The 55233-nt window shown below is 66.7% G+C and carries 54 protein-coding genes and 3 tRNA genes (1 of these 57 cut by a window edge); 22 read left to right on the top strand and 35 right to left on the bottom strand.

Going from position 1 to position 55233, the window contains the following annotated elements; genetic code table 11:
* Positions 1-303: the start of a DUF2520 domain-containing protein gene (locus J8I33_RS21725; protein WP_209939046.1), read on the bottom strand. 639 nt of this gene lie to the left of the window's left edge; the window shows 303 of its 942 coding nt (coding positions 1-303); its start codon is at positions 301-303; the stop codon falls past the left edge of the window.
* Between the two features lie 514 nt (positions 304-817).
* Between J8I33_RS21725 and J8I33_RS21720 the strand changes: the two genes are divergently transcribed.
* Positions 818-1123 carry a hypothetical protein gene (locus J8I33_RS21720; RefSeq protein WP_124680278.1) on the top strand — a complete coding sequence of 102 codons (306 nt, stop codon included), beginning with the start codon at positions 818-820 and terminating at the stop codon, positions 1121-1123.
* A gap of 121 nt (positions 1124-1244) precedes the next feature.
* On the opposite strand, the gene J8I33_RS21715 is transcribed toward J8I33_RS21720, so the two are convergent.
* Both J8I33_RS21715 and J8I33_RS21710 read right to left on the bottom strand, forming a co-directional pair.
* Complete coding sequence (locus tag J8I33_RS21715; RefSeq protein WP_050011619.1) at positions 1245-1913, bottom strand: LysE family transporter; 669 nt, start codon at positions 1911-1913, stop codon at positions 1245-1247.
* A 58-nt stretch (positions 1914-1971) separates the two neighbouring features.
* Entirely contained in the window at positions 1972-3528 is a 1557-nt protein-coding gene (locus J8I33_RS21710) for a UbiD family decarboxylase (RefSeq protein WP_209939045.1), read from the bottom strand.
* A 597-nt stretch (positions 3529-4125) separates the two neighbouring features.
* Here J8I33_RS21710 and J8I33_RS21705 point away from each other — a divergent pair.
* Positions 4126-5259 (top strand): lytic transglycosylase domain-containing protein, encoded by a 1134-nt coding sequence (locus tag J8I33_RS21705; protein ID WP_209939044.1) that lies wholly within the window; start codon positions 4126-4128, stop codon positions 5257-5259.
* 120 nt (positions 5260-5379) lie between these two features.
* On the opposite strand, the gene J8I33_RS21700 is transcribed toward J8I33_RS21705, so the two are convergent.
* The 9 genes from J8I33_RS21700 to J8I33_RS21660 form a co-directional block, all read right to left on the bottom strand.
* Positions 5380-6576 carry a pyridoxal phosphate-dependent aminotransferase gene (locus J8I33_RS21700; RefSeq protein ID WP_209926507.1) on the bottom strand — a complete coding sequence of 399 codons (1197 nt, stop codon included), beginning with the start codon at positions 6574-6576 and terminating at the stop codon, positions 5380-5382.
* 69 nt (positions 6577-6645) lie between these two features.
* Positions 6646-7083, bottom strand: a complete 438-nt coding sequence (nusB, locus tag J8I33_RS21695; RefSeq protein WP_050011615.1) for a transcription antitermination factor NusB — start codon at positions 7081-7083, stop codon at positions 6646-6648.
* Positions 7080-7595: a 6,7-dimethyl-8-ribityllumazine synthase gene (gene ribH / locus J8I33_RS21690; protein ID WP_006476661.1), complete on the bottom strand. Its 516-nt coding sequence runs from the start codon at positions 7593-7595 to the stop codon at positions 7080-7082. The genes nusB and ribH overlap by 4 nt, the downstream gene beginning before the upstream one ends.
* 53 nt (positions 7596-7648) lie before the next feature.
* Complete coding sequence (ribBA, locus tag J8I33_RS21685; RefSeq protein ID WP_050011614.1) at positions 7649-8791, bottom strand: bifunctional 3,4-dihydroxy-2-butanone-4-phosphate synthase/GTP cyclohydrolase II; 1143 nt, start codon at positions 8789-8791, stop codon at positions 7649-7651.
* 157 nt (positions 8792-8948) lie between these two features.
* Positions 8949-9467, bottom strand: coding sequence for a DUF1993 domain-containing protein (locus tag J8I33_RS21680; protein ID WP_050011613.1), 519 nt, complete (start codon positions 9465-9467; stop codon positions 8949-8951).
* A gap of 315 nt (positions 9468-9782) precedes the next feature.
* Positions 9783-10412, bottom strand: a complete 630-nt coding sequence (locus J8I33_RS21675) for a riboflavin synthase (protein WP_050011612.1) — start codon at positions 10410-10412, stop codon at positions 9783-9785.
* Between the two features lie 14 nt (positions 10413-10426).
* Positions 10427-11548, bottom strand: a complete 1122-nt coding sequence (gene ribD, locus J8I33_RS21670; RefSeq protein WP_209926504.1) for a bifunctional diaminohydroxyphosphoribosylaminopyrimidine deaminase/5-amino-6-(5-phosphoribosylamino)uracil reductase RibD — start codon at positions 11546-11548, stop codon at positions 10427-10429.
* 15 nt (positions 11549-11563) lie between these two features.
* Positions 11564-12847: a glutamate-1-semialdehyde 2,1-aminomutase gene (gene hemL, locus J8I33_RS21665; protein ID WP_209926503.1), complete on the bottom strand. Its 1284-nt coding sequence runs from the start codon at positions 12845-12847 to the stop codon at positions 11564-11566.
* A gap of 181 nt (positions 12848-13028) precedes the next feature.
* Complete coding sequence (locus J8I33_RS21660; protein WP_012328082.1) at positions 13029-13481, bottom strand: hypothetical protein; 453 nt, start codon at positions 13479-13481, stop codon at positions 13029-13031.
* Between the two features lie 247 nt (positions 13482-13728).
* On the opposite strand from J8I33_RS21660, the gene J8I33_RS21655 reads away from it, so the two are divergent.
* Positions 13729-14946: a Bcr/CflA family multidrug efflux MFS transporter gene (locus J8I33_RS21655; protein WP_209926496.1), complete on the top strand. Its 1218-nt coding sequence runs from the start codon at positions 13729-13731 to the stop codon at positions 14944-14946.
* 58 nt (positions 14947-15004) lie between these two features.
* On the opposite strand, the gene J8I33_RS21650 is transcribed toward J8I33_RS21655, so the two are convergent.
* The 7 genes from J8I33_RS21650 to zwf all read right to left on the bottom strand — a co-directional run bounded on the left by J8I33_RS21650 (position 15005) and on the right by zwf (position 21048).
* The gene (locus J8I33_RS21650) at positions 15005-15436 is read right to left on the bottom strand and encodes a type VI secretion system amidase immunity protein Tai4 (RefSeq protein WP_089488240.1); all 432 of its coding nucleotides are present in this window, start codon (positions 15434-15436) and stop codon (positions 15005-15007) included.
* 103 nt (positions 15437-15539) lie between these two features.
* A complete protein-coding gene (locus J8I33_RS21645) occupies positions 15540-15896 on the bottom strand; it encodes a DUF1493 family protein (protein WP_124556067.1) in 357 nt (118 codons plus the stop codon).
* Positions 15896-16327 (bottom strand): STM2901 family protein, encoded by a 432-nt coding sequence (locus J8I33_RS21640; protein WP_060313020.1) that lies wholly within the window; start codon positions 16325-16327, stop codon positions 15896-15898. Before J8I33_RS21640 ends, J8I33_RS21645 begins: the two co-directional genes overlap by 1 nt.
* Positions 16328-16342: 15 nt before the next feature.
* A complete protein-coding gene (locus tag J8I33_RS21635) occupies positions 16343-16570 on the bottom strand; it encodes a hypothetical protein (RefSeq protein ID WP_124629860.1) in 228 nt (75 codons plus the stop codon).
* A 333-nt stretch (positions 16571-16903) separates the two neighbouring features.
* Complete coding sequence (locus tag J8I33_RS21630; RefSeq protein ID WP_050011605.1) at positions 16904-18832, bottom strand: bifunctional transcriptional regulator/glucokinase; 1929 nt, start codon at positions 18830-18832, stop codon at positions 16904-16906.
* On the bottom strand, positions 18810-19490 hold the full coding sequence (gene pgl, locus J8I33_RS21625; RefSeq protein ID WP_209939043.1) for a 6-phosphogluconolactonase: 681 nt from the start codon (positions 19488-19490) through the stop codon (positions 18810-18812). Before pgl ends, J8I33_RS21630 begins: the two co-directional genes overlap by 23 nt.
* 88 nt (positions 19491-19578) lie before the next feature.
* Positions 19579-21048 carry a glucose-6-phosphate dehydrogenase gene (gene zwf / locus J8I33_RS21620; RefSeq protein ID WP_209939042.1) on the bottom strand — a complete coding sequence of 490 codons (1470 nt, stop codon included), beginning with the start codon at positions 21046-21048 and terminating at the stop codon, positions 19579-19581.
* Positions 21049-21479: 431 nt separating this feature from the next.
* On the opposite strand from zwf, the gene J8I33_RS21615 reads away from it, so the two are divergent.
* From J8I33_RS21615 to ugpC, 4 genes are all read left to right on the top strand, one after another.
* Positions 21480-22727, top strand: coding sequence for an ABC transporter substrate-binding protein (locus tag J8I33_RS21615; protein ID WP_124556064.1), 1248 nt, complete (start codon positions 21480-21482; stop codon positions 22725-22727).
* A 138-nt stretch (positions 22728-22865) separates the two neighbouring features.
* On the top strand, positions 22866-23804 hold the full coding sequence (locus J8I33_RS21610; protein ID WP_011544827.1) for a sugar ABC transporter permease: 939 nt from the start codon (positions 22866-22868) through the stop codon (positions 23802-23804).
* Entirely contained in the window at positions 23794-24651 is an 858-nt protein-coding gene (locus tag J8I33_RS21605) for a carbohydrate ABC transporter permease (protein ID WP_011544828.1), read from the top strand. Before J8I33_RS21610 ends, J8I33_RS21605 begins: the two co-directional genes overlap by 11 nt.
* Before the next feature lie 112 nt (positions 24652-24763).
* On the top strand, positions 24764-25882 hold the full coding sequence (ugpC, locus tag J8I33_RS21600; RefSeq protein ID WP_050011602.1) for a sn-glycerol-3-phosphate ABC transporter ATP-binding protein UgpC: 1119 nt from the start codon (positions 24764-24766) through the stop codon (positions 25880-25882).
* Positions 25883-25985: 103 nt separating this feature from the next.
* Here the strand turns inward: ugpC and J8I33_RS21595 are convergent, their stop codons facing one another.
* The 3 genes from J8I33_RS21595 to trxB form a co-directional block, all read right to left on the bottom strand.
* A complete protein-coding gene (locus J8I33_RS21595) occupies positions 25986-26609 on the bottom strand; it encodes a trimeric intracellular cation channel family protein (RefSeq protein WP_209939041.1) in 624 nt (207 codons plus the stop codon).
* Positions 26596-27375 (bottom strand): Smr/MutS family protein, encoded by a 780-nt coding sequence (locus J8I33_RS21590; protein ID WP_050011601.1) that lies wholly within the window; start codon positions 27373-27375, stop codon positions 26596-26598. Before J8I33_RS21590 ends, J8I33_RS21595 begins: the two co-directional genes overlap by 14 nt.
* 135 nt (positions 27376-27510) lie before the next feature.
* Entirely contained in the window at positions 27511-28473 is a 963-nt protein-coding gene (gene trxB / locus J8I33_RS21585; protein ID WP_050011600.1) for a thioredoxin-disulfide reductase, read from the bottom strand.
* Positions 28474-28857: 384 nt separating this feature from the next.
* On the opposite strand from trxB, the gene J8I33_RS21580 reads away from it, so the two are divergent.
* The 3 genes from J8I33_RS21580 to J8I33_RS21570 all read left to right on the top strand — a co-directional run bounded on the left by J8I33_RS21580 (position 28858) and on the right by J8I33_RS21570 (position 33427).
* The gene (locus J8I33_RS21580; protein ID WP_069621126.1) at positions 28858-31167 is read left to right on the top strand and encodes a DNA translocase FtsK; all 2310 of its coding nucleotides are present in this window, start codon (positions 28858-28860) and stop codon (positions 31165-31167) included.
* 46 nt (positions 31168-31213) lie between these two features.
* On the top strand, positions 31214-31903 hold the full coding sequence (lolA, locus tag J8I33_RS21575) for an outer membrane lipoprotein chaperone LolA (RefSeq protein WP_069621125.1): 690 nt from the start codon (positions 31214-31216) through the stop codon (positions 31901-31903).
* Between the two features lie 213 nt (positions 31904-32116).
* On the top strand, positions 32117-33427 hold the full coding sequence (locus J8I33_RS21570) for a replication-associated recombination protein A (RefSeq protein ID WP_011544833.1): 1311 nt from the start codon (positions 32117-32119) through the stop codon (positions 33425-33427).
* A gap of 43 nt (positions 33428-33470) precedes the next feature.
* Here J8I33_RS21570 and J8I33_RS21565 read toward each other — a convergent pair whose 3' ends face one another.
* Positions 33471-33740 (bottom strand): DUF2164 domain-containing protein, encoded by a 270-nt coding sequence (locus J8I33_RS21565; RefSeq protein WP_050011597.1) that lies wholly within the window; start codon positions 33738-33740, stop codon positions 33471-33473.
* A gap of 247 nt (positions 33741-33987) precedes the next feature.
* Here J8I33_RS21565 and serS point away from each other — a divergent pair, with 247 nt between their 5' ends.
* Both serS and J8I33_RS21555 read left to right on the top strand, forming a co-directional pair.
* The gene (serS, locus tag J8I33_RS21560; protein WP_050011596.1) at positions 33988-35289 is read left to right on the top strand and encodes a serine--tRNA ligase; all 1302 of its coding nucleotides are present in this window, start codon (positions 33988-33990) and stop codon (positions 35287-35289) included.
* A gap of 115 nt (positions 35290-35404) precedes the next feature.
* Positions 35405-35495, top strand: a tRNA-Ser gene (locus J8I33_RS21555).
* A 382-nt stretch (positions 35496-35877) separates the two neighbouring features.
* On the opposite strand, the gene J8I33_RS21550 is transcribed toward J8I33_RS21555, so the two are convergent.
* The gene (locus J8I33_RS21550; protein ID WP_209939040.1) at positions 35878-37038 is read right to left on the bottom strand and encodes an alkane 1-monooxygenase; all 1161 of its coding nucleotides are present in this window, start codon (positions 37036-37038) and stop codon (positions 35878-35880) included.
* Positions 37039-37603: 565 nt separating this feature from the next.
* On the opposite strand from J8I33_RS21550, the gene J8I33_RS21540 reads away from it, so the two are divergent.
* The 5 genes from J8I33_RS21540 (at position 37604) to J8I33_RS21520 (ending at position 40888) form a co-directional block, all read left to right on the top strand.
* The gene (locus J8I33_RS21540) at positions 37604-38227 is read left to right on the top strand and encodes a GNAT family N-acetyltransferase (RefSeq protein WP_244140649.1); all 624 of its coding nucleotides are present in this window, start codon (positions 37604-37606) and stop codon (positions 38225-38227) included.
* Positions 38228-38397: 170 nt separating this feature from the next.
* Positions 38398-39183, top strand: coding sequence for a septum site-determining protein MinC (minC, locus tag J8I33_RS21535; protein WP_046545139.1), 786 nt, complete (start codon positions 38398-38400; stop codon positions 39181-39183).
* Positions 39184-39242: 59 nt separating this feature from the next.
* Positions 39243-40058 carry a septum site-determining protein MinD gene (gene minD, locus J8I33_RS21530; RefSeq protein ID WP_006476635.1) on the top strand — a complete coding sequence of 272 codons (816 nt, stop codon included), beginning with the start codon at positions 39243-39245 and terminating at the stop codon, positions 40056-40058.
* A 12-nt stretch (positions 40059-40070) separates the two neighbouring features.
* On the top strand, positions 40071-40325 hold the full coding sequence (gene minE, locus J8I33_RS21525) for a cell division topological specificity factor MinE (protein ID WP_006476634.1): 255 nt from the start codon (positions 40071-40073) through the stop codon (positions 40323-40325).
* Positions 40326-40486: 161 nt separating this feature from the next.
* Entirely contained in the window at positions 40487-40888 is a 402-nt protein-coding gene (locus J8I33_RS21520; RefSeq protein WP_124595002.1) for a YXWGXW repeat-containing protein, read from the top strand.
* A 114-nt stretch (positions 40889-41002) separates the two neighbouring features.
* Here the strand turns inward: J8I33_RS21520 and J8I33_RS21515 are convergent, their stop codons facing one another.
* Positions 41003-42550, bottom strand: a complete 1548-nt coding sequence (locus tag J8I33_RS21515; RefSeq protein WP_209939039.1) for a chloride channel protein — start codon at positions 42548-42550, stop codon at positions 41003-41005.
* A gap of 192 nt (positions 42551-42742) precedes the next feature.
* Between J8I33_RS21515 and waaC the strand changes: the two genes are divergently transcribed.
* The gene (waaC, locus tag J8I33_RS21510; RefSeq protein WP_124595004.1) at positions 42743-43741 is read left to right on the top strand and encodes a lipopolysaccharide heptosyltransferase I; all 999 of its coding nucleotides are present in this window, start codon (positions 42743-42745) and stop codon (positions 43739-43741) included.
* A gap of 19 nt (positions 43742-43760) precedes the next feature.
* On the opposite strand, the gene J8I33_RS21505 is transcribed toward waaC, so the two are convergent.
* The 9 genes from J8I33_RS21505 to rph form a co-directional block, all read right to left on the bottom strand.
* A complete protein-coding gene (locus J8I33_RS21505) occupies positions 43761-43940 on the bottom strand; it encodes a hypothetical protein (RefSeq protein WP_006486620.1) in 180 nt (59 codons plus the stop codon).
* Positions 43941-44044: 104 nt separating this feature from the next.
* The gene (locus J8I33_RS21500) at positions 44045-45355 is read right to left on the bottom strand and encodes an MFS transporter (RefSeq protein ID WP_124637793.1); all 1311 of its coding nucleotides are present in this window, start codon (positions 45353-45355) and stop codon (positions 44045-44047) included.
* Positions 45356-45661: 306 nt separating this feature from the next.
* Positions 45662-46153 carry an energy transducer TonB gene (locus J8I33_RS21495; protein ID WP_050011589.1) on the bottom strand — a complete coding sequence of 164 codons (492 nt, stop codon included), beginning with the start codon at positions 46151-46153 and terminating at the stop codon, positions 45662-45664.
* A gap of 305 nt (positions 46154-46458) precedes the next feature.
* Positions 46459-46752 carry a hypothetical protein gene (locus J8I33_RS21490; protein WP_050011588.1) on the bottom strand — a complete coding sequence of 98 codons (294 nt, stop codon included), beginning with the start codon at positions 46750-46752 and terminating at the stop codon, positions 46459-46461.
* Positions 46753-46995: 243 nt separating this feature from the next.
* The gene (locus J8I33_RS21485; protein WP_050011587.1) at positions 46996-47391 is read right to left on the bottom strand and encodes a hypothetical protein; all 396 of its coding nucleotides are present in this window, start codon (positions 47389-47391) and stop codon (positions 46996-46998) included.
* A gap of 141 nt (positions 47392-47532) precedes the next feature.
* Positions 47533-47620 (bottom strand) — tRNA-Ser (locus J8I33_RS21480).
* A 44-nt stretch (positions 47621-47664) separates the two neighbouring features.
* Positions 47665-48879, bottom strand: coding sequence for a radical SAM family heme chaperone HemW (gene hemW, locus J8I33_RS21475; RefSeq protein ID WP_050011586.1), 1215 nt, complete (start codon positions 48877-48879; stop codon positions 47665-47667).
* Positions 48876-49502, bottom strand: a complete 627-nt coding sequence (gene rdgB / locus J8I33_RS21470; protein WP_050011585.1) for an RdgB/HAM1 family non-canonical purine NTP pyrophosphatase — start codon at positions 49500-49502, stop codon at positions 48876-48878. The genes hemW and rdgB overlap by 4 nt, the downstream gene beginning before the upstream one ends.
* The gene (gene rph / locus J8I33_RS21465) at positions 49495-50235 is read right to left on the bottom strand and encodes a ribonuclease PH (protein ID WP_050011584.1); all 741 of its coding nucleotides are present in this window, start codon (positions 50233-50235) and stop codon (positions 49495-49497) included. Before rph ends, rdgB begins: the two co-directional genes overlap by 8 nt.
* Before the next feature lie 172 nt (positions 50236-50407).
* On the opposite strand from rph, the gene J8I33_RS21460 reads away from it, so the two are divergent.
* From J8I33_RS21460 to J8I33_RS21445, 4 genes are all read left to right on the top strand, one after another.
* A complete protein-coding gene (locus J8I33_RS21460; RefSeq protein WP_050011583.1) occupies positions 50408-51331 on the top strand; it encodes a YicC/YloC family endoribonuclease in 924 nt (307 codons plus the stop codon).
* 108 nt (positions 51332-51439) lie between these two features.
* Positions 51440-52123 (top strand): guanylate kinase, encoded by a 684-nt coding sequence (gene gmk, locus J8I33_RS21455; RefSeq protein WP_050011582.1) that lies wholly within the window; start codon positions 51440-51442, stop codon positions 52121-52123.
* Positions 52124-52181: 58 nt separating this feature from the next.
* Positions 52182-52385, top strand: a complete 204-nt coding sequence (gene rpoZ, locus J8I33_RS21450) for a DNA-directed RNA polymerase subunit omega (protein WP_006025620.1) — start codon at positions 52182-52184, stop codon at positions 52383-52385.
* Between the two features lie 63 nt (positions 52386-52448).
* Complete coding sequence (locus J8I33_RS21445) at positions 52449-54815, top strand: bifunctional (p)ppGpp synthetase/guanosine-3',5'-bis(diphosphate) 3'-pyrophosphohydrolase (RefSeq protein WP_006476619.1); 2367 nt, start codon at positions 52449-52451, stop codon at positions 54813-54815.
* A 199-nt stretch (positions 54816-55014) separates the two neighbouring features.
* Here the strand turns inward: J8I33_RS21445 and J8I33_RS21440 are convergent.
* A tRNA-Arg gene (locus J8I33_RS21440) sits at positions 55015-55091 on the bottom strand.
* Positions 55092-55233: the final 142 nt, after the last annotated feature.

Raw genomic sequence — 55233 nt, 5'->3', positions numbered from 1 at the left:
GCTGCAATGGACGAGCGCCTGGCCGGCGGCGCGCGATGCGTCGAAGCGCAGCGCCGCGGCGCTCGACGCGAGATGATCGTCGGGCGTCGTCACGAAGATCAGGTCGGCGGCGTCGACCACCTGCTGCGGGGTGTCGACCGCGCGGCAACCGGCGATGCGCGCGGCGAGGCCGGCGGCCGACGCGGGCGTGCGGCTCGCGATCGCGACGACGGGGAAGCCGGCCTGCGCGAAACGCTGCGCGACACACCGCGCGAGGCGGCCGGCGCCGATGAAGCCGAGGCGGGGTGTGTCGGGAAGCGGCATGGCGGCGGATGTCAGCAAAAACGAAGCAACCGCCAGTATCGCAGGAATGACGGCCATTTCGCGGAAGGCCGGTTGCAGGGTGGTCGCGCGTATGAATTACCGGTACGCGGGGCGGTCGATGTGTGTCTGGTGTCTGGTAGCGTGGCCGAATCAGGATCGGGGAATCCGACCCCGAAACGCTGCGCCGCCGCATCCCGCTTGAAATGTCGGCATGTTGTCTCGAATTTGTAATCGTTCATTACGTACGCGTGCCCGCTGCGCCCGCCGGATCCGGTAAGACTGACCGGTCGGCGTGCCGCGACCCGATCCCTCGGACGGAATCGCGCGACCGGCAAGGAACGCGGCCCATGTCGGGCGCCGCGCCGGACGGCCGCTGCGGCCGCGTGCAATTGCAATTTGCAACAAATGGACGATACGCGCGGGGCGGGTTTTCGCTACATTGCTTCCATGCGACGTGCATGCCCGCCGTTGCCGACAGGAGCGCCTAAAATACCGCTCCAGCAGGAGAATCGAAGTGAAAAAGCTCATTCCGTTCATCGCCGCCGCCGCGCTGGGCCTGGGTGCCGCGAGCGCCGCGCAGGCTCACGTGTCGATCGGGGTCGGCATCGGCATCCCGGTCGCACCCGCTTACCCCGTCTACGCACCGCCGCCGCCCGTGTACTACGCGCCGCCGCCGCCCGTGTACTACGCGCCGGCGCCGGCCTACTACGCGCCGCCGCCCGCGGTGGTCGTCGGCGGCTACGGTGGTGGCTACTACGGTCGCCCGTACTGGCGCCATGGTTACGGCGGCTGGGGCCATCATGGCTACTGGCGTCGCTGATTCGTCCCGCGCGGCCTGACCGCGCGCGGCAAAACGGCGCAACGTCCCGCGAGGGGCGCTGCGCCGTTTTTCATTGGGGCTCACATGTGGCGCGGTGGCCGGCGCGGCAGCGCGACCGCGATTACGCCGCGTGTACGATCAGGTCGCGGTAGCCGCCGACGATCACGCTGTACGAGAAGTACGCGAACAGCAGCGCCGATGCGACGTGGCACGCACGCATCAGCCCGGCGCCCGCGCGCTTGCGGCCCTGGCTCGCGAGCGTGCACATGAACAGCGTCCACGCGAGGCCGCCGAGGAAAAAGCCCGACAGGAACACCGACGCGGTGGCCGGCGTGGTCGCACCGGCTTTCGCGATCAGCGCGCCGCCGACCGCCGCGAACCACAGGATCGCGCTGGGCGACGACATCGCGAGCAGCATCCCGCGCAGAAAGCTGCGTCGTGCGCTCGCTCGCGGCGGAGGTGCATCGTCCGCGTCGTCGTCGGCCGACTTCGCGGGCGTCAACGCTTCGCGCGCCATCTTCCACGTGAGGAACAGCAGCACCGCGCCGCCGCCGATCCACACGATCCAGCGCACCGGTTCGAACTGCAGCAGCACGGCCATCCCCGCGAGCGCGAGCGCCGCGTAGACGAGATCGCCGACGCACGACCCGACGCCGAGCCAGAAGCCCGGCCGGAAGCCGTGCGACAGCGTGAGCGACAGCATCGCGACGTTCACGAGGCCGATGTCGAGACACAACGACAGCGACAGAAAGAATCCGTCGGAGAGCATGGAGGCGGGCGGAAAGCTCATCTTCTGGGTGCGTGCGGCAAGTGCGATGCGCGGGCCGGCGCGCGCCGGCCGCGTGGCGTCAGAGGCCGATCTCCTGCCATAGCCGGTCGACGCGCGCCTTCACGGCCGCGTCCATCTCGATCGGGCGACCCCATTCGCGACTCGTTTCGCCCGGCCACTTGTTGGTCGCGTCGAGCCCCATCTTCGAGCCGAGTCCGGCCACCGGCGACGCGAAGTCGAGATAGTCGATCGGCGTGCTGTCGACCATCACCGTGTCGCGCACGGGGTCGACGCGCGTCGTGATCGCCCAGATCACTTCCTTCCAGTCGCGGATGTTCACGTCCTCGTCGACGACCACGATGAACTTCGTATACATGAACTGCCGCAGGAAGCTCCACACGCCGAACATCACGCGCTTCGCATGGCCCGCGTAGCTCTTCTTCATCTGGACGATGGCCATCCGGTAGCTGCAGCCTTCGGGCGGCAGGTAGAAGTCGGTGATTTCCGTGAACTGCTTCTGCAGCAGCGGCACGAACACCTCGTTCAGCGCGACGCCGAGCACCGCGGGCTCGTCGGGCGGCTTGCCCGTGTAGGTCGAATGGTAGATCGCGTCGCGGCGCATCGTGATGCGCTCGACGGTGAACACCGGAAACCACTCCTGCTCGTTGTAATAGCCGGTATGGTCGCCGTACGGCCCTTCGAGCGCGTGCTCGTATGCGGCCGCCGCATGGCCGGCCGGGCGCGGCGGCGCGCCGGCCGGAGCGGGGCCGGGTGCGCCTTCCTGCGGATGAATGAAGCCTTCGAGCACGATCTCCGCGCGCGCGGGCACCTGCAGCGTGTCGACGCCGGGCGTCAGGCACTTCGCGAGCTCCGTGCGGCTGCCGCGCAGCAGGCCGGCGAACTGATATTCGGACAGCGAATCGGGCACCGGCGTCACCGCGCCGAGCGTCGTGGCCGGATCGGCGCCGAGCACGACCGCGACCGGATACGGCTTGCCCGGGTTCTGCAGCGCGAATTCGCGGAAGTCGAGCGCGCCGCCGCGATGCGCGAGCCAGCGCATGATCAGCTTGTTGCGGCCGATCAACTGCTGACGGTAGATGCCGAGGTTCTGGCGGGACTTGTTCGGCCCGCGCGTGACCGTCAGGCCCCACGTGACGAGCGGCCCCGCATCGCCGGGCCAGCAGGTCTGGATCGGCAGCTTGTTCAGATCGACGTCGCCGCCTTCCCAGACGATCTCCTGGCACGGCGGCGACGACACCGACTTCGGCGCCATGTCCCACACCGCCTTCGCGAGCGACAGCAGCTTGCCGGCGTCCTTCAGGCTCTTCGGCGGATCGGGTTCCTTCAGCGCGGACAGCAGGCGCCCGAGGTCGCGCAGCGAGCCGAGCGCGGCATCGTCGCCCGCATCGACGCCCATCCCGAGCGCGACGCGGCGCGGCGTGCCGAACAGGTTGCCGAGCACCGGGAACGCATGGCCGGGCGGCGCGTTGAACAGCAGCGCGGGTCCGCCGGCGCGCAGCACGCGGTCGCACAGCTCGGTCATTTCGAGCACGGGCGACACGGGCTGCGTGACGCGCCGCAGCTCGCCGAGCGCCTCGAGGCGCTGAATGAAATCGCGTAAGTCTTTGTATTTCATGAAGAAGGTCCGAGCCACCCGCAGGGACGGGCAGCGATGGGCGGGGCAGCGGCTGGCTACGACCCCGAATCGACCGACGATTTTACCCCGGGCAGCCGCGCGACCGCCCCGGCGGAGAAAAAGTCGACCGCGCGCAAACCCCCTACGGCACGGGGATTGCGTTCTGAAGAGGGGTGTTAAATTACTTTTTGTTATAGATTTGAGTTTTTATAGTGTTGACGATCTATAAAACCCTGCTAGAATCCGCTCACATTGGCTGCAGGGTAAAAGGCTTCGAGCCGCCAATCACCGATCTTTGACGCAGCGCGTCACCGTCCGCCGAATCCTGCACGGCGTCTTCGACGGCTTATGTCGTAGTCCCAGCCAGCGCCACCAGACGCTGGTTTTTTGCGTGGGTGCCACCGCGTATGCCCGCCTCGCCCAGTGTGCGAAGGCGCCGGCCTTCTTACACCGTGGCCTCGAACGGTACTTATACCGTTTCCCCGATGCTTGCGCGTCCCAACCAAGGCGTGCGGCGTCGTGATTCCGCGGCGCGTTTTCTGTCTCGCCATCGAGCTGAGCGAGCCGCACGAGTCATGTTCATGGGAGATGATCTGAATGAACGCTTGGTTATCGTGGCGTCCCACTGAGCAGCATGCGCAAATCGTGCGCAACTTGCTGCGTCGCGGGACGCGTGTCAGTCACCATCTATTCAGCGTTGTCGGCTGTTTCGCTGTCGCGGTTGCGCTTGCACTGTGGCTACTGCCAACCGTCCGCGGCACGCTCGCCGCGAAGCTGATGCCGGTCGTGTCCGCGGCCGTGCAGGCCGGTCCGGCCCGTCTGCTGTCCGGCCATCCGCTGCCGAACTTCGCGCCCGCTGGCGCGCAGCCGCAGCAGGAAGACACGCCCGAAGCGGATGCGCTTGCGGTCGGCCTCGATGTCGCGCCGGAAACCGCCGCTCAGGGCGCTCAAGGCGCCCAGAGCGATGCGTCCGACCCGGCCCGCAACGGCCCGTCGCCGGTCGCACTGGCCAAGCTGATTCCGATTCAGCGCGTGGCGGCCGATGCCCGCGACGATCGCGCGCTCGCGTCGAACCGCGAACAGGCGCTCGTCGCGACCTATCTGTCGCGCCGTTACCGCGTCGCGCAGGAGCCGCTCGGCCAGCTCGTCAAGGCCGCGTTCCAGACCGGTCGCGACGTCGGCCTCGATCCGCTGCTGCTGCTGTCCGTGATGGCGATCGAATCGGGCTTCAACCCGTACGCCGAGAGCGGCGTCGGCGCGAAGGGGCTGATGCAGGTGATGTCGAAGGTTCACTCCGACAAGTTCGAGTATTTCGGCGGCACCGACACCGCGCTGCAACCGCTCGCGAACCTGCAGGTCGGCGCCCTGGTGCTGAAGGACTGCATCGCGCGCGGCGGCTCGCTCGCGAGCGGCCTGCGCCTGTACAACGGCTCGACGAACCCCGACGACAACGGCTACGGCTCGAAGGTGATGGCCGAACGCGGCCGCCTGCGCGACGTCGCGCGTGGCCGCAGCGTGCCGATCAACGCGCCGCAGGCGCCCGCGCAACCCGCGAAGCCGATCGTCACCGCAGCCGTGACGGCCGCGGCAGGCGGCGCGAAGCGCGTGCATGCGACGCTCGACGGCACGACGTCGGTCAAGGCGGCGCCGAAGGAAGCGGCGTCGCAGGACGATGCGAGCGTCGATACCGCGAAGCAGTCGCACGGCGATCGTTCGGAGCTCGGCGCGTAACGCGTCACGCGCTCCGTGCGGCTCCGGCCGGCAGGACATGAAAAAGGCACCCGATTCGGGTGCCTTTTTCTATTGGCGGTGCCTGAAGCGGCCGGTGCGCCGGCCGTGGCGTCAGTCAGATCAGTGCTGGCCGAACAGCGTCGCGAGCCGGTCGACGGCCTCTTCGAGCCGCGAGTAGGCGGTCGCATAGGACAGGCGGATATAGTCGCGCGGCGCATGGACACCGAAGTCCATGCCCGGCACCAGCACCACGCCCGCGTCGTGCAGCATCGCCTGCGTGAGCGCGGCGCTGTCGCCGGCCGCCGGGTGGGCGACGCCGCCGCAATGCGCATACACGTAGAACGCACCGTCCGGCATCACCGGCACCGTGAAGCCGAGCCGCTCGAGCGCCGGTGCGATGAAATCGCGGCGGCGCTTGAATTCGTGCCGGCGTGTTTCGTAGATGTCGAGTGTCGTGGGTTCGAAACAAGCAAGTGCCGCATGTTGCGCGAGCGCGGACGGGCAGATGAACAGGTTCTGCGACAGCTTCTCGAACGTGCCGACGAGCGCGGGCGGTACGACGAGCCAGCCGAGCCGCCAGCCCGTCATGCTGAAATACTTCGAGAAGCTGTTCACGGTGATCACGTCGTCGCCGAACGACAGCGCCGACACGGGCGCGGCGTCATAGCTGAGCCCCTGGTAGATTTCGTCGACGATCGTGAAGCCGCCGCGTGCGCGCACGGCTTCGACGATCCGCTTCAGTTCGTCCGGTTCGAGCGACGTGCCGGTCGGGTTCGACGGCGACGCGAGCAGCACGCCGCGCGTGCGGTCGTTCCAGTGCGTGCGGACGTCGTTTTCGGTGAGCTGGAAGCGCGCGTCCGGGCCGCTCGGCACGAGCACCGGGCGACCTTCGGCCGCCGCGACGAAGTGCCGGTTGCACGGGTACGACGGGTCGGGCATCAGCACTTCGTCGTCGCGGCCGACCAGCGCGAGGCACGCGAGCAGCAGCGCGGCCGATGCGCCGGCCGTGACGACGATCCGCTCGGGGGCGATCGCGAGGCCGTACGCGCGCGCGTAGTGCGCGGCGATCGCCTCGCGCAGCGGCGCGATGCCGAGCGCGCTCGTGTACTGCGTAACGCCACGGCGCAGCGCGGCCGCGGCGGCCTCGACGACCGGCTCCGGCGCGGTGAAATCCGGCTCGCCGATGCCCATGTGGATAACATCGCGCCCCAAGGACTCGAGCCGCTGTGCCTCCTTCATCAGTTCCATCACGTAGAAGGGCTGGATCGCGTCGACGCGTGCGGCGAGCGTGACGAGCGAATCGGCGGTGGTATTCATCGGCGGGCAGGGCGGAGGGGAAAAGAATGAAAAACGGGCGCTTGCGCGCCCGTGGACAAGCAAACGGTATCAGCCGTTGCGACGCGCCTGCGTTTCGGCGGGGCGCAGCTTCGCGGCCAGCTTGTCGAGCACGCCGTTCACGTACTTGTAGCCGTCGGAGCCGCCGAACGTCTTCGCGAGTTCGACGGCTTCGTTGATGATCACGCGGTACGGCGTTTCGACATGGTGCGTGAGTTCGAACGTCGCGATCAGCAGCACCGCGCGTTCGACCGGCGACAGCTGATCGATCGGACGGTCCAGCGACGGCGTCAGCGCTTCGACGAGCGTCGCATGCTCGCGGATCACGCCGTGCAGGATCGCTTCGAGCAGTTCCTTGTCAGCCTTGTCGTAACCGAGCGCGCCGCGCAGTTGCGCGTCGATCTCGCCGGAGGGCGCGTTCGACAGCAGCCACTGATACAGGCCCTGCGTCGCCAGCTCGCGCGATTGTCGGCGGGCGCTCTTCTTCATGCGCGCTCCTCTTCGTCGTCTTCGTCTTCTTCTTCGTCCTCGTCGTCGCCGAGCTGGTCGAGCGCCATCGTCAGGTTCGCCATCTCGACGGCGACGCGCGCGGCGTCGCGACCCTTTTCGGTCATGCGCGCGACGGCCTGCTCGTCGTTTTCGGTCGTCAGGACCGCGTTCGCGATCGGCAGGTTGAAGTCGAGGCCGATGCGGGTGATGCCCGCGCCGCTCTCGTTCGACACGAGTTCGAAATGGTAGGTCTCGCCGCGGATCACCGCGCCGAGCGCGATCAATGCGTCGAACTGGCCGCTTTCGGCGAGCTTCTGCAGCGCGAGCGGGATTTCCAGCGCGCCGGGCACCGACACGAGCAGCACGTCTTCACCGGTGACGCCGAGGCGTTCCAGTTCCTCGACGCACGCGTCGGCGAGGCCGTTGCACACGGGTTCGTTGAAGCGCGATTGCACGATGCCGATACGCAGGCCGTCGCCTTCGAGATTCGGTTGGTATTGTCCGATTTCCATGATCTGGTCCGTGGTGTGGATGAACGGTTATAGGGCGAAAGCGCCGTGGCGGGTTACGCGTGGGACGCCGGGCAGGACGTGGCTTCGCCGCCGGGCATCGGAATGAAGCCCGTGACTTCGAGGCCGTAGCCGGACATGCTGCCCAGCTTGCGCGGATTCGACAGCACCTGCATCTTGCCGACGCCGACATCGCGCAGGATCTGCGCGCCGATGCCGAACGTCTTGAAATCGACCGGCCGGCGCTTGAGCGCAGCGGCCTTTTCTTCCTCGTCGAACGCCTTGAAGACGTCGATCAGGTGTTCCTTCGTATCGCCGCAGTTGAGCAGCACGATCACGCCGAGGTCGCGTGCCGCGATCTCGCGCATCGCCGCGTCGAGCGTCCACGAGTGGGTCGATACGCCCGTCTCGAGCAGGTCGAGCACCGACAGCGGCTCGTGCACGCGCGCCGGCGTATCGACGTCGGGCGACGGCGTGCCGCGCACCAGCGCGATGTGCGGCGAGCCGCTCGGCTGGTCGCGGTACAGCACCGCGCGGAACGTGCCGTGCGCCGTCTGCATCGTGCGCTCGGCGATCCGCTCGATGATCGATTCGGTGCGGCTGCGATACTGGATCAGATCGGCGATCGTGCCGATCTTCAGGTCGTGTTCCTTCGCGAACTCGAGCAGGTCCGGCAGGCGCGCCATCGTGCCGTCGTCCTTGATGACCTCGCAGATGACCGCGGCCGGCGTCAGCCCGGCGAGCGCGGTGAAGTCGCAGCCGGCCTCGGTATGGCCGGCGCGCACGAGCACGCCGCCCGGCTGCGCCATGATCGGGAACACGTGGCCCGGCTGCACGATGTGTTCGGGGCGCACGTCGTGCGCGACCGCCGTGGCGATCGTGTGCGCACGGTCGGCGGCCGAGATGCCGGTCGTCACGCCTTCGGCCGCTTCGATGCTGACCGTGAACGCGGTGCCGTACTGCGTGCCGTTGCGATAGGTCATCAGCGGCAGGTGAAGCTGCTTGCAGCGTTCCTGCGTCAACGTCAGACAAATCAGGCCGCGGCCGTACTTGGCCATGAAGTTGATCGCTTCCGGCGTGACGAATTCGGCGGCGATCACGAGGTCGCCCTCGTTTTCGCGGTCTTCTTCGTCGACCAGGATCACCATCCGGCCGGCTTTCAGCTCGGCGATGATGTCGAGCGTGGAGGCGAGCGTCATAAGGGGGCGAGAAAGAGGAAAGTGCGTATTTTACGCCAGCCGGACGGCGTTTCGGCCGGCGCGGGCCGCGCGGGGTCGGCGAGCACTCCGGAAAGCGCCGCGGACGGCCTGCGCGCGGGTGCGGACGGTTGCGGGCCGGGCATGGCCCGGCCGCACGTCACGCGTGCTCGTTGCGCCCGCCGAGGTAGTCGAGCTTGCCGAGTTCGACGCCGCTGTGGCGCAGGATGTCGTACGCGGTCGTCACGTGGAAGAAGAAATTGGGCAGCACGAAGTTCAGCAAATACGACTGGCCGGTGAACTCGATCGGGCCGACGCGCATCTTCAGCACGATCTGGCGCGCCTCGCTGCCGTCGATCTGCGCGGCGTCGAAGCTCTTCAGGTAGTCGATCGTCTTCTGGATGCGCGCATGCAGTTCGTCGAAGGTCTGCTCGACATCCGGGTAGCTCGGGATCTCGGCGCCGGCGAGCCGCGCGGCGCAGCCCTTGGCCGTGTCGGTCGCGATGTAGACCTGGCGGACGAGCGGGAGCATGTCCGGGTAGAGGCGTGCGCCGATGAATACCGACGGATCGATCTGCTTTTCGGCCGCATGGGCCTGCGCCTTGCCGAGGATGTGCTGCAGGTTGGTGAGGCCGCGGATCAGGACGGGCAGCGAAGCCTGGTACATCGAGATGGACATGGGGACGACTCCAATGGGAAGAGTGGCGGCCGCGACGCGGCGCGTCGTACGTGGCGGCATGGAAACCGCTGTCGACGCATCTTAGCGCGGCGGCATGACCCGTGCGCGTCGTTGGCTGTTCGGCCAGGTGTCGGCCGGCCGGACGGGCATCGAGCGAACGCGATCACGATGCTGTCGCTTCGGACCGCCGACGGGGTGGCCCGGCACGAAGCAGGGCGGGAGCAACGCTCGGCGGAGCGACGGGGCTGCGGCGACGCCTAGGCAACGAGGCCGAACCGTCAGCCGTCATTTCATATATGGGACGGCGTTGCCCGATCAGTCCTGATGCACGCCCTGCGACGCCGACAGCATCCGCTCCACATACCGCGCGATCATGTCGACTTCAAGATTGACCTTGTCGCCAACCTTCACGTGACGCAGCGTCGTGACCTCGACCGTATGCGGAATGAGATTGATCGAGAATTCGCACCCGTCCGCGCGGTCGTCGACCGTATTGACGGTCAGGCTCACGCCGTTCACCGTGATCGAGCCCTTGTACGCGAGATAGCGGCCGAGTTCGCGTGGCGCGACGATCCGCAGTTCATGCGACTCGCCGACCGGCGCGAAGCGCGTGACGGTACCGAGGCCGTCCACATGGCCCGACACGATATGCCCGCCGAGGCGATCGTGCGCGCGCAGCGCCTTCTCGAGGTTCACTTCGCCGGGTTGCGCGAGGCCGACCGTCCGGTTCAGGCTTTCGCGCGACACGTCGACGTCGAAGGTGGCGTCGGTCTTTTCGATCACCGTCATGCACGCGCCCTGGATCGCGATGCTGTCGCCGAGCGCGACATCGGCCAGGTCGAGCCCGCCGGCCTGCACGGTCAGGCGCACGCCGGCATCGGCCGACGTGCCGAGCGGGGCGATCGTTTCGATGCGGCCGACGGCCGCGACAATTCCGGTAAACATCGTGACGATTCCGTTCAGTGAGAGGCGTCGGGCGGCGCGACGCGCGCGAGGATCCGCAGGTCGTCGCCGATCCGCTCGATACCGTGGAACGACAGCCGCGTGCGCGCATCGAGGCTGGCCGGCGCGGCGAGATCGAACATGCCGGCCGCGTCGGCGCCCAGCAGGCTCGGCGCCAGATATACCAGCAATTCGTCGACGCAGTGCTCGCGCAGCAGCGAACCGTTCAGCTTGTGGCCGGCCTCGACGTGCAACTCGTTGACGCCGCGCGCGCCGAGCGCCGCCAGCATCGCGGGCAGGTCGACCTTGCCGTGCGCATTCGCGAGCGGCACGATTTCCGCGCCGCGCGACTTCAGCACGTTCGCGCGGACTTCGCCGGCGGCGTCGAGCCGGCCGCAGAAGATCAGCAGCGGCGCGCCTTCCAGCAGCCGCGCGTCGAGCGGCAGGTCGAGGCGGCTGTCCACGAGGATGCGTTGCGGCTGGCGCGGCGTGTCGATGCCGCGCACGGTCAGCAGCGGATTGTCCTCGCGCACTGTGCCGATGCCGGTGAGGATCGCGCACGCGCGTGCGCGCCATGCGTGGCCGTCGAGGCGCGCGGCCTCGCCGGTGATCCACTGGCTTTCGCCGGACGGCAGCGCGGTGCGGCCGTCGAGCGACGCGGCGGTCTTCATCCGCACCCACGGCCGGCCGCGCGTCATCCGCGACACGAAGCCGATGTTCAGTTCGCCCGCTTCATGCGCGAGCAGCCCGCAGCGCACGTCGATGCCCGCGTCGCGCAGCATCCCGAGGCCGCGGCCCGACACCTGCGGATTCGGGTCTTCCATCGCCGCGACCACCTTCGCGACGCGCGCGTCGATCAGCGCGTTCGCGCACGGCGGCGTGCGGCCGAAATGGCTGCACGGTTCGAGCGTCACGTAGACGGTCGAGCCCGCGACGTCGTAGCCGCGCGAACGCGCATCCTTCAGCGCCTGCACTTCCGCGTGGTCCTGGCCGGCCGGCTGCGTGAAGCCTTCGCCGATCACGTCGCCGTCCTTGACGATCACGCAGCCGACGCGCGGATTCGGTGCGGTCGTGTACATGCCGCGCGCGGCGAGCGCAAGCGCGCGCTGCATGTGGGCGAAATCGGTATCCGAGAACATGCGCGCGCCCCCGGGTCAGGCGGCGAGTGCCGCGAACGCGCGGCGTGCGGCCGCGAGCGTCGCGTCGATCACCGCGTCGTCGTGCGTGCTCGACACGAAGCCGGCTTCGTACGCGGACGGCGCGAAGTACACGCCCTCGTCGAGCATCAGGTGGAAGAAGCGGTTGAAGCGCTCGGTGTCGCTCTTCGTGACTTCCGCGAAGCTGGTCGGCACACGCTCGGCGAAGTACAGGCCGAACATCGCGCCGATCGAGTCGGCCGCGAACGGCACGCCGGCCGCGCGCGCTTCGGCCGCGAGGCCGTCGGCGAGCCGCTTCGTCTGCGCGGTGAGCGCGTCGTAGAAGCCGGGCGCCTGGATCAGTTGCAGCGTCTTCAGGCCCGCGGCGACCGCGATCGGGTTGCCCGACAGCGTGCCGGCCTGGTAGACGCCGCCGAGCGGCGCGAGGTGGGCCATGATGTCGCGGCGGCCCCCGAACGCGGCAGCCGGCATCCCGCCGCCGATCACCTTGCCGAGGCAGGTGAGGTCGGCCGCGATGCCGTAGTGCGCCTGCGCGCCGCCGAGCGCGACGCGGAACCCGCACATCACCTCGTCGAAGATCAGCACGGCGCCGTGCTTCGTGCACAGCGCGCGCAGCGCGTTCAGGAATTCGGGCGTGCCGCGTACGAGGTTCATGTTGCCGGCGACCGGCTCGACGATCGCCGCGGCGATTTCGTCGCCGAACGCGCCGAATGCTTCTTCCAGCGCGGCGACGTTGTTGTATTCGAGGACGGTCGTGTGCTTCGCGATGTCGGCGGGCACGCCGGCCGACGTCGGGTTGCCGAACGTCAGCAGGCCCGAGCCGGCTTTGACCAGCAGGCTGTCCGCGTGGCCGTGGTAGCAGCCCTCGAACTTCACGATGCGGCTGCGGCCCGTGAAGCCGCGCGCGAGACGCAGCGCGCTCATCGTGGCCTCGGTGCCGCTCGACACCATCCGCACCTGTTCGATCGACGGCACGAGCTTGCAGATTTCCTCGGCGATCTCGATCTCGGCTTCGGTCGGCGCGCCGAACGAGAAGCCGTCGGCGAGCACGTTTTGCACGGCCGACAGCACTTCGGGATGGACGTGGCCGACGATCATCGGGCCCCACGAGCCGATGTAGTCGATGTACTGCTTGCCGTCGGCATCCCAGAAATACGGGCCTTGCGCGCGCGCGACGAAACGCGGCGTGCCGCCGACCGAACGGAACGCGCGCACCGGCGAGTTGACGCCGCCGGGAATGGTCTTCTGGGCGCGTTCGAAGAGGATCTGATTGTTGGACATGAGCGAAACCTGCGAGAGAAGGGCGCGGGGGCCTGTGCACGGGCCGCGGCGCCTGGGCGGAACGATCGTCTGATTGTACCGGAGACGCGCGCGGCAGGCCCGCCGGGCGGTCTGCGGCCTTTCGGCGCGCGAAGGGGGGCGTCTAAGCGGGAAGGCGGCCCCGATTCGAGCCGGTTTCCGCCTATCGCGGCGGCTTGCGCTTGCCGGTCAGTTCGGCCCAGCGCTTTTCGAGCGGACCTTCGACCATCGGCTTGATCGACGTGCCGGAACTCTGCGCGTCCCACGTCTGTACCGAGTACGGATGCACGCGCAGCGCATCACGCGGAATCACGACGTCCTGATGCGCGTCGACGAGCCAGTCGTACACGAAGTCGATGCACAGCCGGTAGCCGCGCTTGGTCGACGGATCGGGCACCTCGTACGGCGCGCGCGTGACGTAGCCGGAGCCGAACACGCCTTTCGGTTCCTTCGCGACGCGGTGCAGGAATACGCGGTCGCCCGGCAGGATGCCGCGCGCGAAGCCGCAGCCCCACACGTCATGCACGGCCTCGCCGGCCTTCACGCGCGCGGCGACGTCGGGCAGCTCGGGCCATGGCCATTTCTTGGGGCTCCAGATCAGCAGGAAAGCGGTCATCGGTTCGGTCGTACGTCGAATGGGTCAGACAAGAGAGGCAAGCAGCAAGCTTAATCGAATCCACCCGCGCGCTCGTTCGGCGGGCGACGAGCGCGGGCGTGTTCCTGGCCGCCGCCGCATGCAGCCCCGGGGCAGGCAAAAAAGTTGCGCGTACAATCATGGGCCTGAGCGCGCCGCTTGCGGCGCGGCCTCCCGTCTTCACCGCCACGCGCGCCCCGATGCGCGCGGGCTCCCATTCCGGATACCCATGTCTCACGTCGTCCGGCGCCGGCCCGATGCCCGGCTGATCCTGTTGCTCGGTGCGCTCGCGGCCTGCGGGCCGATCGCCACCGACATGTACCTGCCAAGCCTGCCGTCGATTGCCGCCGGCTTCTCCGTGAGCCCCGGCGCCGCGCAACGCACGCTGACGAGCTTCATGGCCGGCTTCTCGATCGGCATGCTGCTGTACGGCCCGCTGTCCGACACGTGGGGCCGCCGCCCCGTGCTGCTCGGCGGAATCGCGCTGTTCACGCTCGCGAGCATCGGCTGCTTCGTGTCGGGCTCGATCGACATGCTGATCGTCGTGCGTTTCCTGCAGGCGCTCGGCGCCGGCGCCGCGTCGGTGCTCGCGCGGGCGATCGCGCGCGACGCGCACGAGCCGAGCGACGCGGCGAAGGTGCTGTCGATGGTCGCGATCGTCACCGCGGTCGGGCCGCTGCTCGCGCCGCTGATCGGCGGCCAGATCCTGCGTTTCTCCGGCTGGCGCGGCGTGTTCGTCGTGCTGGCCGTGTTCGGCGCGCTATGCGCGACGACCGCGTACTTGCGCGTGCCTGAAACCTGGCCGAAGGAGCGGCGCAAGAGCGCGGCCGTGCTCGCGTCGTTCGCCTCGTACGGGCGCATCCTGTCCGACCCCGTCGCATGGGGGCACATGCTGTGCGGCGGGATGGCGTTCGCGTCGATGTTCTCGTACATCACCGCGACGCCGTTCGTGTACATCGAGTATTTCCACGTGTCGCCGCAGCACTACGGGCTGCTGTTCGGGCTGAACGTCGTCGGGATCATGATCGGCAACTTCGCGAACACGCGGCTCGTCGGCCGCATCGGTTCGCTGCGCATCATCGCGGCCGCGTCGCTCGTGAGCTGTATCGCGTCGCTCGCGGTCGCGTTCGTCGCGCTGACGGGGTTGGGCGGGCTGTGGTCGATCGTCGTGTGCCTGTTCTTCGTCGTCGGCGTGGTCGGGATCCTGTCCGCGAACTGCACGACCGACCTGATGCACCGCTATCCGCACAACGCGGGCGCGTCGGCGGCCGTGTTCGGCGCGATGCAGCTCGCGCTTGGCGCACTCGCGAGCGTCGCGATCGGCGCACTCGCGGACGGCACGCCGTTCGCGATGGGCGTGACGATCGGCGTCACCGGCGTGCTGTGCTTCGTCGGGCGCTATCTGGTGCTGCGCTGGCATGGACGGCCTGTGCGGGCCGGGGCTTGAGCAGCGCGGCGAAACTGGCGGAGGAGGGCGGTCGACGGGTTTGAACTTCCCCTCTGCATCACTTTGAACGGCCTGACGAGCGATTGTCGAGTCGATAGCTGCGCTTCGGGTTGATCACGAATCGCCTGACTTCGGTCTCGAGTTCCTGGCTGTGATACAGATCCAGGCATTTCAAAAAATCAAACCTCACGCCCTTGATTTCGGACTCGACGACCGGATTGCGATAGTCGCGTGCAAGAAAACGATTGACCAGCGATTTGCCCGTGTCGGGGTTCCGTTCCAGATCGAAGTCGGTCCAATCCATTAGTGCACTGGCGCTGCTTCCCGCGTCCATCGCAGCGGACGGTTCATTCCGATAAGCGGTCGCGACGCATTCGGCGAGCACCATGTCCTTGTAGTTCTGCGCGTAGGTTCGGGCGCCGGCTTGTGGCGACGACGACGTATCCGTGGCGTGGCTGGGTTGTGCCGCGAACATCAGGGCCCAGAACATCACACACCGGAGCAGTGGATTTTGTCTGATGGCAGACTCCAGAGGTATGCACAGATCCAACACATCGCCTAAAAGATGAACCGGTCTATGTGGCTAGGAGCAATCAGCGCGGTAGGCTTTCCAAGCGCTGATTGCTCCACTCTCCATCCAAAATAGCCTGATAGAGCATGCCTAGAGTCAGTGGTACTTTGTCATATTTTTCTCGGCGTTTTCTGGAGAAAGCCATCCGCGCCACTTCAATCAAGCTAAAGCCCTCTCCTGAGAAGTAGCGATTGAACTCAAAATCTCCAACTTGCACTGGAAATTTATCGAAGAAGCGCTCCATAAACTCGACCGCATCGTCGCCAGTGATATCCAAATCACCCTCGACGGCATGATCTTTTGTGAGAATTTTTTTGGGGCTGACACCGGCCTCCTTTCTCACGAAATCCTCAAACTCGTCCCACGTAAACTGGCTCATCAGAACACCTTGTCCTCAGGCTTAACAAGCGCGTTATAGCGCGACACGGAACGAATGCTGATCATCGTGACATCCTTGGCAGCAATGACCCACCCAACGACAGGAACTGCGCGCCCAACGAAAACCCCAATGTTTCTTACCAGAATGAACTTCAAGCGCTTGACGCTGGCATTGGTCAACGTTGGGAGGATTTTCTTCTTCAAATCGTAGTCCAGATACTTGCGACTCAATATCGACGCAACAGAAGTCCCCGGCGTGGTACCAAAGGGCTTTGCTCGTGTTGGCATCCAATTTTGACCGGCCACAATGGCAACCACTGCTGCTACATCGTCAACACCAAGTTCCTTGCATGTCTCATCGATAAAGATAAGGAAAAACAGTTCCATTGGCGTGAGATCTCGATGTGTACCAAAGGCATAGGTATTGTTCATTATAGTATTCCTCTCTCAGGCTATCGACGAGGCTGAAACCTCGAAGAGAACGATCCCGTGCCTATTGTCCAGGGTGCTGCCTCCCAGCGAAGGCGGGAATTTGATCACTTCTGCTTTGTCACATCGCTGGATATTGGTGGCCACGTTGCCACCAATCGTCAAGGCAACTTTCTCCGCGGAATTTATCGGCGCGTAAATGCGCATTGCTGCTGCCCATGCGGCTGAAAAACGTGGTCTAGGCATATCCCTCTCCGCAAACTGGATGAACGTGATGCTGTCGATGCCAATCGGGGTTCTGTGAGAAACGTGTCATTTCTCGCGTCGGACCGGGATGGCTGCATCACGCGGAGTGAAGGAAGTTACCGAGCCTGGGCAACTGCAGACAATTGGACTTGTTCGAAAATGGGGGCGTGTACGAACGTATGACGTCACGCACAGCCATAGGTAGAAGGCATCGTCAATACCTGCCGAGCCGCTGTTGTTCGCGCCGATGCCGATCATGCAAAACACCCCGAACGCCGGGCCTGAATCCAGCATTCGGGGTGTCGTTCACCGAGGCGTTTTTTTACCGCTGCGTCAATCCCGCGCGACGTCCTTCGCCGCCGGCGAAGCCCCATGGCTGAGCCAATCGAGCACGTCGGCCGTTTCGTCGTCGCTGGCGCGTGCCCGCGCCTGCGCGACGGCCTCCGGCAGCTCGCCGTTGGTCGATGCGCGGCGGATCGCGACGCCCACCGCGAGGATGTCGATCATCAGCAGATGCAGGACCCGCGAGATCATCGACAGCTGCGACTCGCGCATCTCGATGTGGTCGGTCTCGAGCGCGACGGTCGCGCGCTTCGCGAGCGGCGTGTTGCTCGACGTGATCGCGATCACCTTCGCGCCGGCCTGCATCGCGACGTCGAGCACGCGCAGCAGTTCGGGCGCGCGCCCCGACTTCGACACCGCGACGATCACGTCGCCCTTGCCGAGCAGCGCGGCCGACGCGGCCTGCATGTACAGGTCGCCGTACGCGATCGTCGGGATCCCGAAGCGGAAGAACTTGTAGTGCGCGTCCTGCGCGACGATGTTCGAGTTGCCGAGCCCGTAGAACTCGATGCGGCGCGCGCCGTTCAGGATCTCGATCGCGTTCTCGACGTGCTCGAAATTCAGGTGCTCGCGCAGTTGCAGGATCGCGGACACCGTGTTGTCGAGCACCTTCGCGCCGAAGTCGGTGGCCGTATCGCCGAGATGCACCTGGCTGTGGCTCATCGGAATCGTGCCGGTGAGGCCGGTCGCGAGCTTCAGCTTGAAATCCGACAGCCCCTGGCAGCCGAGCGAGCGGCAGAAGCGGATCACGGTCGGCTGGCTCACGTCGGCCTTGCGCGCGATGTCGACGATCGGATCGTTGATGATCGAGCGCGGATGGTTCAGCGCGAGATCGGCGACGCGGCGCTCGGCCGGCGTCAGCGCGTCGCGCATCTGGCGGATCCGCTCGAACACGGCCGACGACGCACCGCCCGAACGGTTCGACAACTGTTCCGCGAGGATCGCCGATACGCCGAGGAACGCCGGGTATTCGGCGGTGATCAGGTAGGTCGGGATGTTCTCGAGGTAGTGCGTGAAGCGGCCCTTCGCCTCGAAGCGCGCGCGGAACGACGAGCGCGTGAACAGCTCGCCCAGCTTCAGCGCGACGCCGCCGCCGATGTACACGCCGCCGAGCGCGCCGAGCGTCAGCGCGACGCTGCCCGCGAACGCGCCGAGAATCCCGCAGAAGCATTCGACCGTCTCGAGCGCGAGTGCGTCGCCCGCATGGGCGCGCTCGACGATCTCGACCGTGTCGACGGATGCGGCCACCCGCTTCTTGTCGCGCGCGGCGAGCGCACGATAGATGATCTCCATGCCGGGGCCCGCGCACACGCGCTCGAACGACACGTGCGGAAACTTCTTGCGCGCGTATTGCAGCACGAGATCCTCGCGCTCGTCCTGCGGCGCGAACGACGCATGGCCGCCTTCGCTGCCGAGCGCGATCCAGCGGTCGTCGGCCGGAATCAGGCCCGACACGCCGAGCCCGGTGCCGGGCCCGAGCAGCCCGATCACGCTGTTCTGGCGGCGCGCGCCGCCGCCGACCTGCACGCGCTGCGCATCGGTCAGGCCCGGCAGCGCCATCGCGAGCGCGGTGAAGTCGTTGACAACCAGCAGCGTGTCGAAGCCGAGCGCGCGGCGCGTCGCCTCGATCGAGAAGCTCCAGTCGTGATTGGTCATCGTGACCTGGTCGCCGTCGACCGGGTTCGCGATCGCGATCGCCGCGTGGTTCACGCGGCTGATCTTCACGTCCTTCAGATACTTGCGGATCGCGTCGGTGATCGTCGGATAATCGGCGCCGGGATAGACGCGGATCTGCGTGATCTCGCCCGGGCCGGTTTCCAGCGCGAAGCGCGCGTTGGTGCCGCCGACGTCCGCGAGCAGGCGCGGGCCGTCGGCATGCTGACCCGCGACGACCGCCTTACTTTGCGCACCAGTAGACATCGAGCTGGGTCCCCTTGTCGTTGGCCAGTTGGGAAATCGCGTTCTTCTGCAGCGACGCGGTCGCGGCGTCGAGCACGTCGCGTTTGCGCTCGCCCGCGATCAGCAGGAACAGCCGGTCGACACGCTTCAGCGCATCGAGCGAATAGCTCACGCGCGCATGGGGCGCGGCGCCCGGATGCACGGCGACGAACCGCTCGGGCGTCGTGATCGCGTGGTCCCATTCGGGCGCGTCGGCGAAGATCGACGCGGTGTGGCCGTCCTCGCCCATGCCGAGCACGGCGACGGTCGGCACGCGGTAGTCGGCGTTCGCGTTGAGCGCGGCGACGTGCGCATCGAGCGTGGTGCGCGTGTCGACGAGCGGCAGGAAGCGGGCAGGGGCCGCCGCGTGTTGCAGCAGCGTGTCGCGCACGAGTTGCGCGTTGCTGGCCGCGTCGTCGTCCGGCACCCAGCGGTCGTCGACCAGCGTGACGTCGACGCCGGCCCAGTCGAGCGTCGCGTGCGACAGCGTGTGCAGGAACGGGCGCGGGCTGGTGCCGCCGGACACCGCGAGCGTCGGGCGCGCGGGGCCGGCGAGCGCCGCGCGCAGCGCATCGCCGACGGCGCGCGCGAGCGCTTCGCTTTGCGCTTCCTGGGTGTCGAAAGCGTGGATCTCGATCACATCTCCTCCGGACTGCTTTGTCTGTTCAAATCGTACGAATCGTGATGCACGTTGCCGCGTACGGTGGCGTACGCGGCAACGGTTTGGTTCAGTTTTCTTCTTCGAGCCAGCAGGTGTCGTGCTGCGCGAGCATCGCGCTCGACGCGGCCGGCCCCCACGTACCCGCCGCATACGGCTTCGGCGGCTTCAGCGTGCGCGCCCATTCGTTCAGGATCGGCTCGACCCACTGCCATGCGGCTTCCTGCTCGTCGCGACGCACGAACAGCGCGAGCCGGCCGTTGATCACGTCGAGCAGCAGGCGCTGGTACGCCTCCATCTGCCCTTCCTTGAAGAACTGGTCGAACGCGAGATCGAGGTGCACGCTCGCGAGGTTCATCCCTTCGCCCGGCTGCTTCGCGAGACAGTACAGGCGGATCGTCTCGTTCGGCTGCAGCCGGATCACGAGACGATTCGAACCGGGGCGCAGCGCGGTCGGCCCCAGCGCCGAATGCGGTACCGGGCGGAAGTTGACGACGATCTCCGCGACGCGGTCGGCCAGACGCTTGCCGGTGCGCAGGAAGAACGGCACGCCGGCCCAGCGCCAGTTCTCGATCTCGACCTTCAGTGCGACGAAGGTTTCGGTCTGGCTGTCGGGCTTCACGCCCGGCTCGGTCGCATAGGCCGGCACCTGCGCGCCCTTGATCACGCCCGCATGATACTGGCCGCGCACGGCAACCTTGCCGATGTCGCGCGGGTCGACCGGCTTCAGCGCGCGCAGCACGCGCAGCTTTTCATCGCGCACCGAGTCGGAATCCATCGAGTGCGGCGGCTCCATCGCGACGATCGACAGCAGCTGCAGCAGGTGGTTCTGCACCATGTCGCGCAGCGCGCCCGTATTGTCGTAGAAATCGCCGCGCGCCTCGACGCCGAGCTCTTCCGCGATCGTGATCTGGATGCTCTCGACCCATTCGCGGCGCCACAGCGGCTCGAACAGCGCATTGCCGAAGCGCAGCGCGAGCAGGTTCTGTACCGGCTCCTTGCCGAGATAGTGGTCGATCCGGTAGATCTGGCCTTCCGCGAAGATCTCGCCGACCGCGTCGTTGATCGCGTTCGACGATTTCAGATCGTAGCCGAGCGGCTTCTCGAGCACGATGCGCGCGCCTTCGTTCAGGCCGACCGACGCGAGCGCCTTGCAGATCGGCACGAACAGCGACGGGCCCGTCGCGAGATAGAACACGCGGATGCCGGGCAGCGAGGCGACCGCGTCGCGCAGCACGACGTAGTCCTCCGCGCGGCCGAGATCGAGCTTCACGTACTCGATGCGCTCGAGAAACGACTTCCATGCCGCGTCGTCGAATGCATTGCCGGCCGCCTTCGCCGCATGCGGCTTCACGTGCGTGTCGACCCATTCGAGATAGGCCGCCCGATCCGATTCGTGTCGCGCCACGGCGACGATCCGGCCGCTCGCCGCCAGCATGTTCGCGCGGTGCGCTTCGAACAGCGCGGGCAGGATCTTGCGCATCGACAAATCGCCGGTGCCGCCGAAAAGTACGAAGGTAAAGCTGGAATCGGTATGCATGTGTCTCCGCCGTGTTGGGGGTGCCCGGAAGCGATCCGTAGTGCGATAAAAATATTTTTGACACTGAATTGTAGTTTAACTACAATCCGCCGCAAGGGGTAGCACCTGGGTGAAGAAAAAAAGAAGTGCGGTCGATGAACTGCGCGAGCTTCGCCTTCGGGAGCGCCTTGTGCCGAATGTTATCGGACATTGGCGGCGCGCACCGTTGGCGCGCCGTCGGCCCCGGGCTCGCGTCGCATCATCGCGGCGGGCCAGAAACACAAAGAGGAGACACGCCGTTGAATCTCGATTCACGCTTTCTGTAAGAGCCCGGCCGGTCATCGGCCCCGTACGCTGCATGCGTCCCGCGGCTCGATTTCCCCGTCGTTATCAAGAAGCCGGTTCCCGGTCAGGGAACCTCACGAGTTGATTCAGTCTGGAGGAGATAAGTAATGAAAGTTCGCTCGATCATGGGCGCGCTCTGCGCCGCAGGCCTGATGGCTGGCGCCGTGGCGGCGCAGGCAGCCGAGAACGTAACCGTGCTGCACTGGTGGACCTCGGGCGGCGAGTCGAAGGCCGTCGGCGTGCTGAAGGACGACCTGCAGAAGCAGGGCTACGTGTGGAAGGACTTCGCGGTCGCGGGCGGCGCCGGCGCCGCGGCGATGACCGCGCTGAAGACCAAGGTGATCAGCGGCGATTCTCCGTCGGCCGCGCAGATCAAGGGCCCGCTGATCCAGGACTGGGCCGACCAGGGCGTGCTCGTCAACATCGATTCGGCCGCCGGCGACTGGAAACAGAACCTGCCGCCGGAAATCGACAAGATCATCAAGTACAAGGGCCATACCGTCGCCGCGCCGTTCTCGGTGCACCGCGTCAACTGGCTGTACATCAACAAGGCCGCGCTCGACAAGGTCGGCGCGAAGGTGCCGACCACCTGGCCTGAATTCTTCGCGGTGGCCGACAAGCTGAAGGCCGCAGGCATCCAGCCGGTCGCGATGGGCGGCCAGCCGTGGCAGGACCTGACGCTGTGGGAAGACGTCGTGCTGTCGCAGGGCCCGGCGTTCTACAAGAAGGCGCTGGTCGACCTTGACCAGGCGACGCTGACGTCGCCGCAGATGCTGTCGGTGTTCGACACGGTGCGCAAGATCCAGGGCTACTTCGACACCGGCCGTAACGGCCGCGACTGGAACCTGGCGACCGCGATGGTCATCAACGGCAAGGCCGGCATGCAGTTCATGGGCGACTGGGCGAAGGGCGAGTTCGAGAACGCCGGCAAGAAGGCGGGCAAGGACTACGTCTGCGCGCCGGTGCCGGGCACCGCGAATTCGTACACGTTCAACGTCGACTCGTTCGTGTTCTTCCAGCAGAAGGGCGAGAAGAACGCGACGCCGGGCCAGCTCGCGCTCGCGAAGACGATCATGACGCCGGACTTCCAGGAGCAGTTCAGCCTGCTGAAGGGCTCGGTGCCCGTGCGTCTCGGCGTGAAGATGGACAAGTTCGACGATTGCGCGAAGAAGTCGTACGCCGACGAGCAGACCGCGATCAAGTCGGGCGGCTTCGTGCCGTCGCTCGCGCACGGCATGGCGCAAAGCGACGCGACCGCCGGCGCGATCACGGACGTCGTGACGAAGTTCATGAACTCGCAGCAGGATTCGAAGAGCGCGGTCGCCGCGCTCGCGAAGGCCGCGAAGGTCAAGTAACGCGCGCCAGGCGCCCGGCCGGAAACGCTTCATCGGCCGGGCGTTTTTGCATGTGCAGCAAACGGGCTCGCCCGCGGGCCCGTGCCGTACCCGGCGCCGGCCCGGCCTGCGTCGCCCTCGTTCCAGGAGTCGAATCAAGTGGCTGCCCCTCTTAGCGGAAACGGATCCGGCGCTGCCGCCGCACGGCGTACGTCGCCGATGTCGGCCTTCGCCGATCGCTGGATCCCGAAGCTCGTGCTCGCGCCGAGCGTCGCGATCGCCGTGGTGTTCATCTACGGCTTCATCCTGATTACCGGCTATCTGTCGCTGACCCGCTCGCGGCTGTTGCCCAACTACGAATTCGACGGCTTCGGCCGTTACACGGACCTGTTCCAGAACGACGTGTGGTGGACCTCCGCCGCGAACCTCGGCTGGTTCGGGATCCCGTTCATCGCGATCTGCGTCGGGCTCGGCCTGTTCCTCGCGATCCTGCTCGACCAGCGGATCCGCAACGAAGGCGCGCTGCGCGCGATCTTCCTGTACCCGATGGCACTGTCGTTCATCGTGACCGGCACCGCATGGCAGTGGATCCTGAACCCGGGCCTCGGCCTCGAGAAGGTGATGCACGACTGGGGCTGGACGAGCTTCTCGTTCGGCTGGCTCGACGATCCGGACAAGGCGATCTTCTGCGTGGTGATCGCGGCCGTGTGGCAGTCGACCGGCTTCGTGATGGCGCTGTTCCTCGCGGGGCTGCGCGGCGTCGACGGCGAGATCTTCAAGGCCGCGCAGGTCGACGGCGCGACGCTGCCGACCATCTACCGCAAGATCGTGATCCCGAGCATGCGCCCGGTGTTCTTCTCGGTGCTGCTGATCCTCTGCCACATCACGATCAAGACCTTCGACCTCGTCGTCGCGCTGACGGCGGGCGGCCCGGGCACGTCGTCGTCGCTGCCGGCCATGTTCATGTACACGTTTTCGTTCAACCGCGGCCAGCTCGGGCTCGGCGCGGCGTCCTCGGTGATGATGCTCGCGACCGTCGTCGCGGTGCTGGTGCCGCTGATGTATATGGAATCGAGGAGCACCCGCAATGCAGCCTAAGATGACGATCAGCCGGGCAGTGATCTATGCGGCACTGATCCTGTTCGCGCTGTATTTCCTGTTCCCGATCTACGTGATGCTGTCGACGTCGTTCAAGGACCTCGACCAGTTGCGCACCGGCAACCTGCTGACGCCGCCCACCACGTGGACCGTCGACCCGTGGGTGAAGGCATGGAGCGGCGCCTGTACCGGCGTGCGCTGCGACGGCATGAAGCCGTTCTTCCTGAACTCGCTGCAGATGGTGATTCCGGCCGTGCTGATCTCTTCGCTGATCGGCGCGTTCAACGGCTACGTGCTCACGCACTGGCGCTTTCGCGGCGCCGACGCGCTGTTCACGATGATGCTGGTCGGCTGCTTCATCCCGTTCCAGGTGATCCTGCTGCCGATGGCGCGCCTGCAGGGGATGCTCGGCCTCGCGAACACGATTCCGGGCCTCGTGTTCGTGCACGTCGTGTACGGGATCGCGTTCACGACGATGTTCTTCCGCAACTTCTACGTGAGCGTGCCGGCCGAACTCGTGAAGGCTGCCCGCATCGACGGCGCCGGCTTCTTCACGATCTTCACGAAGATCCTGCTGCCGGTGTCGCTGCCGATCTTCATGGTGTGCCTGATCTGGCAATTCACGCAGATCTGGAACGACTTCCTGTTCGGGATCGTGTTCTCCGGCGTCGATTCGATGCCGATCACGGTCGCGCTGAACAACCTCGTCAACACGTCGACGGGCGTGAAGGAATACAACGTCGACATGGCCGGCGCGATCATCGCCGCGCTGCCGACGCTGCTCGTCTACATCGTCGCCGGCCGCTACTTCGTGCGCGGGCTGACGGCGGGCGCGGTGAAGGGGTAGGCGCGGCGTTATCCGATACGACGAACCGGCCGCGCACCACGCGCGGCGCATCGAAACGAACCCGACGCGGCGCCCGAGTGCGCCGCGCGAGACGAGACAGAGGATTCACAGCATGGCAAGCCTTTCCATCCGTGACGTGTACAAGACCTACCCGAACGGGGTGCCGGTCCTGAAGGGTGTCGACATCGAGATCGAGGACGGACAGTTCCTGATCCTGGTCGGCGGCTCGGGCTGCGGGAAATCGACGCTGCTCAACATGATCGCCGGGCTCGAGACCGTCACGAGCGGCGAGATCTGCATCGACGGCAAGGTCGTCAACGACCTGTCGCCGAAGGATCGCGACATCGCGATGGTGTTCCAGTCGTACGCGCTGTATCCGTCGATGACGGTGCGCGAGAACATCTCGTTCGGCCTGAACATCCGCAAGGTGCCGAAGAACGAGCAGCAGCAGATCGTCGACCGCGTGTCGGCGATGCTGCAGATCCAGCATCTGCTCGACCGCAAGCCGGGCCAACTGTCGGGCGGCCAGCGCCAGCGCGTCGCGATGGGCCGCGCGCTCGCGCGCGATCCGTCGCTGTTCCTGTTCGACGAACCGCTGTCGAACCTCGACGCGAAGCTGCGCATCGAGATGCGCGCGGAAATCAAGCTGCTGCACCAGCGCCTCGGCACGACGATCGTCTACGTGACGCACGACCAGATCGAGGCGATGACGCTCGGCGACCGGATCGCGGTGATGAAGGACGGCGTGGTCCAGCAGTTCGGTGCGCCGCAGGAGATCTACGATTCGCCGTCGAACCTGTTCGTTGCGGGGTTCATCGGCGCGCCGCCGATGAACTTCATCAACGGCAAGCTGGTCGAGCAGGGCAGCGGGATCGCGCTCGAGATCGACACGGGCCTCGCGCGCAGCGCGCTGATCCTGCCGTTCGACGCGGCGAAACTGAAGTCGCACGTCGGCCGCGAGGTGATCCTCGGCCTGCGTCCGGAGCGTATCACCGACGCGCGCAACGCACATCACGGCGAGACGTCGAAGCTGCAGCCGATCGACGTGCGCGTCGACGTGACGGAGCCGACCGGTCCGGACACGCACGTGTTCGCGCAGGTGAACGGCAAGCGGATCGTGAGCCGCGTGCATCCGGCCGCGAACCCGCAGCCGGGGCAGACGCAGTCGCTGCTGTTCGACGTGTCGAAGGCCGTGCTGTTCGATCCGGCGTCGGAAGAGCGGATCGCGTGACGCGACGCTTGCGCTGAACGAAAGACAAAGGGGCCGTTTCGATGAACGGCCCCTTTTTCGTTTCCGCGATGCGGACGATTCGTCCGCGGATGCGTCGGTCAGGTCAATGCGGCAACCGCACGTCGAACTTGAACGTCGCGAGCCGCGCGACGAGGATGAAGCCGGTCGCGAGCAGCACGCTGTACACCGAGTCGAACTGCAGCCACACGAGCAGCAGGTAGAACCAGCAGCCGGCGAACGCGCAGGTCGCGTACGGCCGCGAATCGCGCAGGATCAGCGGGATGTCGTTGCACAGCACGTCGCGGACGATCCCGCCGACCACGCCGGTGATCACGCCCATCATCACCGCGATGAAGCGCGGCATCTCGGCGTCGAGCGCGATCGACGTGCCCGAGATGCTGAAGATGCCGAGCCCGATCGCGTCGGCGATCAGCAGCAACCGTTCGGCCGACAGCCGCGACAGCATGCGCAGCACGAACGGCGCGAACAGCGCGAGCACGAAGATCGCGATCACGTAGTCGTCGTGCACGACCCAGTAGAACGGCCGGCGCTCGAGCAGGATGTCGCGCAGCGTGCCGCCGCCGAAGGCGGTCGCGAGCGCGACGACGAACGTGCCGACCGAGTCGAGGCGGTTCTTGCGCGCCTCGATGAACCCCGAAATCGCGAAAGCCAGCGTAGCGATCGCCTCCAGTATCGCGATCGCGAGCGTCAGCCTAGGATGCGGCACGCGGCCCCCGGTCGGCCGGCGCCGCGTGCGGCTGCAGCAGCACCAGCACCGCGCCCGCGCCGCCGTCGTGGCCGCGCGCCTCGCAGAATGCGATCACTTCTTCCTTCTGCACGAGCCACGCGCGCACCTTGCCTTTCAGCACCGGCTCCTTGCCGATCGAGCCGAGCCCCTTGCCGTGGATCACGCGCAGGCAGCGCAGCCCTTTCTTGCCGGCTTCGCGGATGAATTCGGCGAGCGCATCGCGCGCTTCGTCGCGCCGCATCCCGTGCAGATCGATCTGCGCCTGCACGATCCATGCGCCGCTTCTCAGCTTGCGCACGACGTCGCGGCTGATGCCGGGGCGGTGGTAATACAGCGAGTCGTCGCTGTCGAGCAGCGTCTCGGGATCGAATTCGTCGGACAGCGTTGCGTTCAGCACGGCTTCCTCGTCGCGCTGCGTCTGTTTCGGCACCGGGTCGGGCGGCATGCGGCCCGACGACGCGCGCGGCGGCGCGTTCAGCGGCCGGATCGTGCCGATTTCGTTGCGGAACAGGTTCGCGTCGGCTTCCGCCTTGCGCTCGGCCTGCACGGTTTCGATGCGCGCGCGCTCGCGCCGATCGGCTTCGCCTTGCAGCGACTTGCGCAATGCGCCGAGGCCCGCGAGGCCCTGGCCGCGCAACGCGGCCGCATCGGGCGCGGGCGGCGGCGCGGCGGGCGCCGCGGTCACGGGACGGGCAGCGATCTTCCGCTTCGCGGGATCGCTCGGATGAGGCTGGTTCTTCGCCATGATTCGGTAACGGGGCAGGCGCGTTCGGGCGCGCGGGCAGAAAAAAGCCGCTGCGCGGCGGCAGCGGCTTTCCGGTCGAGCCCGCTTCGCGGCAGCGGACGCCATTGTAGCGCCCGCCACGGCAAGGCTCCCCGCTTACTTCTTGTCGTGCAGGCTTTCGAGGTAGCGCTGCGCGTCGAGCGCGGCCATGCAGCCCGTGCCCGCACTGGTGATCGCCTGGCGGTACACGTTGTCCTGCACGTCGCCCGCGGCGAACACGCCCGGCACGCTCGTCGACGTCGCGTTGCCTTGCAGGCCGCTCTTCGTCAGGATGTAGCCGTCCTTCATCTCCAGCTGGCCCTGGAACAGGTCGGTGTTCGGCTTGTGGCCGATCGCGACGAACACGCCCTGCACGTGCAGGTCTTCCGTCGCGCCGGTCTTCACGTTCTTGATACGCAGGCCCGTGACGCCCGATTCCTCGCCCGTCACTTCGTCGAGCACGTGATCCCACTTGATGTCGACGACGCCTTCCTTTTGCTTCTCCAGCAGGCGGTCGATCAGGATCGGCTCCGCGCGGAACTTGTCGCGGCGGTGGATCACCGTGACCTTCTTCGCGATGCCGGTCAGGTAGAGCGCTTCCTCGACCGCCGTGTTGCCGCCGCCGATCACCGCGACTTCCTGGTTGCGATAGAAGAAGCCGTCGCAGGTCGCGCAGGCCGACACGCCCTTGCCCATGAACGCTTCCTCGGAGGCCAGGCCGAGATACTGCGCGGACGCGCCGGTCGCGATGATCAGCGAATCGCACGTGTATTCGCCCGAGTCGCCGATCAGCCGGATCGGCTTTTCGTGCAGCTTCGCGGTGTGGATGTGGTCGAAGACGATTTCGGTGTTGAAGCGCTCCGCGTGCTCCTGGAAGCGCGCCATCAGTTCCGGGCCTTGCACGCCCTTCGCGTCCGCCGGCCAGTTTTCGACATCGGTCGTGGTCATCAGCTGGCCGCCCTGCGCGATGCCGGTGATCAGCACCGGGGACAGGTTGGCGCGTGCCGCGTAGACGGCAGCCGTGTAGCCGGCGGGGCCGGAACCGAGAATCAGGACTTTGGCGTGTTTGGGCGTGGACATGTGCGAATCCGTAAAAGGCGGCTGCGGCGGGCGGGGTAAGGCTCGCCGGACGGTCCGGGGTGACCGGGATGCCGTCATAGATGGGTATCAGACGCGCATTATAAAGGCCCCGTTGCTGTGCTGCCGAACGAGAGTTTCAATCGTGGCGATAGCGTTTCGCGGCGTGCCGTCCGTACCGGGGCAACGGGCCGGGCGGCAGCCTGCCATGCGGCGGCGCGTTGTCGCAAGGGCGGGCATCCGGCCCGGTGGCGGCCGGCCGCGCCGGTTCGGCATGCCGTCCCCGTTATGTAACCGTCATTTACACTTGGCGGCCCGGTGCAGCGTTTACAATAAGCGCGATCGAACGACAGGCGGGCGCACGGCCCGTCCTCTTTATACGGATTCATGGCAAAAGCTCCTTATTCCGCCCAGGCACAGGCGTTGCCGCACCGGATGTCGAAGCTCCTCACGGAGATCCGCTGGATTCTCCAGGTCGCGCTCTGCGCCTTTCTGGTGATGGCCCTGCTGAGCTACAGCCGGCGCGATCCGAGCTGGACGCACGCCGCCCAGGTCGATCACATCTCGAACTGGGCCGGCCGCGTCGGCGCATGGACGGCCGACATCATCCTGCTGCTGTTCGGCCTGTCGGCCTACTGGCTGATCGTGCCGCTCGGGCGGCGCATCGCCGTCAACTACCGCCGCATCACGCGCCACGACGCGATTCCCGACGAACCGGAGCGGCCGATCGGCTGGCTCACCGAGATCTTCGCGTTCGTGCTGGTCGTGCTCGCGTGCGACGGCATCGAGGCGCTGCGCATGTGGTCGCTGAAGGTGCAGTTGCCGCGCGCGCCGGGCGGCGTCGTCGGCGAGGCCGTCGCCGGTGCGATGTCGCATGCGTTCGGCTTCACGGGCGGCACGCTGCTGCTGCTGATCGCGCTCGCGATCGGCCTGTCGCTGTATTTCCGTTTCTCGTGGCTGTCGGTCGCCGAGCGCGTCGGCGGTGCGATCCTGTCCGCGGTCAACGTCGCGAAGCTGCGCCGCGAGGCCGAGCGCGACCGCAAGCTCGGCGAGGCCGCGGCGGTGCGCCGCGAAGGCAAGGTCGAGGAAGAGCGCGTACGTATCGAGGATCACGAGCCGGTGACGATCGTGCCGCCGGTCGTCACGCCGGCGAAGTCCGAGCGCGTCGAGCGCGAGCGCCAGGTGCCGCTCTTTACCGACTTGCCGGGCGATTCGACGCTGCCGCCGGTGTCGCTGCTCGACCCGGCACCGAAGACGCAGGAAGCGATTTCCGCCGATACGCTCGAATTCACGTCGCGCCTGATCGAGAAGAAGCTGAAGGACTTCGGCGTCGAGGCGAGCGTCGTCGCCGCGTATCCGGGCCCGGTCGTCACGCGCTACGAGATCGAGCCGGCCACCGGCGTGAAGGGCAGCCAGATCGTCAACCTCGCGAAGGATCTCGCGCGTTCGCTGTCGCTCGTGTCGATCCGCGTGGTCGAGACGATTCCCGGCAAGAACTACATGGCGCTCGAGCTGCCGAACCAGCGCCGGCAGACGGTGCACCTGTCGGAGATCATCGGCTCCGAGGTGTATGCGGCCGCGTCGTCGGCGCTGACGCTGAGCCTCGGCAAGGACATCGGCGGCAAGCCGGTGTGCGCGGATCTCGCGAAGATGCCGCACTTGCTGGTGGCCGGTACGACCGGTTCGGGCAAGTCGGTCGGGATCAACGCGATGATCCTGTCGCTGCTGTACAAGGCCACCGCCGAGCAGGTGCGCCTGATCCTGATCGATCCGAAGATGCTCGAAATGAGCGTCTACGAAGGCATTCCGCACCTGCTGTGCCCGGTCGTCACCGACATGCGCCAGGCCGGCCATGCGCTGAACTGGACGGTCGCGGAGATGGAGCGCCGCTACAAGCTGATGAGCAAGCTCGGCGTGCGCAATCTCGCCGGCTACAACAACAAGATCGACGAGGCGGCGAAGCGCGAGGAGAAGATCCCGAACCCGTTCAGCCTGACGCCGGAAGATCCCGAGCCGCTCGGCCGCCTGCCGAACATCGTCGTCGTGATCGACGAGCTGGCCGACCTGATGATGGTCGTCGGCAAGAAGGTCGAGGAGCTGATCGCGCGGATCGCGCAGAAGGCGCGTGCGGCCGGCATCCACCTGATCCTCGCGACGCAGCGTCCGTCGGTCGACGTGATCACCGGCCTGATCAAGGCGAACGTGCCGACGCGGATCGCGTTCCAGGTGTCGTCGAAGATCGACTCGCGCACGATTCTCGACCAGATGGGCGCCGAGTCGCTGCTCGGGATGGGCGACATGCTGTACCTGCCGCCGGGCTCGGGGCTGCCCGTGCGCGTGCACGGCGCGTTCGTCGCCGACGATGAAGTGCATCGCGTCGTCGAGAAGCTCAAGGAGCAGGGCGAGCCGAACTACGTCGAGGGTCTGCTCGAAGGCGGCACCGCCGACGGCGACGAGGGCTCGGCCGGCGCGGGAACCGGCGAAGGCGGCGGCGAGTCTGATCCGCTGTACGACCAGGCGGTCGAGATCGTCATCAAGAACCGCCGCGCGTCGATCTCGCTCGTGCAACGCCATCTGCGAATCGGCTACAACCGCGCGGCGCGGCTGCTCGAGCAGATGGAGCAGTCGGGGCTCGTGTCGGCGATGTCGTCGAGCGGCAACCGCGAAATTCTTGTGCCGGCGCGCGACGCGGAATGAGTCCGCGGCGCCCGCCGCGCCGGCCACCCAGGGAGAAAACCGCAATATGCAGCAACTTTCGTTCGCCCCTTCCCTTCGTTCGACGCGGCGCTGGCTCGGCGCGGCGCTCGCCGGCGCATCGCTGATGCTCGCGGCGACGCACGCGTTCGCGGGCGGCACCGAGCAACTGAAGGCCTTCGTGTCGCAGGTGCGTTCGGCGAAGGGCGATTTCACGCAGCAGATCGTCAAGGCGCCGGCCAAGGGCGCGAGCGCCGCGCAAGCCGCGCCGAAGCCCACCGACAATTCGAGCGGCACGTTCGTGTTCGCGCGGCCGGGCAAGTTCATCTGGACGTACCAGAAGCCGTACCAGCAGGTGCTGCAAGCCGACGGCGACAAGCTCTACGTGTACGACCGCGACCTGAACCAGGTTACCGAGCGCAAGCTGAATGGCGCGCTGGGCGCGAGCCCCGCGGCGATCCTGTTCGGCAGCAACGATCTCGACAAGAACTACACGCTGCGCGATGCCGGCGAGAAGGGCGGCATCGAATGGCTCGAGATGCTGCCGAAGGCGCAGGACACGCAATTCCAGCGGATCGGCATCGGTTTCCGCAACGGCACGCTTGCTGCGATGGAGCTGCACGACGTGTTCGGCAACGTGACGCTGCTGACCTTCACGAACATCCAGACGAACCCGTCGCTGAAGGGCGATACGTTCAAGTTCGTCGTGCCGAAGGGCGCGGACGTGATCAACGGCTGACCTTCGCTGCGCCGTTTTCCCGACACGGGCCTGCCGGCGACGGCAGGCCCGTGTTGTTTGGGGACGCGTGTAACGGACGCGTGTAACGGACGCGTGTAACGGACGCGTGTAACGGACGCGGATACCAGGCCCGGCGGCGCGCTCGCGCGGCTGTCATAATGTCAGGTCCGGCGGCCGGTTCGGCCGCGACCGTTTGATGTGGAGCGAGGGTTCATGTCCGACCTGTTTCAAGTCGAGCCGCGCCGCCCGCTCGCCGAGGCGCTGCGGCCGAAGACGCTCGCCGAGGTGATCGGCCAGACGCATTTGCTGGGCGAAGGCAAGCCGCTGCGGCTCGCGTTCGAATCGGGCAAGCCGCATTCGATGATCCTGTGGGGGCCGCCCGGCGTCGGCAAGACGACGCTCGCGCGGCTCACCGCGCTCGCGTTCGACTGCGAGTTCATCGCGCTGTCCGCGGTGCTCGGCGGCGTGAAGGACATCCGCGAGTCGATGGAGCAGGCGAAGGACACGCTGAACCGTACCGGCCGCCACACGATCCTGTTCGTCGACGAGATCCACCGTTTCAACAAGGGGCAGCAGGATGCGCTGCTGCCGTTCGTCGAATCGGGCCTCGTGACCTTCATCGGCGCGACGACCGAAAACCCGAGTTTCGAGGTCAATTCGGCATTGCTGTCGCGGGCGCAGGTGTACGTGCTGAAGTCGCTGAACGATGACGAGATGCGCCAGTTGCTGAAGCGTGCGCAGGAAATCGCGCTCGACGGCCTCGCGTTCGACGACAAGGCGATCGATACGCTGGTCGGCTACGCGGACGGCGACGCGCGCCGCTTCCTGAACCTGCTCGAACAGGCGCAGACGGCGGCGACGTCGGCCGGGGTCGCGACGATCGATGCCGATTTCGTCAGCAACGCGATGACGCTGAACGCGCGGCGCTTCGACAAGGGCGGCGACAACTTCTACGACCAGATTTCGGCGCTGCACAAGTCGGTGCGCGGGTCGAGCCCGGACGGCGCGCTGTACTGGTTCTGCCGGATGATCGACGGCGGCGCGGATCCGAAGTATCTCGCGCGGCGCATCGTGCGGATGGCGTGGGAAGACATCGGCCTGGCCGACCCGCGCGCGTTGCAGGTGGCGAACGACGCGGCCGAAACCTACGAGCGGCTCGGCTCGCCGGAAGGCGAACTCGCGCTCGGGCAGGCAGTGATCTATCTCGCGTGCGCGGCGAAGAGCAACGCCGGCTACAACGCGTTCAACCAGGCGATGGCGTTCGTGAAGCAGGACAAGTCGCGCGAGGTGCCCGTGCACCTGCGCAACGCGCCGACCAGGCTGATGAAGGAACTCGGCTACGGCCACGCTTATCGTTACGCGCACGACGAGCCGAACGCGTACGCGGCCGGCGAGACGTACCTGCCGGACGGGATGCGCGAGCCGCGCTGGTATCAGCCGGTGCCGCGCGGGCTCGAGTCGAAGATCGCCGAGAAGCTCGCCTGGCTGCGCGAGCTCGATCGCGAGGCCGGCAAGAAGGATTGACGGCGCCGCGCGCGCCGGTTCGATCCGCGCCGCCGCTCAGGCGTCAGCGCTTGCGGGCGGGCTGCTGTTTCTTCCAGTATTCGAACGGCTCTTCGTGGCATTCGATGTCGAGTTCGGCGACCCGTGCATGCAGGCGTTCCTGCGCGTCGGCGATCGCGAGGTTGTAGATCGCCGGCGCGACTTCCTGAATGAAGAAATGCAGCAGCGCGCCGGCCTGGATGTTGCCGATCGGCTCGTCCATGTTTTCTGTGAAATAACGTTGCAGCGACGCGATCGCGCGGTCGCGGACATCCTTGTCGAGTTCGATGGTCATCGGATTCCTTGGGAGCTGTGACGCGGAGCCGGCGCTCCGCCCGATTCGGTTGCCGCCGGCCGGCGCGGGCGTGGTGCGATCCGTCATGGCCACGCGCGCAGCAATTCGCCGGCTGCCGATGCGGCGGACCGCGAATGCGATACTGCCATGGCTGCCCATTTGCGGCATTGTCCGTCCGGCCGACGCCGTGGCGGCCGCGCGGTGCGTTAGAATTCCCGTCTTACACAACGATTTTCCAAGTCCTCCCATGCTCGACATCCAGTTGCTGCGCAAAGACCTCGACGGCGTCGCCAAGCGCCTCGCCGATCGCGGCTACACCCTCGACGTCGCCGCGTTCTCCGCACTCGAAGCGGAACGCCGCGCGATCCAGACCCACACCGAAGAGCTCCAGGCGCGCCGCAACAGCCTGTCGAAGCAGATCGGCGCGATGAAGGGCAAGGGCGAGGACACGTCGGCCGTGATGGCCGAGGTCAGCGGGATCGGCGATGACATGAAGGCGTCGGAAGCCAAGCTCGGCGAGATCCAGGCGCGCCTGTCCGACCTGATGCTGGGCATGCCGAACGTCGCGCACGACAGCGTGCCGGTCGGCAAGGACGAAGCCGACAACGTCGAGGCGCGCCGCTGGGGCACGCCGCGGCAGTTCGACTTCGCAGTGAAGGATCACGTCGACGTCGGCACCCCGCTCGGCCTCGATTTCGAGACGGGCGCGAAGCTCGCCGGGGCGCGCTTCACGATGCTGCGCGGCCCGATCGCGCGCCTGCACCGCGCGCTCGCGCAGTTCATGATCGACACGCACACGCAGCAGCACGGCTATACCGAAACGTATACGCCGTACATCGTGAACCCGGAGATCCTGTACGGCACGGGCCAGTTGCCGAAATTCGCGGACGACATGTTCCGCGTCGAGAAGGGCGGTGCGGAAAACACGGTCACGCAATACCTGATCTCCACGTCCGAGATTTCGCTGACGAACACCGTGCGCGAGTCGATCGTCGACGCGTCGGCGCTGCCGATCAAGCTCACCGCGCATTCGCCGTGCTTCCGCTCGGAAGCCGGTTCGTACGGCCGCGACACGCGCGGGATGATCCGTCAGCACCAGTTCGACAAGGTCGAGATGGTGCAGGTCGTCGCGCCGGAAACGTCGTACGCGGCGCTCGACGAGATGGTCGGCCACGCGGAAGCGATCCTGCAGAAGCTCGGCCTGCCGTACCGCGTGATCACGCTGTGCACGGGCGACATGGGCTTCTCGGCCGCGAAGACGTTCGACCTCGAGGTATGGCTGCCCGCGCAGAACACCTATCGCGAGATCTCGAGCTGCTCGAACACCGAGGCGTTCCAGGCGCGCCGGATGCAGGCTCGGTTCCGCAACGCGCAGGGCAAGCCGGAGCTCGTGCATACGCTGAACGGTTCGGGCCTGGCGGTCGGCCGCACGCTCGTCGCGGTGCTGGAGAACTACCAGAACGCGGACGGCTCGGTCACGGTGCCGGAAGTGCTGCGTCCGTACATGGGCGGCATGGAGCGGATCGACGCGCCGGTGCAGGCGTCGTAACGCCGGTCTTTCGCGCCCTCGCAAAAAATTTGCAGAAAGGGCTTGTCAGCCGCGAATCGATCGTCTTATAATCTTTTTCTCGCGGAAACGACCAGCCGCGAAATGCAGTAAGGAAGGAGAGGTGGCAGAGTGGTCGAATGTACCTGACTCGAAATCAGGCGTACGGTTTCCCCGTACCGTGGGTTCGAATCCCACCCTCTCCGCCAAAATACGAAGCCCCTTGATCCGAAAGGATCAAGGGGTTTTTCGTTTTGGGTCGTCGGTGCAGTGCGTCGATTGCGGATGCGGTGACGACAGGCGGCTACGGGCGCATCGCGTCGTGCCGGACGATAGCGGCGCGATCGTGCCGCCTCTTCGATGCAGGCTCGCTGCATGACGAATACGGTCGCCCGTGCGGCACTGACTGTCGGAAGTCCTGAAGGTTTTGCATTGCTGACCGGCCGATTGCCGTCGTCACCGGGCCATGTTCGCGTTGCCGGAAATCGGGTGACGGCGTCGCTGCCGCACCGTGCGCCTGCGAAACCGGATGCCGGCGCGCCGACCGTCTGAAGCAGCGCTCGCCGGCTTCTACACAGTGCTGCCGACCCATCAGCCCGCCGCCGGATACTGCGCCAGCACCCTGTCGCGGATCGCCGGCTTGATATTCGATTGCGCCATGTCGCCGCGATAGTGCGCGACGACCCGCGGGTTCATCACGCGATACCAGAGCGGCGGCACGTACGCGAACAGGATCATCGTCGCGTAGCCGGCCGGCAATTGCGGCGCATCGTCGAAGTGGCGCAGCGCCTGGTACGAGCGCGTCGGATTCGCGTGATGGTCGGCGTGCCGCTGCAACTGGTACAGGAACAGATTCGTGACGACGTGATTGCTGTTCCACGAATGCTGCGGCGTGCAGCGTTCGTAGCGCCCGTTCGGCAGCTTGCGGCGGCCGAGCCCGTAGTGCTCGACGTAGTTCACCACTTCGAGCAGCGACGCGCCGTAGACGGCCTGGATCACGAGGAACGGGATCACGACCTTGCCGGCCATCGCGATCGCGATGCCCCACACGACGGCGGTCATCGCCCATGCATGCAGTACTTCGTTGCGCCAGGTCCACGGCGAATGCCCGAGCCGTTCGAGGCGCGCCTGTTCGAGCCGCCACGCCGAGCGGATGCTGCCGGTCACCGTACGCGGCAGGAACGCCCAGAACGACTCGCCGTAGCGCGCGCTCGCCGGATCCTCGGCCGTCGCGACGCGCACGTGATGGCCGCGATTGTGCTCGACGTAGAAGTGGCCGTACGCGACCGGCGCGAGCGTGATCTTCGCGAGCCAGCGTTCGAAGCGGTCGGTCTTGTGCCCGAGCTCGTGCGCGGTGTTGATCGAGATGCCCGTTGCGGCGCCGAGCGACAGCGCGAAGCCGACGTAGTCGTACCACGCGAGCGCGTGCGTGCCCACGATCCACACGCACATGAAGAACGCAACGTATTCGACGAACGTCGCGAGATAGACGATGTATCGGTAATAGCGCGCGCGTTCGAGGTGCGGCACGACCGCTTCGGGCGGATTGTCGCGATCGTCGCCGATCAGCGTGTCGAGGATCGGGATCACGCCGAACGCGAACAGCGGGCCGAACCACCAGAACACGTGAAGGCCCGTCGCCAGCGCGAGCTGCGCGGCGAGGATCGGCAGCGTGATCGTCAGCGCGCCGAGCAGCCACAGGTAACGCTTGCCATCCGACCAGCCCGAGGCCGATCCGTCGGTCATTGTCATTGTCTCCCTCCAGTCGGCCGGCCCGCAGGTGACCGCATGCAAGATTGTTCGAATCCTCGTGGTCCGCGACGCGCGCGGCAGCGCCGGATCGTTGCCCGGTTCTGCCTGTTATACGACTGGTGCGCGCACTTGCCAAACCCCCGCGCTAGGCGTGGCGCTCCAAACGACGAGGTGCGCGGGCCGGAGGGCGGGAGGGGCCGCTACGCGCCGATTGAAACGTGCTGACGACGGCGCATCGATCCGCGCGGCGGCGCCTTCGTCGGACGATTGGCTCGGCGTGCGGCGCGCACAGGCCGGTGTGACGGGGCTGCAACGAATGTTGCATCGCAATAACGAGGCCGCCGAAGCAGGGGCGCCGCGCGCTTTTCTTTGGCTTATATTACGTAGCATTACGACCACGGCGACACGTTCCAACGCAGTGCCAAACCGGTCGGCCGCGCATCGCAAGGAGAACGACGCAAAGCGCCGGATCACGCGATCGCGCCCACCGTCCCGTCGTCGCGCGCGTCGATGCCCCGATGCCCCGATGCTGCACCTGCACACCGGGCGCCGCGAGTCGTCGCTGATGACATCTGCCGCCTTTCGATCCGCGCTGCCATTTGAAAATTACGATTTGACTCATGCCCCGCTTTCGGTTGAAGCTACTAGCTTGCTGTCCGAAGGGGGCTGTGCCTGCATGAGTTCGACCTTGACCGTTCGTCGTATCGCTGCCGATCAGGGCGGCGTGTATCGCGAACTCCGCGCCGCATCGCTGCGTGAGCCCTATGCGCCCGGCGAAGCGCCGGAGGCCGAATTGCTGACAGTCGAAACGGACGCGGCGTCGGCGATCGCCGCGCAGCGCGCCGTGTCCGACGAGTCGACGACTTTCCTGCTGTACACCGAAGGCCACCCGGCCGGCATGATCGGCGCGTATTTCGACAACACGCCCGATCGGCGCGCGTTCGTCAGCGAACTGTGGGTCGCGCATGCGGTGCGTCATCTGCGCGGCGGCGTGCTGCTGCTGGAGACGGCCACCGCATGGCTCGCCGAGCGCGGCGCCACCGACGTCTACGCGTGGATCGCCGATGCGAACCGCAACGCGATCCGCTTCTACGAGCGTGCCGGTTTCGGCAACACCGGTGAACATGCGCCGATCGCGCGGATGCCCGGCGCGATGAAATCGCTGTTCGTGTCGCAGGTGAAGCACTGACCCGACCTCGAAATAGCCCGCCGCGCGGCGCGACGAAAGCCCGATCGCCCGCCGGCCTGCCCGCCTGCCGATTGCGCGTCCGCCCGGGCCGCCGCAATCCCGAGTCCCAAAAATAATGGCCGCTCGCGTGGACGCCTGTAAAATACGCAAAAAATTTTTGCAGAGTGTCCATGTCGCTTAAAAAATCGCCATTCTTCGAGCTGCGCAGCGGATCGGTCGATACGTTGCTGTTCACCGTGAAGACGACCGATCTCGACGCGTTGCGTACCGAACTGGTCAAGCGCTTCGAAGCGACTCCCGAGTTTTTCGCCGACGATGTCGTCGCAATCGACGTCCGCCGCCTGGCTGACGGCGAGCGCGTCGCGCTCGCGGACATCCGCCAGATGCTGAACGACGTGCGGATGCGTCCGGTGGGCGTCGTCGCACTGGCAACGCAGGGCTGGGCGGGGGAAGCCGGCCTGCCGTTGCTGGAGGCGCGCGATCGCCGCGCGCCGGCCGCGAAACCGGCCGACGAAGCGGAACCGGCGGCCGTGCCAGCCGTCGAGCCCGCCGCCGCTGCGGCAGCCGCAGCGGCGCCCGAACAGCCGTCGGAACCCGCGCCGACACTCGTGCAGGCCGGCGGCCAGACGCTGGTGATCGACCGGCCGTTGCGTTCGGGGCAGCAGATTTACGCGAAAGGAGACCTCGTGGTGCTCGCGCCGGTCAGTCACGGCGCGGAAATCATCGCGGAAGGCAATATCCACATCTACGCGCCGTTGCGCGGCCGCGCGCTCGCGGGCGTGCACGGCAATCACGACGCGCGCATTTTCTGCACGTGTCTCGAACCGGAACTGATTTCGATCGCGGGTATCTATCGAACGACCGAGAACCCGCTGCCCGCCGACGTACTGGGCAAATCGGTACAGATCCGGCTCGAAGAGGAAAAACTGATGATCGAACCGCTGCGCCTGACGTGATTCACGCGGTGCGCTCCGGATCGATCGGCTCTCATTGACGAACACAGGGTATTGGGTAAATGGCAAAAATCATCGTGGTGACCTCGGGCAAGGGCGGCGTGGGCAAGACGACGACGAGCGCGAGCTTCGCGTCGGGTCTCGCGCTGCGCGGCCACAAGACGGCCGTGATCGACTTCGACGTCGGCCTGCGCAACCTCGATCTCATCATGGGCTGCGAGCGTCGCGTCGTGTATGACCTCGTGAACGTGATCCAGGGCGAAGCGAACCTGAACCAGGCGCTGATCAAGGACAAGAAGTGCGAGAACCTGTTCATCCTGCCGGCGTCGCAGACGCGCGACAAGGATGCGCTGACGCGCGACGGCGTCGAGAAGGTGCTGAACGACCTCGTCGCGATGGACTTCGAATACATCGTCTGCGATTCGCCGGCCGGTATCGAGGCCGGCGCGCTGCACGCGATGTACTTCGCGGATGAAGCGCTGATCGTCACGAACCCGGAAGTGTCGTCGGTGCGCGACTCGGATCGCATTCTCGGCATCCTGTCGTCGAAGACGAAGCGCGCGACCGAAGGCAAGGAGCCGATCAAGGAACACCTGCTGATCACGCGTTACAGCCCGAAGCGCGTGAGCGAAGGCGAGATGCTGTCGCTCGAGGACATCAGCGAGATCCTGCGCATCAAGCTGATCGGCGTGGTGCCCGAATCGGAAGCCGTGCTGCATGCGTCGAACCAGGGTCTGCCGGCCGTGCATATCGACGGCACCGACGTCGCGGAAGCGTACAAGGACGTCGTCGCCCGCTTTCTCGGCGAGGACAAGCCGCTGCGCTTCACCGATTACCAGAAGCCGGGCCTGCTGCAGCGCCTCTTCGGCAGCAAGTAACGGAGGCCGCCCATGTCCATCCTTTCGTTTCTCCTCGGCGAGAAGAAGAAGTCCGCATCGGTCGCGAAGGAGCGCCTGCAGCTCATCATCGCGCACGAGCGGGTCGGCGGCCGGCCGCCGGCCGATTACCTGCCGGCGCTGCAGAAAGAGCTCGTCGCGGTCATCTCGAAGTACGTCCATATTTCGGACGATGACATCCGCGTGAGCCTCGAGCGCCAGGACGACCTCGAAGTCCTCGAAGTGAAGATCGAGATCCCGCAAGCCTGACGCTCAGCGTGTGTCCTTCCGCACGGCGGCGCCCGCCGCCGTGCGCGTCTTACGCCCTGTTGCACTTTCGGGCACGCCGTAACACGACGCCTGTCGGCCGTCATCGCCCCTCCCGCATTGAACGAATACGCTCACGTGTGTTGTTCAACCAGGAGGTTGTGATGGCTGTCTCTACCGTTTCACGTCGTATCGTTTCGCTCGCGCTGTTCGCCGCGGGCCTGTCAGCCGTCGTCGCACCGTTCGCCGTGCACGCGGACGAGATTCTCGTCGGCACGCCCGTGATCGCGCCGCAGGGGCGCATGGTCATCGCGGAGCCGGTCGCCGTGCGCCCTGAGGAAATCGTCGTCGTCGCGCCGAATGCGCCGCCGCCCGTGCGCTACGAGGTCGTACCGGCCACGCGCGTCGGCTACGTGTGGGACCGCGGGCACTGGCACTGGGACCATGGCCGCTACGTGTGGATCGGCGGCCACTGGGAGGCCGAGCGCGTCGGCATGCAATGGGTGCCCGGGCATTGGGACCAGCGCGGTCCGAACTGGTTCTGGACGCGCGGCCACTGGGCTTGAGGCAGGCGCGATGAAAAGAACCGCAATCGCCATCGCGCTCGTCGCGATCACGCTGGCCGGGTGCATCGTCGTGCCGGCGCGGCCGGTCTACTACCGGCCGGCGCCCGTCGTGATCTACTGAGCGTCGCGCGGGCCGTGCTGTTGCGTCGGGCCGTTTGCATCGGTTGCAGCCGGCCCGGCATCGTGCGGCGCCGCCGTGTCCGCGGCGCTGTCGCCCGGCGCCGCAGCGGCCGGCTCGTCGCCGCCTTCGTCGCGCAGCGTGTCGAGCGGATCGGCGGGGGCCGCGGTTGCATCCCGCGGTTCGGTCACGTCGGTCATGTTGCCTGCCGCGGCCGCAGTGGTTGCCGCGGCCGGCGCGGCGGGCGGCGCGAGATAGCGCTGCGCGAGCGTTTCGTACAGCGGCGGCGCAAAAAAGCGCGATACCCGGCTCGATACCAGTGCAGTCGCCATCAGCGAAATCACGAGCGCATGACCGTTGATCATTTCCATCACGATCACGAACGACGTGATCGGCGACTGCGTGACGGCGGCCAGATAGCCGACCATTGCGAGCGCGATCAGCATCGGCAGGCTCATGTTGCTGAACACGGCATGCAGCACGTTGCCGAAGCCGGCGCCGATCGACAGCGACGGCGCGAAGATCCCGCCCGGGATGCCCGGCAGGTACGACGCGACCATCGACACCATCTTCAGGAGCGGATAGAACACCGACAGCTGCTGACTGCCATCGAGCAGGCCGCGCGCCTCCGCATAGCCGCTGCCGAACGTCGTGCCGCCGGACACGAGCCCGACGACGGCGATCGTGAAGCCGCACAGCGCGGCGAACGCGACCGGCCGCTCGCGATACAGGCCCAGCAGTCGCGCGGGCAGCCAGCGCCCCGTGTTCAGCAGCAACCAGCAGAACAGGCCGCCCGCGATGCCCGTCACGATCGCGGTGACCAGCACCGCGACCGCCAGCAGCTTCGGGAAATGGAGCCCGGCGTTGATCGTGCCGAAATACGTGTAGTTGCCGTTCAGCCCGAGCGCGACGACGCCGGCGAGGATGATCGCGGTAATCAGTACGCCGCTGGCGCGCGCGGAGAAGCTGCGGGTCAGTTCCTCGATCGCGAACACGATGCCTGCGAGCGGCGTATTGAATGCGGCCGACAGCCCGGCCGCCGCGCCGGCCAGCACGAGCTGGCGTTCGATCTGCGCGTTCGAGCGCGGGTAGAAGCGCCGCAGGTTGAACATCAGCGCCGCACCGACTTGCACGGTCGGCCCTTCGCGGCCGATCGTGAAGCCGCCGAGGATGCCGAGGAACGAGATCAGCACCTTGCCGAACAGGATGCGCAGCGTCAGCAGCCGGGCGCCGAATGCGCTCGGGCGCGCATGCAGCGTCGCGATCACCTGCGGGATGCCGCTGCCCTCGGCGCCGCGGAAAAAGCGGCGCGTGATCCATGCCGACAACGCGGCGATCGCCGGCGTCAGCAGCAGCGGCAGCCAGACGGCGTGATCGCGCATCGCGCGGAAAGTCTCGTAGCCCCAGTCGATCAATCGGGCATACAGGACGGCCGCGAGGCCGACGACGATCGCGCCGAGCCAGAAAACACCATACTGGCGCCAGATTCGCAGCGAGCGGCGGGTAAGGGCGGGAAACAGCGCGGGAAGGACGGGGCGCGGCATGGGCTCGGCCGGAGGGCAAAGAGTGGATTATAAAAAGGAACCGATGCCAGCGGGGCCGACGACGCGCCGCGCAGGACGACAAAAATTCACAAAAGAGATGCAATTTGTTGCAAATGTAATGTTCGCGTAATGTCTGGACATAGCAACCGTCGTTAGCATGCCAAGATGGCCAGTCGAGAATTCCCGCAAATCGTGAAACGAATCCTTATCGTGAAAGTGACGTCGCTCGGCGACGTCGTCCAGACGCTGCCTGTCGTCGCCGACCTGCATCGCGCGTTCCCCGGCGTGACGGTCGACTGGGCCGTCGACGAATCGTGCGCGGAGGTCGTACGCTGGCATCCGGGCGTGAGCGCCGTTCTGTGCGCGCCGCTGCGCCGCTTCAAAAAAATGCGCAACGCAGGCGACCTGAAGGCGATCTCGGCATCGATCGGCGCGCTGCGTGCGCACCGCTACGACGCGATCATCGATCTGCACGGCGTGTACAAGAGCGCGATCATTTCGTCGCTGGCGCGTGGCGCGCGTCGCTTCGGCTACCAGACGCAGGATCTCGGCGAAACGGGCGCGCGCTTCGCGTATTCGCACCGTTTCGGTCCGCGGCCGGACTGCGACGCATGGCACGGGATGCGGGTGAGTGCCGGCGAAGCGCTGGGCTACGTGCCGGAAGGGCCTGCCACGCACGGCATCGTCGCGCCGCAGGATGCGAGCCTGCCCGCCGCCGTGACCGACGGCGGGCCGTTCATGCTGCTGTTCCATGCGACGTCCAATCCCGACAAGAAGTGGCCGCCCGGACACTGGGCCGCCCTTGCGACGCAGATGATGGCGCGCGGCGTGCGCGTGCTGGTGCCGTGGGGATCGGCGGCCGAGCACGACGATGCACGGGATATCGCCGCGCGGGCGCCGGGCGCGATCGTGTTACCGGCGATGACGGTGCGTGAGCTCGGCGCGGCGCTGGGTCGGGCCGCGCTCGTGGTGGGCGTCGATACCGGGTTCGTGCACATGGCGCACGCACTGCAGCGGCCCACCGTGATGATTTTCGTCGCGACGTCGCGCCACCATTGCGGGATCGGCGGCGTGCCGAATGCGCTGTCGATCGGCGAGCCGGGCGCGATGCCGACCGTCGACGAGGCGCTGGAGGCGATCGATACGGTCTGCCCCGCCTACGGCACGGTGCGCGCGCGGCTGTCCGCCTGACGCGGCGCGGCGGCCGCGGTCAGGCGAGCAGCGCTTCGACCGTGACGACGGCGGCGATGGCCGCCAGATTCGCCAGCAGCGCCTCGAACACGAGGCCGCGCCAGGTTTTCGGCCGAAACCGCAGCGCGAGCAGCAGCGCGCCACCGAGCGCGAGCGCAAGGATCAGCACGAGATCGGCATTGGCAAGGCGGATATTCATGGCGGCGGCTCCTGTCGGGGCGGGATCTCCGGGCGCGCAACGACGCGCCCAGGATCGAGTATAGGCAGCGCCCGCCGTCGTACAACCCGGGTCGCCCCGAAGGGTCAGACGAGCGACGCGTCGCGCGTCTCGCGCATCAGCAGCACGCCGATCAGGCTGATCGCCGCCGCCACCGACACATAGCCGCCGACCCACGACAGCCCGCCGCGCGCAACCAGCAGTTGCGCGATATACGGCGCGATCGACGCGCCGAGGATTCCGCCGAGGTTGTACGCGACGCCCGCGCCCGTGTAGCGGACGTTGGTCGGGAACAATTCGGGCAGCAGCGCGCCCATCGGTGCGAACGTCACGCCCATCAGGAACAGCTCGATCGTCAGGAACAGCGCGACGAGCGGCATCGAGCCGCTGCCGAGCAGCGGTTCCATCGCGAACCCCGACAGCAGCGCGGCGATCGCGCCGACGACCAGCACCGGCTTGCGGCCGAAGCGGTCCGACGCCCATGCGGACAGCGGCGTCGCGACGCCCATGAAGACCACCGCGAAACACAGCAGGCCGAGGAAGCTCTGGCGCGGAATATGCAGCGCCGACACGCCGTACGACAGCGAGAACACCGTCGAGATGTAGAACAGCGTGTAGCAGACGACCATCGCGAGCGCGCCGAGCAGCGTCGGCCGCCAGTGCTGCGTGACGAGCGTCGCGACCGGCACGCGCACGCGCTCGTTGCGGTCGAGCGCTGCCTGGAACGCGGGCGTTTCGGTGATCTTGAGCCGCACGTACAGGCCGAGCGCGACGAGCACCGCGCTGACGAGGAACGGGATGCGCCAGCCCCAACTGCGGAACTGCGCGTCGGACAGCGACAGCGCGAGCGCGAAGAACAGCCCGTTCGACATCAGGAAGCCGACCGACGGCCCCAGTTGCGGGAACATCCCGAACCAGCCGCGCTTGCCTTGCGGCGCGTGCTCGGTCGCGAGCAGCGCAGCGCCGCCCCATTCGCCGCCGAGGCCGATTCCCTGGCCGAAGCGCAGCACGCACAGCAGCACCGGCGCGAGCGCGCCGATCGCGTCGTAGCCGGGCACGAAGCCGATCGCGGTAGTGGACACGCCCATCACGAGCAGCGATGCGACGAGTGTCGACTTGCGGCCGATGCGGTCGCCGAAGTGCCCGAACAGGAACGAGCCGATCGGACGCGCGATGAACGCGATCCCGAACGTGACGAACGCGGACAGCGCTTGCGCCGTCGCGGAGCCGTGCGGGAAGAATACGGGGCCGATGACGAGCGCGGCGGCCGTCGCGTACACGTAGAAATCGTAGAACTCGATCGCGGTGCCGATGAAGCTCGCGAACACGATGCGCCGGTGGCTGACGGCGCCGGCCGAACCGGTTGCGTGTGCAACGGTTGCGGGGGATGCGGACATGGATGTCTCCGTTTTGTCGTTGGGGCAGCCGGCTGGGCGTGCGCTGGGGCAGGCGACTGCCTGCCGGGCGCAGCCGGGCAAATGATTGATGCGGATGACGCGGTGGCGGCGTGGACGCGCGCCGTGGCGCGGACGTCACCCGCCGGTCGACGATGGAGACGGATACGTCGCCGCCGCCCGGTGCCGGCGTGGTCGGCTCGCTTGCCGGGTGGGGCGCGCGAACGCGCGCGCGGCGTGATGGCCGCGCGAGTGCGGAAAATTATAGCCAGCGCTGCCGCCCCCCGGCAATCGGGCCGCGGCGGCGCGTCAGTCGATCGATTGCGCCTGCGCGGACGCGGTGCTTTGCAGCTGGAAGTGGCCGTCGTCGTTGAAGAGCCAGCCTTCCATCAGTTCGAGCCGACCGTTGCCGTCGAGCAGCCGCGACGGCGGCGCCGGCAGCGGCGCCGAGCGGCGCAGCGACGCGAGCGCGAGCGCTTCCGCCTCGCTGTCGCCGTTGCTGCGATAGACGGATGCGTTGATCACGCGGCCGTTGCCATCGACGGTGAAGGCCACGACGACGAGCGAACGCAGCATGGCCTGCGGTGTGCCGTGCAGCATGCCGGACGGATTGCGTTCGGCGACGCGGTGCGCGACCTCGACGCGATACTGGTCGAGATTGCCGCTGCGTATGACCGACGGAATCGTCACGACCGAGCGTAACGACGAAGGCGGCGTGATCGTGCACGCGGCGAGCAGGGCGACGACGGCCAGCGCGGCAACACGCAGCCGGGCGACGCACGGACGGGGAAGGGGGCGCATGACGTGATGGCCGGGAGGGACGATAAAAAAATGATAGGCGTACCGACGCGAGGCGATATGGGGGGAAACGCATAGCGCACGGGACCGGTCGTTGCGCTCGCAGATGATACCGGCCGGACGCCCCGTCGAGCCACGCGCGTCGTGCACCGCGATGTGACGCGACATGTGGCGGCGTCCGCAGCGGACGCGTGCTGGAAGGTTGAAAGTCGCGGCACGCTGCAATCGTCCGGCCGCGCGGCGCGGTCAGCCGATGCGGCCACCTCGGCAGCCTTCCGGGGAATCGTCGGCGATGCGTTCCGGCCGCGTCAGAAGCCGTGCGTCACGAGCGACAGGACCGACAGGTCGGGGTGCGTGCCGTCGATGATGCTCTTGCCGATGTGCACGGCTTCGTGGGTCGCCTCGTCGACGCTCGCGAAGCTTTCTTCGCCATCCGCGTGGAACGGCACCGCGTGGCCGGGCAGCGCGGGATTCACGCCCGGATGGCACACGTAGCCGGTGTAGGTATAGCGCGTGTCGCTGCCGGGCATCGCGGCCGGCACGACATGGATCTCGAAGCCTTCGTAATCGACGTGGTCCGTCGCGGTCGACAGGTCGGTCATGGCGATCTCCGTGTGCCGCGCGCAGGGGTGGCGCGTGCGGCATCGAATACATCGAATACGCGGCGGCGTTCGTGTCGCCGTGTTGAACGAATTCTAGGCGATGACGGGGCGGGCCGGGAGGCGTCAGGCGGTGTGCGACGGCAGGCGTCCGGGACGCTCGCACCCTGTCGCTTCGACGCGTCGACGATCCGGCGCCGATTCCATCAGCGGGCGACGGAAACGGGGATCATCGTATTTTTCGCATCATTGCTTGCAGCGCGCGTCCTTGCGCTGCACGACGACGATCACCGGATACTTCTGGCCATGATCGAGTTCCACACGCGCGACGACGGTCAGCGTCGCCGGGTCGGAATCGTCGTACACGCTGACCTGTTCGTTGCGCAGGTAGGTCACGCCGGTGCAGTTCGACGTGCGTCCGTCGTCGCCCACCTTGCACTGAAGCTCGTTGTCCTTCAGGTAGTTGTATGGCGACGGGCTCGCGAGATACTCGCTCAGGCCGCGCGGCGAACCGCCGACGCCGGTCACGTACGCGATCGCGCACGACGCCTGTGCGTCGCTGCCGGAGGCGGTGTCGGCCGCCGCATGCGCGCTGACGGCGGCCAGCACGGCGACGAGCGACGAGACGAGGAAGGGCTTCATGACGTGGATTTCCCGTTTCGCGAATCGGAGCGCGGGATTGTAACGGCATCCGGCGCGATGCGTCGGAACGTGCGGGGCGCACGCGTGCGGACAAACAAAAACCCCGTCATTCTGCGAATGGACGGGGTTCGGCGAACTTCCTGGCGGAAGCGGTGAGATTCGAACTCACGGACAGTTTCCCGTCGCTGGTTTTCAAGACCAGTGCCTTAAACCGCTCGGCCACGCTTCCACACGAGGCGGCATTGTAACCGAAATGCCGCCGCGTTCATCCGTTCAGTCGTCGCGCAGGAACAATTCCTGCAGGTCGTTGAGAAAACGCTGGCCGAGCGGCGTCGGCGCGATTTGCGTGAAATCGCGCGTGATCAGCCCACGCCGTTCCGCTTCCTTCAACGCCGGCTCGATCGTGCTCATCGGCAGGCCCGTGCGTTCGACGAAGCTGTGCACGGGAAAGCCCTCGACGAGCCGCAGCGTATTCAGCATGAATTCGAACGGCAGGTCGCGCGCGCCGACTTCACGCTCTTCCTGCACGGCCGTGCCGGCCTTCGCCTGTTCGATGAAGGTTGCCGGATGCTTGTAGCGCGCTTGCCGCAGGACCCGGTTCGGGAACGACAGCTTCGTGTGCGCGCCCGCGCCGATCCCGAGATAGTCGCCGAAGCGCCAGTAGTTCAGGTTGTGCTTGCACTGATGATTCGGCTTCGCGTACGCGGATACTTCGTAGCGCCCGTAGCCGGCGTCGGCCGTGCGCGCGTGGATCCATTCCTGCATGTCGGCCGACGCGTCGTCGTCGGGGACGACCGGCGGAAACTTCGCGAACAGCGTATTCGGCTCGAGCGTCAGGTGATACAGCGACAGGTGCGGCGGCGCGAACGACAGCGCGGTCTCGATGTCGGTGCGGCATTCGTCGAGCGTCTGGTTCGGCAGCGCGAACATCAGGTCGAGGTTGAAGTTGTCGAAGTTCTTCGCGGCGATCTCGACGGCCGCGCGGGCCTGCGCGGTGTCGTGAATCCGGCCGAGCGCCTTCAGGTGCGCTTCGTTGAAGCTCTGGATGCCGACCGACAGGCGGTTCACGCCGCTTGCGCGGAACTGCGCGAACTTCGCGGCTTCGAAGGTCCCCGGGTTCGCCTCGAGCGTGATCTCGGCATCGGCGTCGAGCGGCAGCAGCGCGCGCACGTCGGACAGCATCCGGTCGAGGCCGGCCGCCGACAGCAGGCTCGGCGTGCCGCCGCCGATGAACACGGTATGCACCTGCCGACCCCACACGAGCGGCAGCGCCTGCTCGAGGTCGGCGCGCAACGCGTCGAGATAGTCGGCTTCCGGAAACCGTTCGCCTTTCCATTCATGCGAGTTGAAATCGCAGTACGGGCACTTGCGCACGCACCACGGGAAATGCACGTACAGCGCGAGCGGCGGCAGCGACGTGAGGCGCACCTGGCCGGGCGACGTGAAGGTCGCGACGACGCGCGCACCGGTGTCCGAAGCCTGGCTCATGCTTCCTCCGCGAGCCGCGCGAGCAACGCCTTCAGCGCCAGCGCGCGATGGCTGTGCGTGTTCTTCACTGCAGGCTCGAGTTCGGCGGCCGTCGCGCCGAGCGACGGCAGGTAGAAATACGGGTCGTAGCCGAATCCGTGTTCGCCGCGCGGCGTATCGACGATCTCGCCGGCCCAGCGCCCTTCGGCGAATAGCGGTTCCGGATCGTCCGCATGGCGAACGAGCGCGAGCACGCAGCAGTAGTACGCACGCCGGTCGGCGACGCCGCGCAGCTGCTCGACGAGATACCCGTTGTTCGCCGCGTCGCCCTTGTCGCGGCCCGCGCGCTGCGCATAGCGCGCCGAATAGACGCCCGGCGCGCCGCGCAACACGCGCACGCACAGGCCGGAATCGTCGGCGATCGCCGGCAGTCCGGTGAGCCGCGACGCATGGCGGGCCTTGGTCAGCGCGTTCTCGATGAACGTACCGAACGGCTCTTCCGCCTCCGGCACCGCGAGGTCGCCCTGCGGGACGATCTCGATGCCGACCGTCGAGAACAGCGCGGTGAATTCGCGCAGCTTGCCCGCGTTGTTCGACGCGAGAACGATGCGCGACAGCGGCGCGACGGTGCGGTCGTCAGGCATGGCTCGCACCCAGGACCTCTTTCTGCAACCGCACGAGCTCGGCGATCCCGCCCTGCGCGAGGTCGAGCAGCGCGTTCATCTCGGCGCGCGAGAACGGCACGCCTTCGGCCGTGCCCTGGACTTCGACGAAGCCGCCCGCGCCGGTCATCACGACGTTCATGTCGGTGTCGCAGCGCGAATCTTCCGCGTAGTCGAGGTCGAGCACGGGGGCGCCTTCGTACACGCCGACCGAGATCGCGGCGACGTGGTCGGTGATCGGCGAGCGCGTGAGCTTGCCGGCCGCGATCAGCTTCGACACGGCGTCGTGCGCGGCGACGAACGCGCCGGTGATGCTGGCCGTGCGCGTGCCGCCGTCGGCCTGGATCACGTCGCAGTCGATGTGGATCGTGCGCGGGCCGAGCGCCTCGAGATCGAACACCGCGCGCAGCGCGCGGCCGATCAGGCGCTGAATTTCCTGCGTGCGGCCCGTCTGCTTGCCGCGCGCCGCTTCACGGTCGCTGCGCGTGTGGGTCGCGCGCGGCAGCATCCCGTATTCGGCGGTCAGCCAGCCTTGCCCGCGCTCGCGCAGGAACTCGGGCACGCGCTCGGCGACGCTGGCGGTGCACAGCACCTTGGTGTCGCCGAATTCGACCAGCACGGAGCCTTCGGCGTGTTTCGTGTAGTGGCGCGTGAGGGCGACCTTGCGCAGTTCGTCGGCGCGGCGGCCGCTCGGGCGGGAAACGGAAGACGTCATGGGGAAATCGCGGAAGGAGAGGAAACCCCGATTTTAGCGCCGAACGGCGGGTGTCCCCGGCGGGGTGGTCCGCAAAAATGGGATAATGCGCGCTTCCCGCCCCGCGCTTTCCGATGCGCCGGGCGCCTCGATGTATTCCCGCCCGCGAGGGCACCAGACGGCGAGACGAACCATGATCTACAGCATGACGGGCTACGCGAGCGCGACGCGCGAACTCACGACGGCCGCCGGCAACGGCGGCACCAGCGTGTCGGTCGAACTGCGCACCGTGAACTCGCGCTTCCTCGATCTCAATTTCCGGATGCCGGACGACGTGCGCGCGTGCGAACCCGCGCTGCGCGAAATGCTGATGAACAAACTGTCGCGCGGCAAGGTCGACGTGCGCATCAACCTGCAGCGCGGCGAGCAAAGCATCGGCGCGGGCGCGCTGAACCAGTCGGCGCTCGGCCAGCTTGCCGATCTCGAACGCGCGGTGCTCGATTCGTTCCCGGGCGTCGGCCGTCTGCGCGCGGGTGAAATCCTGCGCTGGCCCGGCGTGCTCGCCGAGGCCGGCGTGTCGGCCGACGCGATCCGCGACGCCGTGCTCGCCTGCGGCAAGGAAGCGATCGGCGAGCTCGTCGTCGTGCGTTCGCGCGAAGGCGCGCAACTGGCGACGATGCTGCTGTCGAACGTCACCGAGATGGAGGCGATCGTCGCGCGCATCACGCCGCTCGTACCGGAGCTGATCGCGAAGCACCAGCAGAAGATCGTCGAGCGGCTGCAGGAAGCGCTCGGCCTCGCGGCGCCCGAAGGCGGCTCGACGGTCGTCACGCGCGAGGAAGCCGCGGAGCGCATCCGTCAGGAAGTGACGATGTACGGGATCCGGATCGACATCGCGGAAGAACTGTCGCGGCTCACCGCGCACCTGAACGAAACGCGTCACGTGATCGAGAAGGGCGGCCGCGTCGGCAAGCGTCTCGATTTCATGATGCAGGAACTGAATCGCGAAGCGAACACGCTCGGCTCGAAGGCGGCGGCGAAGGAATTGGCCGACGCGTCGATGGCGCTGAAGCTGCTGATCGAGCAGATGCGCGAGCAAGTGCAAAACCTGGAGTAAAGAGATGAAACGACCCCCACGCTCACTACGTTCGCTTGGGGGGGCGCAGCCCCCCCATCCTTCGAAAGCCGATTCATGCGGATGTGGCCAGGCCCGGCGGAGGCTGTCATGACCGAATCCACCCGCGACGGCCACGCGTCGCATTCGCTGCACGGCGGCGTCTATCCCGGTAACCTGTTCATGGTCGTCGCGCCGTCGGGCGCCGGCAAGTCGACGCTCGTGAATGCGCTGCTGTCGAAGGACAGCGACATCTGCCTGTCGATCTCGTACACGACGCGCAAGCCGCGCCCGGGCGAGCAGGACGGCCAGCACTACCACTTCACGACCGTCGACGATTTCCGCGCGCGTCACGCGGCGCACGAATTTCTCGAGAGCGCGGAAGTGCACGGCAACTACTACGGCACGTCGCGCGTCTGGATCGAAGAGCAGATGAAGAACGGCCACGACGTGCTGCTCGAAATCGACTGGCAGGGTGCGTTGCAGGTGAAGAAGCAGTTCCGCAACGCGGTCGGCATCTTCATCCTGCCGCCGTCGCTCGACGCGCTCGAGGAACGCCTGAAGAAGCGCGGCCAGGACGAGCCGAACGTGATCACGCGACGCCTGCTGGCCGCCGGCAGCGAGATCGCGCACGCGTCGGAAGCGGAATACGTGGTGATCAACGAGAATTTCGAACGCGCGCTCGCGGAACTCGAATGCATCGTCGCGGCGACGCGCCTGCGTTTTGCTTCGCAGTACGCGCGACACGCGGAGCTGTTCATCGAGCTCGGCATCCATCTGCCCCACGCGGAATGACGCGGGGCACGAGGGACATAAGGTAGAATAAGGACTATATTCAGAAGGAATTACCAACATGGCTCGCATTACCGTCGAAGACTGCCTGAAGCAAATCCCGAATCGCTTCGAACTGGCGCTCGCCGCCACCTATCGCGCGCGGCAGCTCGCGCAAGGCCATACGCCGAAGATCGAAAGCCGCGACAAGCCGACCGTCGTCGCGCTGCGCGAAATCGCCGCCGGCCAGGTCGGCGTCGAGATGCTGAAGAAGGTGCCGGTGTAACGCGCATCCGGCCCGTTCCAGCCATGTAGTCCACGCGCGCAACGACTCGACCTGGAGGCGAATATGAGCACCACCCCATCGTCCGCCTCCGCGGATTCGACCACCGAAGCCACGGCCCAGTCGCCTGCGCGCCAGTACATCGACGCGGTCCTCGAACAGTCCTTCCGGCATCTGTTCGGGCCGACCGCCACGCCGGAGCAACCGCGCAAGCACGGCGTCGTTTCGATCGCGAAACTGACGGCCGCGCTTGCCGAGTATCTCGCTCCGGACGAAATCAAAGAGGTCAAGGCGGCGTTCCACTTCAGCGACGAAGCCCACCTCGGTCAATATCGCCAGAGCGGCGAACCCTACATCACCCATCCCGTCGCCGTTGCGGAAATCTGCGCCGGCTGGAAGCTCGACGCACAGGCCGTGATGGCCGCGTTGCTGCACGACGTGATGGAAGACCAGGGCGTGACCAAGAACGAGCTGGCCGAGCGGTTCGGCCCGAAGGTCGCCGAACTGGTCGACGGCCTGTCGAAGCTCGACAAGATGGAATTCCGCAGCCGCGAGGAAGCGCAGGCGGAAAACTTCCGCAAGATGCTGCTCGCGATGGCGCGCGACGTGCGCGTGATTCTCGTCAAGCTCGCCGACCGCCTGCACAACATGCGCACGCTCGGCGCGGTGCCGATGGAAAAGCGCCGCCGCGTCGCGCGCGAAACGCTCGACATCTACGCGCCGATCGCGCACCGGCTCGGGTTGAACAACACGTATCGCGAGCTGCAGGACATGAGCTTCGCGAACTTCAACCCGCATCGCTACGCGACGCTCGAGAAGGCCGTGAAGGCCGCGCGCGGCAACCGCCGCGAAGTGATCAGCAAGATCCTCGAGGCCGCGCAGCGCGCGATGGCCGACGCGAAGATCGACGCCGAGATCACCGGCCGCGAGAAGACCATCTACAGCGTCTACCGCAAGATGCGCGACAAGCAACTGTCGTTCTCGCAGGTGCTCGACGTGTACGGCTTTCGGGTCGTCGTCGACAGCCCGCTCGACTGCTACACGTGCATCGGCGCGCTGCACGCGCTGTACAAGCCCGTACCCGGCAAGTTCAAGGATTACATCGCGATCCCGAAGATCAACGGCTATCAGTCGCTGCACACGACGCTCGTCGGCCCGTTCGGCGCGCCGATCGAGTTCCAGGTACGCACGCGCAAGATGCACGAGATCGCCGAGGCAGGGGTCGCCGCGCACTGGCTGTACAAGAACGGCAGCGCCGATCTCAGCGACGTGCAGAAGCGCGCGCACCAGTGGCTGAAGTCGCTGCTCGACATCCAGAGCGAAGCGGGCGATTCGAGCGAATTCCTCGAGCACGTGAAAATCGACCTGTTCCCGGATGCGGTCTACGTGTTCACGCCGAAGTCGAAGATCATGGCGCTGCCGCGCGGCGCGACGGCGCTCGATTTCGCGTATTCGATCCACAGCGATCTCGGCAACCAGTGCGTGGCCGTGAAGATCAACAACGAGCTGCTGCCGCTGCGCACCGAGCTGAAAAGCGGCGACATCGTCGAGGTGATCACCGCGCCGTATTCGAAGCCGAACCCCGCGTGGCTCGGCTTCGTGCGTACCGGCAAGGCGCGCTCGGCGATCCGCCACTACCTGAAGACGATGCGCCTGAACGAGTCCGTGCAACTGGGCGAGCGGCTCGTCGACCAGAGCCTGAAGGGCTACGGTCTCGCGCTGGCCGACGTCGAGCCGGAGGTGTGGGAGAAGCTCGTGCAGTGGACGGGCAACAAGAGTCGTCAGGAAATTTTCGCGGATATCGGCCTCGGTCGTCGCGTCGCCGCGGTGATGGCCAAGCGCATCGAAGTGTTGATGAGCGGCCGCGACGCGGACGACGATCTGCCGAAGTCCGAGCGGCATCCCGCGCATCATGCGCCGCCGGTCGTGATTACCGGCACCGAAGGGATGTCCGTGCAGTTGTCAGCATGCTGCCGCCCGATCCCGGGCGATGCGATCATGGGTTACATCGGCATCGGTCTGGGCATGGCGATTCATACGACGGATTGCCGTGTCGCGCAGCGCATCCATCGCCGCGATCCAGGCCGCTGGATCGACGTCGAATGGGCGCCGCAGCCGGGCCGCCTGTTCGATGTCGCGGTGAAGGCGCTCGTGAAGAACACGAAGGGCATCTTCGCGCGCGTCGCGGCGGACATCACGTCGGCCGACGCGAACATCGTTCATATCGCGATGGACGAGGATCTGACGCACGAGTCGACGGTGCTGCGCTTCGTGATCCAGGTCAGCGACCGCGTGCATCTCGCGAACGTGATGCGGCGCGTGAGAACCAATCCGGACGTGATGCGGATCATGCGCGAGCGTTCGACCGACGACGGCGCGCATGCACGCCATGACGGCGGCATGCGTATCGAGCGCGAGCGGCAGGATTACTGACGTTGACGCGCGCGGCGGTGGGCGCGGGCGGATTCGATGATCGACGGACGGCGGCTTATGGCCGCCGTTTTCATTGGGGCTGTCGAAAGCGCGTGCGATGATGCCGGCGCTTTGCCGAGCGCGTGCGGGGTGAGGGTGCGAACGAGGGAGGCGGGCGCAAAAAGAAAAAGGGCTTTCCCGGAGGAAAGCCCTTTTAAGGTGGCGCGGCTGGCAGGATTCGAACCCACGACCCCTTGGTTCGTAGCCAAGTACTCTATCCAACTGAGCTACAGCCGCACGCAACAACAAACTTCTACTGCTTCGAACTGAAAGGGCCTTCGGTTCGGAAGGCCCTCGAAAAAGTGGCGCGGCTGGCAGGATTCGAACCCACGACCCCTTGGTTCGTAGCCAAGTACTCTATCCAACTGAGCTACAGCCG

Origin of the sequence: Burkholderia sp. AcTa6-5 (assembly GCF_017815075.1) — a bacterium.
Lineage (GTDB): Bacteria > Pseudomonadota > Gammaproteobacteria > Burkholderiales > Burkholderiaceae > Burkholderia > Burkholderia sola.
This window is presented reverse-complemented; position numbering and strand designations above follow the sequence as displayed.

Excerpts from the sequence above, each read along its gene's own strand:
- J8I33_RS21715 (WP_050011619.1), bottom strand. The coding sequence starts at position 1,913 with ATGAGCTTTCCGCCCGCCTCCATGCTCTCCGACGGATTCTTTCTGTCG.
- J8I33_RS21710 (WP_209939045.1), bottom strand. The coding sequence starts at position 3,528 with ATGAAATACAAAGACTTACGCGATTTCATTCAGCGCCTCGAGGCGCTC.
- J8I33_RS21705 (WP_209939044.1), top strand. The coding sequence starts at position 4,126 with ATGAACGCTTGGTTATCGTGGCGTCCCACTGAGCAGCATGCGCAAATC.
- J8I33_RS21700 (WP_209926507.1), bottom strand. The coding sequence starts at position 6,576 with ATGAATACCACCGCCGATTCGCTCGTCACGCTCGCCGCACGCGTCGAC.
- nusB (WP_050011615.1), bottom strand. The coding sequence starts at position 7,083 with ATGAAGAAGAGCGCCCGCCGACAATCGCGCGAGCTGGCGACGCAGGGC.
- ribH (WP_006476661.1), bottom strand. The coding sequence starts at position 7,595 with ATGGAAATCGGACAATACCAACCGAATCTCGAAGGCGACGGCCTGCGT.
- ribBA (WP_050011614.1), bottom strand. The coding sequence starts at position 8,791 with ATGACGCTCGCCTCCACGCTCGACATCATCGCCGAGCTGAAAGCCGGC.
- J8I33_RS21680 (WP_050011613.1), bottom strand. The coding sequence starts at position 9,467 with ATGTCCATCTCGATGTACCAGGCTTCGCTGCCCGTCCTGATCCGCGGC.
- J8I33_RS21675 (WP_050011612.1), bottom strand. The coding sequence starts at position 10,412 with ATGTTTACCGGAATTGTCGCGGCCGTCGGCCGCATCGAAACGATCGCC.
- ribD (WP_209926504.1), bottom strand. The coding sequence starts at position 11,548 with ATGTTCTCGGATACCGATTTCGCCCACATGCAGCGCGCGCTTGCGCTC.
- hemL (WP_209926503.1), bottom strand. The coding sequence starts at position 12,847 with ATGTCCAACAATCAGATCCTCTTCGAACGCGCCCAGAAGACCATTCCC.
- J8I33_RS21660 (WP_012328082.1), bottom strand. The coding sequence starts at position 13,481 with ATGACCGCTTTCCTGCTGATCTGGAGCCCCAAGAAATGGCCATGGCCC.
- J8I33_RS21655 (WP_209926496.1), top strand. The coding sequence starts at position 13,729 with ATGTCTCACGTCGTCCGGCGCCGGCCCGATGCCCGGCTGATCCTGTTG.
- J8I33_RS21650 (WP_089488240.1), bottom strand. The coding sequence starts at position 15,436 with ATGTTCTGGGCCCTGATGTTCGCGGCACAACCCAGCCACGCCACGGAT.
- J8I33_RS21645 (WP_124556067.1), bottom strand. The coding sequence starts at position 15,896 with ATGAGCCAGTTTACGTGGGACGAGTTTGAGGATTTCGTGAGAAAGGAG.
- J8I33_RS21640 (WP_060313020.1), bottom strand. The coding sequence starts at position 16,327 with ATGAACAATACCTATGCCTTTGGTACACATCGAGATCTCACGCCAATG.
- J8I33_RS21635 (WP_124629860.1), bottom strand. The coding sequence starts at position 16,570 with ATGCCTAGACCACGTTTTTCAGCCGCATGGGCAGCAGCAATGCGCATT.
- J8I33_RS21630 (WP_050011605.1), bottom strand. The coding sequence starts at position 18,832 with ATGTCTACTGGTGCGCAAAGTAAGGCGGTCGTCGCGGGTCAGCATGCC.
- zwf (WP_209939042.1), bottom strand. The coding sequence starts at position 21,048 with ATGCATACCGATTCCAGCTTTACCTTCGTACTTTTCGGCGGCACCGGC.
- J8I33_RS21615 (WP_124556064.1), top strand. The coding sequence starts at position 21,480 with ATGAAAGTTCGCTCGATCATGGGCGCGCTCTGCGCCGCAGGCCTGATG.
- J8I33_RS21605 (WP_011544828.1), top strand. The coding sequence starts at position 23,794 with ATGCAGCCTAAGATGACGATCAGCCGGGCAGTGATCTATGCGGCACTG.
- ugpC (WP_050011602.1), top strand. The coding sequence starts at position 24,764 with ATGGCAAGCCTTTCCATCCGTGACGTGTACAAGACCTACCCGAACGGG.
- J8I33_RS21590 (WP_050011601.1), bottom strand. The coding sequence starts at position 27,375 with ATGGCGAAGAACCAGCCTCATCCGAGCGATCCCGCGAAGCGGAAGATC.
- trxB (WP_050011600.1), bottom strand. The coding sequence starts at position 28,473 with ATGTCCACGCCCAAACACGCCAAAGTCCTGATTCTCGGTTCCGGCCCC.
- J8I33_RS21580 (WP_069621126.1), top strand. The coding sequence starts at position 28,858 with ATGGCAAAAGCTCCTTATTCCGCCCAGGCACAGGCGTTGCCGCACCGG.
- lolA (WP_069621125.1), top strand. The coding sequence starts at position 31,214 with ATGCAGCAACTTTCGTTCGCCCCTTCCCTTCGTTCGACGCGGCGCTGG.
- J8I33_RS21570 (WP_011544833.1), top strand. The coding sequence starts at position 32,117 with ATGTCCGACCTGTTTCAAGTCGAGCCGCGCCGCCCGCTCGCCGAGGCG.
- J8I33_RS21565 (WP_050011597.1), bottom strand. The coding sequence starts at position 33,740 with ATGACCATCGAACTCGACAAGGATGTCCGCGACCGCGCGATCGCGTCG.
- serS (WP_050011596.1), top strand. The coding sequence starts at position 33,988 with ATGCTCGACATCCAGTTGCTGCGCAAAGACCTCGACGGCGTCGCCAAG.
- J8I33_RS21550 (WP_209939040.1), bottom strand. The coding sequence starts at position 37,038 with ATGACAATGACCGACGGATCGGCCTCGGGCTGGTCGGATGGCAAGCGT.
- J8I33_RS21540 (WP_244140649.1), top strand. The coding sequence starts at position 37,604 with ATGACATCTGCCGCCTTTCGATCCGCGCTGCCATTTGAAAATTACGAT.
- minC (WP_046545139.1), top strand. The coding sequence starts at position 38,398 with ATGTCGCTTAAAAAATCGCCATTCTTCGAGCTGCGCAGCGGATCGGTC.
- minD (WP_006476635.1), top strand. The coding sequence starts at position 39,243 with ATGGCAAAAATCATCGTGGTGACCTCGGGCAAGGGCGGCGTGGGCAAG.
- minE (WP_006476634.1), top strand. The coding sequence starts at position 40,071 with ATGTCCATCCTTTCGTTTCTCCTCGGCGAGAAGAAGAAGTCCGCATCG.
- J8I33_RS21520 (WP_124595002.1), top strand. The coding sequence starts at position 40,487 with ATGGCTGTCTCTACCGTTTCACGTCGTATCGTTTCGCTCGCGCTGTTC.
- J8I33_RS21515 (WP_209939039.1), bottom strand. The coding sequence starts at position 42,550 with ATGCCGCGCCCCGTCCTTCCCGCGCTGTTTCCCGCCCTTACCCGCCGC.
- J8I33_RS21505 (WP_006486620.1), bottom strand. The coding sequence starts at position 43,940 with ATGAATATCCGCCTTGCCAATGCCGATCTCGTGCTGATCCTTGCGCTC.
- J8I33_RS21500 (WP_124637793.1), bottom strand. The coding sequence starts at position 45,355 with ATGTCCGCATCCCCCGCAACCGTTGCACACGCAACCGGTTCGGCCGGC.
- J8I33_RS21495 (WP_050011589.1), bottom strand. The coding sequence starts at position 46,153 with ATGCGCCCCCTTCCCCGTCCGTGCGTCGCCCGGCTGCGTGTTGCCGCG.
- J8I33_RS21490 (WP_050011588.1), bottom strand. The coding sequence starts at position 46,752 with ATGACCGACCTGTCGACCGCGACGGACCACGTCGATTACGAAGGCTTC.
- J8I33_RS21485 (WP_050011587.1), bottom strand. The coding sequence starts at position 47,391 with ATGAAGCCCTTCCTCGTCTCGTCGCTCGTCGCCGTGCTGGCCGCCGTC.
- hemW (WP_050011586.1), bottom strand. The coding sequence starts at position 48,879 with ATGAGCCAGGCTTCGGACACCGGTGCGCGCGTCGTCGCGACCTTCACG.
- rdgB (WP_050011585.1), bottom strand. The coding sequence starts at position 49,502 with ATGCCTGACGACCGCACCGTCGCGCCGCTGTCGCGCATCGTTCTCGCG.
- rph (WP_050011584.1), bottom strand. The coding sequence starts at position 50,235 with ATGACGTCTTCCGTTTCCCGCCCGAGCGGCCGCCGCGCCGACGAACTG.
- J8I33_RS21460 (WP_050011583.1), top strand. The coding sequence starts at position 50,408 with ATGATCTACAGCATGACGGGCTACGCGAGCGCGACGCGCGAACTCACG.
- gmk (WP_050011582.1), top strand. The coding sequence starts at position 51,440 with ATGACCGAATCCACCCGCGACGGCCACGCGTCGCATTCGCTGCACGGC.
- rpoZ (WP_006025620.1), top strand. The coding sequence starts at position 52,182 with ATGGCTCGCATTACCGTCGAAGACTGCCTGAAGCAAATCCCGAATCGC.
- J8I33_RS21445 (WP_006476619.1), top strand. The coding sequence starts at position 52,449 with ATGAGCACCACCCCATCGTCCGCCTCCGCGGATTCGACCACCGAAGCC.